A 55727-nucleotide genomic window follows, 5' to 3' on the forward strand; every position below is an offset into this window, starting at 1 on the left:
GCCCGTAAATAGGCGAACTCGGTATTAGAAATTCGACTTAAAACCCCGAAAACTCGGGCTTTAAACCGGTTTCAACAGATGAAAAGTTGTCCGAGCTTGGAGGAAACCTGCGTTAAAAACAGCAAAACTTCTTCTTCCCGCCCGAAATTTTCGGACGGGAAGTCCTCCGATGAGCCTGCTAATCGGTAACGATCTCGGTATCGATGATTCGGGGATCATCCAGCTCCAGCATCCCCGGAGACACCTGCGGGATGCCAGCAAAGGCAACCTTGGCGCTCTCGATGACGCGCTTGGCCAGGTAGCGGTTGCCTGCTCCGCCTATAACCGCTCCCACGCCAAAGGGAACAACACGGCCGAGCACACTGGCCGCCTGAGTGCCAACGACTTTGCGCATGAACTTCTTCTGCATCGTGCGCTGCATCGTTGCATAGAAGCTCGTCGACTTATTGGCGCCGAAGGCCTTGGCCCAGCCCTTGACAGGTCCTCCTCCGCGGCCGGCCGCTTGGCGAGTCAGGCCTGCAATCATTGAGCTGCCTTCTTCGCCCATGAGTACTGCCATAACAAGCACCCGAGAACGGTCAGGGTCTTCGATGGCAATCCCATGCAGTTCTGCCAAGGTCTGCGCATACAGCGCCGAGGCCTCCAAGAAGCCAATGGTCGTAGCCACCGACAGCCCCAGGGCCACGCCCGTGCCAACAGCCGGAATAGCAGCAGTGCCGCCGACTGCGGCGCCAGAGCCGGTAACGATCTTCAGGTAGTCGCTCTCGGCGATGCTTGCCAGTTGAGCAGCTGTAGCATCCGGATTCTTGCGGCGCAGGCGCTTCAAATAGGCAAGGACCAGCGGACGCTGAACGCCGACGCCTTTCATGATGGCGTCTTGAATCATCGTGCGTGGTTTGCCGTCGTCGCCAATGACCGTCATTGAAATGGGATCTTTGCTCATAATGCTCACAGCATACCGAGCCGAACCGATAAGTTGCCGAAAGCTGGCAGGTGAATTCCCCTGCAAACAGGCTCATCGGATGAAGTTGGAATGCATCCTTGAAAGCGCCTGCCCCCGGTGGAAGAGTAAGGCCATGAAGAACGCACAGGCCAAGCGCTACAACCATGCACTCAAACAGGCTGGGTATAACGAACGTCCTGTACTCCTGCTGGATCAAGATGCCTTCGACGCCAATGCCGCCGCCCTGCGCGAAAGGGCCGGAACACTGCCTATTCGCATCGCTTCTAAATCACTGCGGGTGCGCAAGGCCTTGGACAGGGCGCTGCTGACCCCCGGCTTCCATGGAGTGCTGTGCTTTACCCTGGCCGAAGCCCTCTGGCTGGCAAGCCAGGGCTACAGGGACCTGGTGGTCGCCTACCCCCAGGCGGATCCCGAGGCGATCAGCCGCTGGGCCGGAAGCGAGCAGGCCCGGGAGGAGATCACCGTCATGGTGGACTCCCGCGCCCAGTTGGAGCTCATCGACAGGGTCGTGCCCCGCCATGCACCGCTCAAGGTCGCGCTGGAGCTGGATGCCGCCTACTACCCAACGGCCTCGCTGCGCATCGGCGCCGCGCGTTCCCCGCTGACCGACCCCGAAGACCTGCTCACGCTCGCCAAGCACGTTGCCAAGCACAAGCGCTTTGAACTCGACGGCCTCATGGCCTATGAATCCCAGATCGCTTCGGTGCCCGACGGCGGGCTCGCGCCCAAGGCCTGGGCGGCCCGGGCGCTGCGCAGGCGCAGCGCCGCCGAGCTTGCCGAACGCCGCGCCGAAGCAGTCCAGCTGGTCCGCGGCGTCGCAGACCTGCGCTTCGTCAACGCAGGAGGCACCGGCTCCTTTGAAACAACAGCCCAAGAACAGGCGGTCACCGAGCTTTCCGCGGGGTCCGGGCTGTATGCCCCCGCGCTCTTTGACGGGTTCCTTTCCTTCACCCCGCAGCCCGCGTTGTTTATGGGGTTCCACGTGGTCCGCCGCCCGGACGAGCAGACGGTGGCGATCCTCGGCGGAGGATGGAGCGCCTCGGGTCCCGCAGGCAAGGACCGGCTGCCGGTGATCGAGCATCCCCGCAAGCTGAAGTATCTTGCCCTGGAAGCGGCCGGTGAAGTCCAGACACCGCTCACCGGCCCGGCCGCGTCCCGGATGAAGCTCGGCGACACCGTCTGGCTGCGTCATGCCAAGGCAGGCGAGCCCGCCGAACGGGTCAACCGCGTTGCAGTCTTCTCCAAGGACAAAATCATCGACCAGTGGCCGACCTACCGCGGCGAGGGAAAGGCATTCCTGTGAGCGGCTTCCGCAATTTCGCCGGCACCGTCGCCAGCGCCCCGCACACCCGGCAGTCAATATCCACCCTCGAGCAGCTGGCCCAGGCCCTGGACGCCGCGGCCCGGCACGGGCACGGCGTGCGCACCGTGGGCGCCGGGCATTCGTTCACCGCCCTGTGCCGCACCGACCAGGTGCTGCTGGATCTTGACGGATTTAGCGGCATCGAAGAGGTGGACGCGGCAACGCATGAAGTGACATTCCGGGCTGGCACCAGGCTCTGGCAGGTCCCCAGACTCCTCAAGCCCTTCGGCCTGGCGCTTGAGAACATGGGAGACATCGACAAGCAGTCGATCGCCGGAGCAATCAGCACCGGAACCCACGGCACCGGCCTGGGCTTCACCGGGTTCGCCGGGGCAGTGACAGGGATCCAACTGATGCTGGCCGACGGCACCCGCCTGCGAACCAGCCGGAGCGAGCACCCGCAGATCTTCGAAGCGGCCAGGCTGTCCCTCGGCGCGCTGGGCGTCATCACCCATGTGCGGCTGCGCTGCGTTCCTGCGTACATGATGCGCGCGGTGGAGAGCATCGAACCGGTCGACCAGCTGGTAGACAGCTTCCTTCAGCGTGCGGCGGCCGAAGACCACCTTGAATTCTTCTGGTTCCCCAACAGCCCCAGGGCGCAGGTGAAGACCAACACGCGGCTGCCGGGCGGAGCCCCGCGCCATGCGCCGGGTACGGCGGCTCGCTGGTTCAACGACGAACTGCTGTCCAATGGGGCCTTGCAGGTGCTGTGCTCGCTGGGGGCCGCTGCCCCGAAGCTCAATTCGAAGCTGAGCAATTTCGCCAGCTCGGTGCTGTCTGACCGAAGCTACACTGCCAGCTGGCATGAGGCCTTTGCCAGCCCGCGCAGGGTGCGGTTCACCGAACAGGAATATGCGCTGCCGCTGGAAAACTTCCAGACCGCCTTCGAACAGCTGCGCGGCTACCTGCGCGGCATCGACCTGCCGGTGCTCTTCCCCATCGAGGTGCGCACGGCCAAGGCCGACGACGTATGGCTAAGCACTGCCTATGGCAGGGACAGCGTCTATATTGCTGTGCACCGCTATATCCGCGATGCCGCGCCGCATTATTTTTCAGATGTCGAGGCGCTGCTGCGGCCGCTGGGCGGCAGGCCGCATTGGGGCAAGGAGCATAGCCTGAGTGCGGCGGATTTTGCGCAGCTGTATCCGCGCTTTGCAGATTTCCAGTCGGTGCGTTCAGCGGTGGATCCAGAAGGCAGGTTCCTGAACGGCTACCTGCGCGGCCTGCTGGGCGCCTGAGGCTCCTACTGCAGGTCGCTCCAGACCAGTTCCGTAGCCTCGACGGCATCCGGAACCGCCCCGGGCAGCGGGAGGAACGAGGAGGGTGCGGATTCTCCCAAGCGGCCCTGGCCCAGCAGGTTCCAGCCTTGGGATTCGATCAGGTAGTTGCCGGCATTGTTGACCGGGTCGCTCTTGCCCAGCTTTTCAAGCAGCGGATCAAGTTCGACTGCCGAGCCCTGCCCCTGGGCCAGAGCCCCGGCGAGAATGAACTTCTTCCCCTTGAGCCCCTTGGCCATGGGGCCCTGGTCGGTGTGCACGTAACCGGCGCCGGAAATATAGTCGGAAACTACCTTGAGCTCGTCACGCTGGCGCAGCGCTGAGAAGCTATGGCTGCTCTGGGCCGGTTCGGTCTGCGCGGCGAGAATGTGCACGCGCTGCCCGCGGTATTCGATGGGGATGTCCCACAGGCCATTGTTCATCACCGGGATGGACGCGGCCAGCGCGCCGCCCAGCTTCGCATTGTCAAGCCGGTTGTCCTTGACCGCCGCCCATTTCAGGCTGGTCACCGAGGCGATGGAGTCCTGCTTGATGGGGTACTTGGAAAGCACCACCACAGACCCCTGCTCAGCAAAGGCTCCCTGTCCCCAGGCATCGCCGGGCCCGCCGACCACGCGGTCGTCGTCCAGGTCGGCTCCGCTTTGCAGGCCCTTGGAGCCCACCGCCAGATAGGAATAGGGGTAGATGGAATCCGCGCGCTGGTCGTCAGCGGAATTCAGATAGCTGTTCTGGAAGACGTTAACCGCTTTGCGGTCTGCGTCCATGCCGGTGAGCACCACGACGTCGGGATCGATCTGGCTGACGGCGTCCGCCACCCGGTTGGCTTCCGCATCGCCGCCGCCGAGCAGCTGGCTGTAGAGCCCGTCGGGCGAATCAGCGGTGAGGCTGGTGGCCATGGTCGCCACGCGCAGCGAAGTTTCGGACAGTGCAGGCTCCTGCGCCCCGGAACCCGTCTGGGGTCCGGCGGGTGTTGCCAGAGCGGAGGTTGCAGGGAGCATCAGGGCTGCTGACAGCCCCAAGCCCAGGGTTCCAACCAAAATCTTGTGCACCCTGCAACCCTACGCCGGAGGATTACTCCATGGCCAGCACCTTAATCGGATTGTGATGCTGCGGTGGCTGCCTTCTTGTTGGCGGCAAGGACTTCTTCCATATACGGTGCGCGCACCGAGGAGGAAATCCGCGCATCCACCAGGCAAATGCCCTTGGCCCCGGCGGCAACCCAGTCGCGCACCTGCTCCAGGTCGGCGATGGATTCGACCTTGACGCCGGTGGCGCCCATGGAGGAGGCGATGGAGGCGAAGTCCACGGTAGGGATCAGCATCGGGTCCTCGTGCAGGCCGATGGAGCCGTACTGGTGGATCTCCGCGCCGTAGGCCGAGTCGTTGTAGATGACGATGACGCCGCTGGAGATGGTGCGCACGATGGATTCAAGATCCGCCAAACCCATCAGGAACCCGCCGTCGCCGGAAGCCAGCACCACGGTGCGGTCCCCGGCAGCCGGGCCGGCGCCGACCATGGATGCGATGCCCAGGCCGATGGACTGGTAGGCGGTGCCCACGCAGGTCAGCGAACGGGCGCCGGTGGTGGACCAGTACTTCGGACCCCAGCCGATGAAGTGCCCGCCGTCCTGCACCAGCACGCGGTTCTTCGGCAGGATGTTCTCAAGTTCGCTGGCCACGCGGCGCGGATCCAGCAGGCCGTCGGCCACGAGATCCTCACCCTGCGGGCGGGTGCGCAGTTCGCTCAGGTCAAGGCCCGCGGCCCAGCCTGCGTCAACTGCGGGAACAGCTTCGATCAGGTGTGCGACGGCGGCGCTGATGTCTGCGGTGGCAAAGTAGTCAACCCGCGGGTTGGTGGCGGCCGCCGCCAGATCCAGCTGGATCAGGGTTGCCGATTCATTGACCAGCTCGCCGAAGCGCATGGTGAACTGGTTCAGCGAAGCGCCCAGGGCAAGCACCACATCTGCCTGCGCAATGATTTCAGCGTTGCGCTCGGTGGCGAAGCCGCCGGTAATGCCTAGGTCGTAGTCGTAGTTCAGCAGGTCGCGGGCCAGCAGGGTGCCGGAGGTGGTGGCGCCGAGCTTTGCCGCCAGTTCCTTGACGGATGCGGCGGCGTCGATGGCGCCGCGGCCGTAGAGGATGTGCGGGCGCTGGGCCTTGGCAAGGATCTCGGCGATCTGCGCCAGCTGGGTGGAGTTCAGCTCCGGAGCTGGAGGGGTGCTGCGCAGGTCTGCGAAGTCGGGCAGTTCGGCCTCGGGAGTTTCCAGTGCCGCCAGGTCATAGGGAATCGCCAGGACCACAGGGGTCTGCTCGCGCAGCGCGTGGACCGCCGCCTGCAGGGCAATGGCGCCCGGGGTTTCGCGGGTCACCACATAGCGTGCCGCACGCACGCCGGCGTCGATGGCCGCCTGGTCGACGTCCCAGCCGCGCAGGCCGGTGGTCGGGGCATCGCCGGTGACGAACAGCAGCGGGGTGTTGGCCGCCGCGGCCTCTGCCAGCGCGGTGATGGTGTTGGTGTAGCCGGCGCCGTAGGTGGTGGAGGCGATGGCCAGCTTGTTGGCGATGCGGAAGTAGGTGTCGGCGGCGGAGACCGCTGCCGATTCGTGGCGCACTGCGGTGTAGTCGAAGCCTGCGCGGACGGCGGCGTCGAGGAAGTGTGCGTTGCCGTTGCCCATCAGACCGAAGATCTGCGGGGCGATGGGCTTGAGGGCATGGGCGATTGCAGCTGAGACGCTGGACATCATGGACTCTTTTCAAAAAATGGTGCTGAAGAAAATTCCATATATGTCTGCCGCTACCGGTTGCTTCCGCGCAACGGGTATCGCCCCTTTTGAGAGCGCCGGAACCCGATCAATTCAAGGATTCCTGACTCAATGATGATAGGGCACAAACGCTGTTTCGCGCTAGATGGCTTCCCAGAAGCGCGCCCGCCTGCAACACTGAGGCATGGGTGTACAACGGATCTGGCGTATTGGCTTGGGGCTGCTGCTCATCGCCTCAGGGATCCTGCTCGCGGTCGCTTCGCAGATTGAAACATGCAGCGACGGACCGTTTGCCGGCGGCTGCACCTCAGGGCTTGACCCGGCGGTCGTCCTGCTGGGCCTTGCACTGGCGGCAGGCGGGCTCTTCATCGCTGTGCGCGCCGGCAAGTAATCACCTGTCACCTGCCCAGGCAGTGGCGCAGCGCAGCTTCCAGGTTCTCGGCGCGGAAGCGGTGCCCGAGCTGCTTGAGCTTTGCAGGTTCGACCCGCTGGCTTGCCATGGCCAGCAGCTCGGATCCCTGCTTGCCCAGCAGCAGCTCAGGACCGAAGGACGGCACCGGGATGATTTCCGGGCGTCCGAGCACCGAGGCCAGGGTGGCCGAATATTCGCTGTTGCGCACCGGGTGCGGCGCCACCGCGTTGACCGGGCCGTTCAGCTTGTCATCCCACAGGGCCCGGTGGTAGACGTCCACCAGGTCATCCAGCCCGATCCACGACTGCCATTGCAGTCCGTCGCCCAGCCGGCCGCCAAGTCCTGCCGCATAGAGCGGCTTGAGCAGCTTCAGGGTTCCGCCGCGCGGACTTTGCACCAGGCCGGTGCGCACCTGCACGCAGCGCATCCGCCCGGCCGATTCAGCCGCCGCCTGTTCCCAGTCGCGCACCACCTGGGCCAGGAAATCGGTTCCCGCAGGCGCCTGCTCATCAAGCAGGCCTTCACCCGCCTGCGCCCCGTAGATGCCGATGGCGGAGGCGCTGACGAAAACCTTAACCCCTGCCTGCTCGGCGGCGGCCGCCAGCTTCCGGGTTGGGTCGATGCGGCTTTGGGCAATGTTCTGCCGGTGCTTGTCGGTAAAGCGGCCGGCAATGCTTGCCCCGGCAAGATGGATGACTGCATCGCAGCCTTCCACAGCCTGCGGCGACGGGTCGGCTGGATCCCACGTGCGCTCATTCGGCCGCTGCGGATCGCGGCGCACCAGCCTGATGACCGTGTGCCCGCCGGATTCCAGGAACGCACACAGCGCGGTCCCCACCAGCCCATGCGCCCCGCTGACGGCGATGCGCAGGGAGCCCAGGCCCTGGGCGGCGGCGGTGCGGTGGGCGGCGAGGTCCTGCTCCAGCTCGCGGTGCCGGTAGGCAAGCATGCGGTTGACCTGCAGCGCCGGAATATTCGTTTCCACCACATCGCGCACCAGCGTGTGGCCGTTTTCCAGCGGGTCGAAATGGTGCTCGTGGGTCCATGACACCGACTTCAGTGCCCTGCCCAGCAGCCCGCCGCTGGCCAGCTCGTCGACGAACAGCCGCTGCGCGCGATAGCGTTCGGCGCTGTGCCGAGCACGCCAGGCAAGCCCTGCCGGCAGGCCGATGACTGATACGCCGTCGCGCAGGGACTCGGCTTGGCTCACCGCCCGCACCGGCTGCCAGGGAGGCAGCAGGCGCTGCATGGCCCCGGGGCGTTCATGCCAGGCAAAGACCTCGTCAACGGGAACCGGGATGACTACCTCATGGTTGATTCGCATGGCACTAGCCTGACACCTCGCCGCCGCAACTGCTGCATGTTCTCGGCAAAGTGTCAGGCCGGTTCCAGCCGTTCAGCCCTTGACGCACAGGATCGTGCGCAGGTGCCCGACGACTTCCACCAGGTCCTTCTGCGCCTCGATGACCTGGTGGATGTCCTTGTAGGCGGCCGGGATCTCATCGAGAACCCCCGCATCCTTGCGGCATTCGATGCCAAGGGTCTGCGCCGCAAGGTCCTGCTCGGTGAAGTTCTTCTTCGCCTGGGTGCGGCTCATCCTGCGTCCTGCCCCATGCGAGGCGGAGAAGTAGGAGCTGGGGTTGCCGCGTCCGCGCACAATGTAAGAACCGGTGCCCATGGATCCTGGAATCAGCGCCAGGTCCCCGGCCCCTGCGCGGATGGCCCCCTTGCGGGTGACCAGCAGCGTCTGCCCGTCGATGACTTCTTCGCGCACGTAGTTGTGGTGGACGTTGATCGGCGCATCGAATGACACCTCCAGCCCTGCGAAGTGCTTGGCCACCTGCTCCTTGAACAGCCCCAGCATCAGCGCGCGGGAATGGGCGGCGAATTCCTGCGCCCACCACAGGTCGTGCTTGTAGGCGTCCATCTGCGGAGTGCCCTCGATGAAAACTGCCAGCTCCTTGTCCACAAGCCCCTGGTTGTGGCCCAGCGACTTGGCGATGCTGATGTGCCGATCTGCCAGCGTCTTGCCGATGTTGCGCGAACCGGAGTGCAGGGTGATCCATACGCGGTCTTCCTGGTCCAGGCACAGCTCAAGGAAGTGGTTGCCTCCGCCCAGGGTGCCCAGCTGTTTCACCGCGCGGGTCTTGAGCGGCTGGACCTTCTCGTCCAGGGTTTCGAAGCGGTTGAACAGGTCCAGCACTCCAGTCTCCATGCCGTAGCGGCGCAGGTCCGGCAGTTCCTCGTGGGCGTTGAAGCCGACGGGGATGCTCGCCTCGATGCGTGAACGCAGCAGATGCAGGTCAGCCAGCTGGTCGGCGCGGATGCTGGTGCGCACCGCAGCGACGCCGCACCCGATGTCCACCCCTACCGCGGAGGGCGAGACCGCCTGGTTCATGGCGATGACGCTGCCGATGGTCGCGCCCTTGCCGACGTGGACATCGGGCATGACGCGCACTCCGTGGACCCACGGCAGCTCGGAGATGCGGCGCAGCTGCGCCATCGCTTCGGTTTCAACATCTTCTTCGAAAGCCCACATCTTCACCCTGTCCCGGGTGTCGGCCAGCGATATTGGGAGCGTGGTTTCACGCGCCATTTTCTACCCTTTCAATCATCAATATCCACATCAAAAGAGATTTGGAATTCTATTTTTTGGCACAACAAATAGACCCATACAAATTATTTGAATGGAAAATAAAAAGAGCCGATGAACGGTGTCATCGACTCTCAAAACTTCAGGATTTCCCCTTGGATCCCAGATCTCCACGATCCAGATCCGACCACCCCGTCAATGGGGCAACCCAGAATTCCCTGATCTATCCGCTGAATTTCGCGGGTAAGAGTCGATGTGTTTGCGGCTCGAGCACCGAGCGCCGATAGCGCTCCACGGATGCACACTCCAAGCCGAAGGCATGCTTAAAGTCGGCAAAACGCAATGCCTGCTTATCAAAACTAGTTGGGCTCAACAACATCACGGCCTCCTTCAAAATGCTCCACGATCGACAATTACAAGTTATACAGTAGTGTATTTTTTGGCGAAATCAAAGAATAGTGAAAAATAATCTATTTCCATCCCGCCGATAATAGCTAAAACGCCGGCCGCTTCGACTGTGGACAGTCGATGCGGCCGGCGTTTCTCACGGGCAGGGTCAGCGCTAGGACTTCAGCGCTGGCTTGATGTCCAAACGCTTGGGGCCGTATTCGGCCAGGAACTGGCCCGGGCCTGGGTTGGCCGCAGCATCCTGGCCGCCCAGGTGCTTCACGACGCCCCAGACGGCGTTCAGGCCGGTGGTCACCGCACCTTCGGCCCAGCCTGCGGTCCAGGAGACGTCGTCGCCGGCAAGGAAGATACCGCGGTGCTCGGCCGCCAGATCCGCCTGGTCGAAGTGGGTGTACAGGCGTTCCTGGTAGCGGTAGTGGCCCGGCAGGTTGGCCTTGAAGGCGCCCATGAAGTTCGGGTCGTCCTCCCAGGACACGGTGATCGGCTGGCCCACGATGTGGCTGCGGATGTCCACGCCCGGGTAGATCTTCTCCAGCGAGTGCAGCATCAGTTCCATGCGGCGCTCGGCGGTCAGCGACAGCCACTTCAGTGCGTCGTCGTTCCAGGTGTAGGAGAGCAGGATGACAGCAGGCTGGTCGTCCCCGTTGTCCAGCAGGTAGGTGGCGCGGTTCAGGCGGTCGGTGAGCGTCATGGACATCAGGTACTCGCCGGTGACCGGGTCGCGGTCCTTCCAAAACGGACGGTCCACCATCACGAAGGTCTTGGAGGATTGCATATAGTGGCTGCGCTCGATGGCGGTCCACAGCTCTGCAGGGAACAATGCCTCGTCGGTGTCGATGCCGGTGGACAGCAGCCAGGACTGCACGGTGGAGACCACTGCGCCGAAGGTTTCGGTGCGGCCGAAGCGTTCGGTGACCTCGATGGTGTTGGCGCCGTTGAAGCCGAGCTCATCGGTGCGATAGACCTTGGCCACCGCGCCGCGCGGTGCGCCGCCGTGCAGCGAGGCCAGCGAGGTGCCGGCAGGCCAGTGCTTCATGTCCGCCGGGGCGTGGTTCCACAGGGCGTTGGGCAGCTTGGCCGCTCCCCCGGTGATGCCGCGGTGGTTGTCGTCCGCGTCGGTGTAGACCACGCGCAGGATTTCAAGGATGGAGTTCGGGAAGTCGGTGTCCCAGCCGCCGGAGCCGAAGCCCACCTGGCCGAAGGCTTCGCGGTGCTCAAAGCCGGCGTCCTTGAAGGCCTGGGAGTTGGCGATGAAGCCGTAGAAGCTCTCCTCGTCGAATTCCTCGAGCAGCGAATCCCAGATTTCCTTGATCTTGGCGGTGTCGCGTTCGATGATGGCGCGCTGCATCTGCTCGAAGTGGGCGTCTTCGCGCAGCGCCTGCTTCCAAGCCTCGGCGACTTCCTGGTAGAAGACCGGCAGGTCAGCCGGGTCCTCGACGTAGACCTTCTGGCCCTTGAGTTCGATCACGGTGGAATCGGTAGGGGCCGCCAACGGGTTCGGGAAGTCAAAGGTTTCCAAGCCCAGCAGGTCGATGTAGTGGTAGAGCGCCTTGCTGGAGACCGGGAAGCGCATGCCGCCCAAGTCGCAGGTGATTTGTGGGGCCGCCAGAAAGCTGGCGGTGCGCAGGCGCCCGCCAATCTGGTCCGCCTCGTAGACAACGGGCTTCAGGCCCAGCTTCATCAGCTCATAGGCGGTCACCACACCGGACAGGCCGGCGCCGATCACGGCAACCTCGGTGCCGTAGAGCTCTTCCGGGACCGAGCCCAGGCCGGCAGGGTTGGCAAGATAGTGGTCGTAGCTGAACGGGAAGTCGGGGTTCAGCATGTTGATGGATTCGGTGCTCATAGCCTCAATGTTCCTTGATGAGTGCGTGTGGTAGTTATTTTTCGCCCACGTGGGTGGCGATGTAGTCCTGTTTGCTCAACCGTCCCAGGCGGGAGCGGGAGCGGCCGTAGCCAAGGTAGATTGCGATGCCCACCAGCATCCAGATGCCGAAAACCACCCAGGTTTCGCCGCCCAGCTGGCTCATCAGGAACAGGCAGGCAAGCACGCCAAGGATCGGGGTGATCGGGTAGAACGGAACCTTGAAGGTTCGGGTGGCTAGCGGCTGCTTCTTGCGCAGGTACATCACCGAGACTCCCACCAGCGCAAAGGCGAACAGGGTGCCGATGCTGGTGGCGTCGGCCAGGGCGCCCAGCGGGATGAAGCCTGCGGTGATGGCAACCAGGATGCCAGTGATGAGGGTGCCCGCCACCGGGGTGCCGGTCTTAGGGGATACCTTGGAGAAGACCTTCGGGACCAGGCCGTCGCGGGACATGGACAGCAGGATGCGGGTCTGGCCGTAGAGCACGGTCAACACTACGGAGGCGATGGCCAGCACTGCGGCCACAGCGAAGACCAGAACCAGAATCGGCTGGCCGGTCAGTTCGCCGACGATCTGCACCAGAGCGGCTTCGGTGCCGTCGAACCACTGCCATTCACGGGCGCCGATAGCGGAGACCGCCACCAGCACATAGGTCAGGGTCACGATCAGCATGGAGAGCATAATGGCCCGCGGCAGGTCGCGCTTGGGGTTCTTAGCTTCCTCGCCGGCGGTAGAAGCCGCGTCGAAGCCGATGTAGGAGAAGAAGACGGTGGAGGCGGCTGCGGTGACGCCGGCGGCGCCCATAGGCAGCAGCGGCTCGAAGTTTCCTGCATTGAAGGCGCTGAAAGCAACGATGGAGAAGAACACCAGGATGCCCGCCTTGATGATCACCACGATGGTGTTCACGATGGCTGATTCGCGCATGCCGCGCACCAGCAGCAAGGTGGCAAGCACCACGACGATCAGCGCCGGCAGGTTGACCACGCCGCCTTCCAGCGGGCCGCCTGCCAGTGAGGCCGGAAGTTCCATGCCGAAGGTGCGCAAGGTTTCGTTGACGTATTCGCCGGCGCCCACGGCAACCGCCGCGACGGAGACCGCGTATTCAAGAACCAGACACCAGCCGCAGATCCACGCAAGCCCTTCGCCCATGGTGGCGTAGGTGTAGGAGTAGCTGGAACCGGAGACCGGAACCATGCCTGCCATCTCTGCGTAGGAGACCGCTGAAAGCAGTGCGGTGATGCCCGCGATGACGAAGGAAATCCAGATGGCAGGTCCTGCGATGGGCACCGTGGCGCCCAGGATCACCAGGATGCCGGTGCCCATGGTGGCGCCGACGCTGATCATGGTCAGCTGCCACATGCCAAGGGTGCGGCGCAGCTGGCCGGCGCCGGCATTGTTTTCGGCGTCGCTGATCATCATGTTGATCGATTTGCGGCGGCGAAGCTGCGGGCCAAGCGCAGTGGTGCTTCTGGAAGCCACGTCCGGGGTGCTGTTCATAGCGGTCCTCACTGGGAAAAGAGGTTTTGCTGTCGGATACCAGCCTAAGGCTGTGAGCCACCTCTCAAGACTAGAAGTTTTGAACTAGAATATTGTGACATGGGACATTTCGCACCGGAATTAGGCACGCTGGATTCACCTGATCTGGGATTTAGCCGCGCATGGGATTCCATCACCCTCTACAGATTTTTGCGCCAGCTGCCGGCGGATGTCCAGATCATCCACGACGCGGGAGACCGGCCGCTGCGCTGGGTAGAACCCAGCGACATCGACGACCCCACCGGCTATCTGGTGGACGATGAATTGATCCTGACCAGCGGCTACCCCCTGGTGGCCCATATCGAAGACCAGCAGTGGGTTGACCAGTTTGTTGCTCGCTTGGCCCAGGCGAAAGTCTGCGCCGTGGGCTTCGGCATTGAACCCTACTTCTCGCAGGTTCCCGAACCATTGCTCAGGGCCTGCATCAAGAACGACGTCACCCTGATCCAGATTCCGCAGTCGGTGCCCTTCGCCGCCATCGGCCTGGCTTTCGCCCAGCTCATGGAAGCCGACGGAGCAGCCCTGCTTCGGTCCAACACCGACTCAAATCGTGCACTGATGCGCTGTGTAGCCCAGAACAATCCGGAAGAGCAGCTAGTTGCCACCCTGTCCCAGCGCGCCAAATGCTCGGTGAAGCTTTTGGACGCCGCCGCCCAGGAACGCTTCAGCGCTCTGCACCAGTCGTCGATGCCGCTGCGCGCAGAGCTCGTTGAAGAGCTTTTCAACCAGGCGGCCCGTTCGGAAACCTCCTCGCAGTTTGCCCTGCTGCGCGAAGAGTCAGCCACCCATCTGGCATTCCCCATCCGGGCAAGCTCTGCCCAGGGCCAGGCGCCGCTCCTGGGAGTGCTGCTGGTCAGCTTCGACAAGGATCCTTCGGGTTTCGACCACACGCTCATGGCAACAACACTGGGGCTGCTGGAAGTTGTGGCCCGCGAGCGGGCCATGGTGAGCTTCACTTCGGCGCAGCTGGCAACCTCGCTTCTCACCGGGTCCCTGCAGAGCCTGAACCCAGCACAGCTGAAGTTGCTCAATCAAAGCCTGGGCAAAAATACCCGCAAGCCGCTGCGCGCGCTGGCCCTCATCGCAAAGAAGTCAGCAGCCAGCACCGAAGGCGACCGCCATCTGGCGCACCTTCGCATCTTGCTGGATACCGAGCTGGTCAGCGTGCAGGATGGGAACTTCATTGCCTTGAGCAAAATCGAGCCTTCCGAGGCCCAGTTCAAAAAGCTCGCCAAAGCCGGATACCTTGCAGCCTTCAGCCATCCGCTGGAGCCCAAGCAAGGTTCAAGTGAAGGATTCGTAGCCCTCTTGGCCCAGGCCAAGGGCCTGATCCCCCAAGTTCAAGAAAAGCAGCAAAGCATGGATGCCGCCGGCATGGCCAGGACCTTCCAGTCGCTGCTGCCCAAGGAAGCCGGACGCGAACTAGCCCAGGCGGCGTTGGCGCCGCTGCTCGAACTCCCCGCCAAGCGCCGCGATCTCTACCTCCAGGTGCTCGGCTCCTGGCTGGATTCGAACGGTTCTTGGGACGAGACCTCTAAGCGCTTGGATCTCCACCGCAATTCAGTGCGGCGCCATGTCTCCAGCATTGCCCAGATCCTCGACGTTGACCTGAACTCGGCCGCTACCCGCAATGAGCTCTTTTTGGCTTTGCGGTTCCTCGCCTAGTTTCGAGCGCGCTGGGCGGCCCACTGTGCGTAGAGGTCAGTCTTGGCTTCTCGAAGATACGGGACCTCTTCGCGTACCTTATTCAAGTATTCGCGTTCGATGCTCGCAAAGATGACTTCAGCACCGGTCCCTCCCTGGGCCAGGATGGCGCCATCAGGTGCGGCAATCACACTGGTTCCGGATAGCTGGAACCCGTTCTCGGTGCCTACGTGGTTTGCGTAGGCAATATACAACTGGCTTTCCATGGCGCGCGTTGGCACCAGCGCGGTGCTGACTACTTCGTAGCCCTTGCCCACCGCCGTGGGAATCAAAAGCACTTCGACGCCTCGGCGGGCGGCTTCCCGTACGAGCTCTGGGTATTCGACATCGAAGCAGATTGCCATGCCGAGTTTCATCCCCTGGTAGTCGAAGACAGCCGGCGCATTCACTCCGGGAGTGAATACCTGCTGTTCCTCGTCCCCGAAGAGGTGGACCTTTTCGTAATGGGACAGTTCGGCCCCACTTTGGTCGATGAACGTTGAGGTGATCTTCCACTGCCCTTCGGCTGCATCAGGCATTGAGTAGGCCAGGGCAATGCCTCGTTGCTGCGCGATCTTCGCTAAACGAGATCGAAGCTCGGGAAGCACCGCTGGGTCGAATGACTTCTTCAGCGCATCAGGGGCATAGCCGACGATAAAAAGCTCGGGAGTCAGCAGGAGCGTGGCTCCCTGATCAGCTGCTTTTTGGGCAGCTTCATCCACAGTCTTAAGATTCGATTCGTAGTCTAAAACTACGGCTTCCGCCTGCATGGCTGCAATCAGCATTCGAAGGTCTCCTAGCACCCGATGTTGCTTTCAGCCTACGCGCTGCGGCATGACATCTCACATGGACCTTTCGCACTGAATTACGATTCAAACGGCCATTTTGCACCATATGGCGTGCTCGCGTGGAAATCGAGATGCACTTTTGCAGAAAGTGACTTCACTTGGCATTTTAGCGCCGTCGGCAGGCGCGACCTCGCGATGGGGTCAGCGGGAAGCCCGCACGAGTCCACGCTCTCCAAGCACCACCGAGAGCAGCAGCGCCGCACTGGCGGCCAGCCATGGCACGTAACCGGCAAATCCTTGAAGCCGCCCATCAAGTAGCCACGAAAAAATGAAAAAAGTTGCGACAGCAAGAGCCAGTGCCGCGGCGCCGACAAGCGCGCGTGCCTTTTTCGAGACGCCCTTCCACGCAGGGACACTGGTGCCGGCATCGTCTGCAGCAGTTAAACCCAAATATCTCAGCACGCCTCAACTCCTCAACCCGATTTTAAATCCTCAGTTCGAACTGTTTAAACACTAGTCAATTGATACTCTCACGTGAATACTACTTTTGGAGGACCTCGGCGGCGTTCGCTGCTGCAGCCGGAGACCCCTCCTGCTGTGACGCCTGTGACAAACTAAGAACATGGGAACAGCTAAACCTTCAACAACCTCTCAGGACGAGCTCGCAGCCTTTGAACGCGCCACCCAAGATCTTGTTGGCCTGGCGCTGCGCAGCGTGGAAAACCTTGAAGTTTCCCTTCCGCAGTTTCGCCTGCTCCTAGCACTTCACCGCGTGGGAACGATGACATCCAGCGACTGCGCCAAGGCACTGGGGATCGGCAATTCCTCGGTAACCCGCCTGGCAGACAGGCTCATAGTCTCCGGCTATCTCGTCCGCGGCTCCGACCCTGCGCATCGCAGCATTGTCACCCTGGAGCTCACCGAGCTGGGCCGCCAGACGGTGGAAGATGTTACCGCCCGGCGCAGAAACGACCTTCAAGAGGCGTTAGATCTGCTGAGCCCCGCAGAACGCAGCGCCTGCGCCGTGGCGCTCAACCATCTGCATGAAGTCATCGACCACGACGTAGCCGTACCCTGGGCTTCGCACCTGCCGCTTTAGCCGCACTCAAGCAATGAAGTCAGCATGGAAACCTTTAAACGCCTGTGAGTATTGAGGTGGCTGGTCTGGGACTAGCTGGCAGGATAAGAACCAGCCGCCCCACCCTGTGGATGTGACTCATTAAACGCCTGACCCGAAAGGTGTCTTTGTGCTGACTTGTCCATCCGATCGGGGTGGGTCGGCCGGGACCAATCCGGCCCACCACGGTAGCTTCATCAGAAGATTGTCCACCCCCGCTAGCGGGTGTGACCCATCACAGTGCTGTTCCGTAGTGACCCTTACCCGGACTGGTACCGGCCGTTCACGGCCGACCGAGAAAATCCAGGAAAGGAAAAAGTACGGTGACCGCACAACCTATCGTCGCTCATTGTCACCCATTTGTCGTGGGTGTCGACACTCACGCACGCAATCATGTCTACGCCATCATCGATTCCAGTAACGGCGCACTGCTTGATACTCAGTCGTTTCCAGTAACCAGCGCCGGGATCAACCGGGCCATCAACTGGGTCGCGCGCCGCACCCAAGGCGCAGCAGATGCCCTCTGGGCTATTGAAGGAGCCGCCACCTACGGCGCAATCCTTGCCGGCACCGTTGACGCCCACGGATTCCCCGTCACAGAGGCACCGCGCATGAGCAAGAAGCAGAACCGCGGCGTGGGAAAAACCGATTCCTTGGACGCCCACCGCATGGCGATGGCTTCCCTGCCGCTGCCGGTAGACAAGTTGCGCCTTCCGCGGCTGCATGAAGGAATCCGGCAAGGATTGCGCATCCTTGTCACGGCCCGTAGCTCGATGGCGAAGGACCGCACCAGATCGGTGAACGCTTTGAATGCCTTGGTTCGCAGCAACGTCCTGGGAATCGATGCCCGTAAGAATCTGACCGGTAGCCAGATCGCTGAAATCAGCCGCTGGCGGGAACGGGAAGAAGAGCTGTCGCTGAGGATTGCGCGATCTGAAGCGGTACGGCTGGCCAAGCATATTCTGGACTTGGACCAGCAGTTGTCGGCCAATGAGCAGCAGCTGGACGAGCTGGTCAAAGCCAGCGAAGCTGCACCCCTGTTGAACGAAATCGGCTTCAGGGCAATCACGGCAGCGAAGTGTTTCGTCGCGTGGTCCCATGAAGGACGAGTCCGTGATGAATCGGCGTTTGCCTGTCTGGCCGGCGTGAATCCAATACCTGCATCGTCGGGGAACACTACCCGGCACCGGCTTAATCGAGGCGGTGATAGGTCGTTGAATGCTGCCCTGCATATCGCCGCCGTCACGCGCATGGCCCATGACGAAGAGACACGAGCCTACGTTGAGAAGCGCCAGGCGGAGGGCAAGACCGATCGCGAGATCCGCCGGTGCATCAAACGCTATCTCGTCCGTCGCATCTTCAAAATCTTCAGTGCTTCAGCAATGGTTGAAGAAGTTCAGGTTGCGGCTTGACAGACATAGAAGAGTCAGCAGTACGTGGATTTCCTGATCCAGGAATTCGGCTGCGAAGCGCACCTCACGCCGTGGGGAATTTACATTGACATGCCCAATTTCGAAGACACCGGCCGAGCGGTCATCAAATGGCGCGTGACCGAGAAAGAGATTGCTTCACTCAATGGCATGCGGGTGTCCCGGGGCATCGTGGGCGGTGCTCCTTACGCGCAAATGGAACTTGGGGCCGCCCTCAGCGTCTTTATGGGAACCCGAGGCACCATTCACGGCCCGCGGCTTCGAGTAGAAGACGACGACTAAGGACTACGGTCCCAAAATCCCCTAATTCATAGGCGCAACTCCTTCCCGCCACAGCTTTGCCTAAAGCAAGAGTTGCTTAATGCAAATGTTGTGCCTACATTGGAATTGATCAATTCAATTGTGGGGAGCAGGCAATGCAAGACCTTGAAGAACGGCTTCGCCAGCTGGGAATGCGGGTGACCAAACCACGCAGAGCTGTCGTCGAAGAACTCTCGACAAGGTCCCACATCGACGTGGCAAGCATTGCCGCCGGCGCCCGCGAACGGCTGGGGAGCGTTTCAACCCAGGGAATCTACGACGTCGTCCACACCCTGACCGAGGCGGGAATCCTGCGCAGCATCGAGCTGCCCGGCGCCCCCGAGGTATTTGAATTGGCCCGAGGCGACAACCACCATCATCTGGTTTGCCGATCCTGCGGAAGCATCACCGACGTCCCCTGCCCGGTGGGCAAGGCCCCGTGCCTCGAACCGCTGGAGGACGCCGGCTACTACATCGATGAAGCGGAAGTGACCTATTGGGGCTTGTGCCCGGCCTGTCGCCCCGCCGATCTTGTTTCTGCGCCTCACCAAAGCACCATCCACACCCACTGATCGGAGAAGCCAATCATGTCCACCACCGGAAGCTCACATATCCAAGGGCCCCAGAAGCTCGGCCCGCTGACCCCACTGGTCGGCGAGTGGGAAGGCAATGTCGGCGTCGATCTTTCGTACCACAACCTCACCGATGAGACGAGCGAAACCGGCTACTTCGAGAAGGCTAGCTTCAAGCCGATTCCAATCCAGGAAAACGGCAAGCAGACCCTGTGGGGCTTGAACTACTCGATGACCGCATGGCGCCACGGCGAAGAAGCCATGGACCCCTTCCATGATGAGATCGGCTTCCTGCTCTGGGACCGCGAGAACAGCCAGGTCATCCGCAACGTGGTGTTCGGCCGCGGCATCGCAGTCCTGGCAGGCAGCACCGCTGGCCCGCGCGACACCACCCTACATTTCAATGCCACCCCGGGCGATCCCTGCTATGGCGTGCTGCAGAACAAGTACCTGAAGGAACGTGCAGAGATCAAGGAGTTCATCAGCTCCTTCACCATCAACGAGGACGGCACCTTCAGCTACACCTCGGACCTGCTGCTGCGCTTGGTCGCACTGGGCGCCGAAATGCGCCACACCGATGTGAACACCCTGCATCGCGTGAAGCGCTTCCACCCCAGCGAAGAAATCAACTAGCAGCCAGCGAAGCTGAGCCCGAAGAGGCCCAGCTTTGCTCCAGCTGTTTTGCTCCGGCCTGCCTAGGCGTTGGTCACCTGGGCGAGCAGTTCCACCACGTGCTGGTATTCCTTACCGGTGGCCCGGGTCATGCCCAGCTCGCAGGTGCGGTTGCAGGAGGCATGGGCTTGGGAGTTGATCTGCTTGACCTCGGCGGCCTCCGCTGCGGTGGCCGAGGCGGTCAGCTCCGGATGCAGCATGCCGCGGTCTCCGGCGAAGCCGCAGCAGCCCCAGTTCACCGGGGTGCTGACGGTGTCTGCCACAGCCTCGGCAACCTGCTGCAGCTGCGGGTTCAGCCCCATCTGGTTCGACGAACAGGTCGGGTGCAGCGTCAATGAGGCAAGCTTGTGCCCTGCCGGCAGCTTGTCCAGCAGGTGTTGCGCGGTGAAGGACAGCAGGTCGGTCACTTCGAAGCCATGCTGCTCAAGGGTCAGCGCGAAGCCCTCGGTGCAGCTGGAGGCGTCGGAGATGATCGGCAAGTTCTGCCCCGGCAGCGCGGCGCGGACCTCTTCAAGCACATGTTCGGCCATAACGTCGTGGCCAGACTTGTAGCCCTTGGAGGTCCACGGGGTGCTGCAGCACATGGATTCGATGCCCTGAGGCACGTAAACCGAGACCCCTGCCTGCTTGAGCAGCTTGGTGAAGGCCGAAGCCACGCCTTCGCCCTCGCCGGCGGGCCCAAACATCGAGTTCACGCAGGCAGGCAGGTAGACGGCCAGCGGCGCGGCTCCCTCGGCGCCGAGGTTGCCGATCAGCGGCTTGCGGGGCTTTCCGCCCGCCGGCAGGTCCGCAGAATACTGCGGGACCACGTCCTCGCCGATGATCTTGCGGGCCACATCGGTGGCGCCGCGCACCAGCGAGACAGGCATCTTGTCCGCCACGGTCAGCGCGACGGCGCCGCCGCGGGACACCGCTCCCCAGCCCTTGGCCGCAGCCTTGAATCCTGCTGCCATGACAGGATTGGCCTCTTCGCGGCGCAGCCGCTTGACGAGCAGGCCGGTATTGATTCCCACCGGGCAGGCGGTGACGCACATGCCGTCCACGGCGCAGGTCTGTACGCCGTCGTATTCATAGTCCTTCTCCAGCTCCTTGAGCAGCTGCTCATTGCCCTCCGCCTTGGCCTTTTCCATGGCGCGCTGCACCACGATGCGCTGGCGCGGAGTCAGGGTCAAGTCCTTGGAAGGGCAGACCGGCTCGCAGTAGCCGCATTCAACGCAGCGATCCGCCTCGATCTGGATGGTGGCGTTCAGCTTGATATTGCGCATGTGCGCCGCGTGGTCTTCGTCGACGATCACGCCCGGGTTCATCATCATGCGCGGGTCGCAGGCGGCCTTGAGCTCCAGATGCACCTCGTAGAGTTCGTCGCCGTACTGGGCGCGGACGAACGGGGCCATGGCCCGTCCGGTGCCGTGCTCCGCCTTGAGGTTGCCGCCCTTGTCCAGGATCAGCTGGACCATCTTGTCGTTGAAGCCGTTGTAGCGGTTCAGCGCCACATCGCCCTCAAAGCGGTCGGTGAGCATGAAGTGGATGTTGCCGTCCTTGGCGTGGCCGAAGATCACCGAATCTTCATAGCCGTACTCGGTGAACAGCTCCTGCAGGCTGCCGCAGGTATCCGCCAGCGAAGCCACCGGAACCGCCACGTCTTCCAGCAGTGCGGTAGTGCCCGACGCGCGGGCGCCCGCCACCGAGGCGTAGAGGCCCTTGCGGAACTTCCAGGCCGACTGGCGGTTCTTCGCGTCACTGCTCAGCAGCGCCTGGCTGCGCAGCGGGGCCGCGTCCAGCAACCCCTGGCCGATGCGCTGCAGGCCCTGCAGCTCTTCGGGGGCATCCGCGTGGTATTCGACCAGCAGGGCGGCCTCGCTGCCCACCTCAAACCCGAGGATGGCCTCCGGCACGCCGGGCAGCGCCTGGCCCACGCGCAGCGAGGTCGAGTCAAGCAGCTCAAGGGTGGCGGCCCCCGAATCCACCAGATCAGGCAGCGCACGGGTGGCCGAATCCAGGTTGTCGAACACCGCCAGAGTGGTGACCGCCAGCTTGCGGATCGGGATGGTGCTGAAGACCGCCTCCGCCACAAAGGCCAGGGTGCCTTCGGAGCCGATGATCAGGTGCGCCATCAGCGCCGCCGGGGTGTCGAAGTCCAGGAAGGAGTTCAGGCCGTAGCCCATGGTGTTCTTCAGCGCGAAGTGCTTCTGGATCTTCGCCACTGAGTCCGGGTTGGAGCGCACCCGCTTGATCAGCTGGTCGAGAGTTGCCACCAGCTCGGGCTCGGCGGCGGCGAGTTTGCGGTCGGCATCCGGATCCGCGGTGTCGATCATGGTGCCCGAGGGTAGCACGAAGGTCATGGATTCAAGGGTGCGGTAGGTGTTGAACTCGGTGCCGCAGGCCATGCCCGAGGAGTTGTTGGAAATGACGCCTCCGATGGTGCAGGCACCCTCGCTGGCAGGGTCTGGGCCCAGCTTGGTGCCGTAGACGGCGAGCCGGGCGTTGACCTGCCGTACGGTGGCCCCGGGCTGTACCCGCACGCGCTTGCCCTGATCCAGCACGGTGATCTGGCGGAAGTTCTTGCGCACGTCGATCATCAGGCCCTCGCCGCTGGCCTGGCCGGCCAGTGAGGTGCCGCCGGAGCGCAGGGTGACCGGCTGGTTGTTCTGGTGCGCGGCCTTCAGCAGTGCGGCGACTTCCGCCGCATCCTTGGCAATGACCACCGCCTGCGGTGTGAAGAGATAGTGCGAGGCATCTGAGGCATAGGCGACCCGGTCGATCGACCGGCTCTTGACCCGCTCGGGATCTGTTACCAGGTTGAGAATACTGGGAGAAATTTTGCTCTCACCGAGTGCTGGCGTGCTCAATGCCATGATGCGCTCCTCTTGCTCTAGTAGGTAAAACCTGCTGAATACGGGAATTGTCTAACAAGTACACAAGCCATCTTAGTACCTGCCATGGAATACTTGGAAGGGCAGTTGTGCGGTGCGTGAAAGGAAGAAGATGGCAGCCAGATTGGGAGTGGTCTCCGTGGTCCAGGCGATCGTCAAGTCGCTTCGCGCTCGAATTTTCAGCGGCGAATTGGCCCCCGGCACCCCGCTGGGTGAGGTCGACGTCGCCGCGCACTATGAAGTTGCCCGTCCAACTGCCAAAGCCGCTTTGGAGAACCTCGTCGCAAGCGGCCTACTGACGCGCAACGCGCATCAGACTGCAAGAGTCACGCTACTCTCTTCGCGTGACGCACGCGACATCTACCGCACCAGGGCGATCATCGAGGCCGAAGCGGTGCGACTGCTTGCCTCGAAGCGCCAGGTGCCCGCCGCGGCGCGGGACGCCAATGCTGAAATCACCACGCTGGCCGACGCCTCCCCCATCGACATCATCGATCCCGACATCCGCTTCCACGCGGCCTTGGTCCAGGCGCTGGAATCCCAGCGGACCAGTGCCATCTATGCGCAGCTGACCGACGAGATCCGGCTGTGCATGACCCACGTGCAGGATGCCACACTGCTGTCCACCCAGGACATTGCCGCCGAGCACGCCCGGCTGCTGCAGCTGATCTCCGAGGGCGAGGCGGCCAAGGCCGCGAAGGCGCTGGAGGAGCACCTGCAAACCGCCAGCAGCAAGCTGGCCGAGCACCTGGAGAGCCTGTAGCCATGGGATTTTTCAGCAAGAACCAGTTCACCTTCGAGCAGATCGACTCGCTGATGGCGCAGATTCCCGAGCTGCAGCTGGGCGAGGTGAAATTTTCGCCCCACACGCTGGCCGCTGGGTGGCGGAAAAACACTCCCAAGCCAGGCGTCGACCTTGCAGTCGGCGGGCTGACCGGCTGGCTGGAGCTTGAAGAAACCCTGCGCTTTACCGAAGGCACACTGTCGGTGCATGAAACTTGGACCGGCTCGCCGGCGCTGTTCTTCATCTCCACCCCGGCGAGCGCTCCGGCAGATTCCGCGGCCGGCGAGGCGCTGGCCGGCGTCCCTGCGGACCATGCGGGCATTCTGCACCCGGGCGACGACGGCCAGCTGCAGCTTCTTGCCACCTTGGACCCGCAGCAGCTGAGGCAGCTTGACCGCTGGATGCGCACCTTCCCAAGGCTCTAGCGTCCCGGCGCCCGCCGGCAAGCGCATGCCCGAATAGCGCCCCACAAACAGCCGCGGCGCAGGCGCCCTCAACTGGCCCCGCCGGGTGATTCCGCACACTTTCCCATATACCCCCACCCCTATTTATTGACATACCCCTGGGGGTATAACCTATCGTGGGTTTCAAGCCACCCACGAAAGGACCAGCCATGCTGCTCGAACGCCTCTATGACGAGGACCTAGCCCAGGCAAGCTACTTCATCGGCTGCCAAGCCAAGGGCGAAGCGATCGTCGTCGACGCCCGCCGCGACATCTCCGACTACCTCGCACTGGCCTCCAAGCACGGCATGCGCATCACCGCAGTGACCGAAACCCACATCCACGCGGACTACCTCTCAGGCACCCGCGAACTGGCCGCCGCCACCGGGGCCACCGCTTACGTCTCCGGCGAAGGCACCGCCGACTGGCAGTACAAGTTCGAGGCCGAACGCCTCATGGACAAGGACACCATCACGCTGGGCAACATCACCGTGACAGCGCGCCACACCCCCGGGCATACCCCCGAACACCTCTCCTTTTTGATCACCGACGGCGCATTCAGCAGCGAGCCGGGCTATATGCTCTCCGGAGACTTCGTCTTCTCCGGGGACCTGGGCCGTCCGGACCTGCTCGACGAGGCGGCCGGCGGAATCGACACCCGCTTCGCCGGCGCGCAGGACCTGTTCACCTCGCTGAAGAACGTCTTCCTCCAGCTGCCCGACCACGTGCAGGTCTACCCGGGCCACGGTTCGGGCAGCGCCTGCGGCAAGGCTCTGGGAGCCGTGCCGTCCACCACCGTGGGTTACGAGCGAAACTTCGCCTGGTGGGGCCGCTACCTTGCCAACGACGACGCCGAGGGTTTCATCGCGCAGCTGTTGGACGGCCAGCCCGACGCCCACGCCTACTTCGGCAGGATGAAGCGGCAGAACCGCGACGGGGCAGCGGTGCTCGGCCCACTGCCTCAGCTGAAGGAATTGGATGGGGAAGCCATCGCCGCGCAGGCCAGCGCGGGCACTGCGGTTTTCGTCGACACACGTTCGCACACCGAGATCGCCCAAGGCACCGTGGCAGGAGGCCTGTCCATCCCAGGCCCCGGAAAGATGGCAAGCTTCGCCGCCTGGGCCTACAACCCGGAAGCAGACAACCGTGCACTGATCCTGCTGGCCAAGGACGCGGAACAGGCCGAAGAAATGCGCGCCCACCTGCTGCGCGTGGGCATCGATGCCGCCGCAGGGTTCACCACCAGCATCGACGAACTGCCCAGCTACACCCCGCTGTCCATCACACCGGAAGAGCTCAAAGGTTTCGACTATGACCTGCTGCTGGATGTGCGCAACAAGAGCGAATTCGCCGCCGGGCACATCCCGGGAGCCAAGCAGCTCTCCGGCGGACGGGTGCTGTGGAACTTGGATGAGCTTCCAGCCGACGGAACCATCGTCACCTATTGCCAGTCAGGCCTGCGCAATGCGGTGGCTGCCAGCGCCCTGCGCGATGCCGGATACAACATCGTGGAACTGGCCGGCAGCTACGCCGCTTGGGCCCGGTCCAACGCCTAACCTTCAACGAAAGCCAGACGCCTCATGAACACCCCACTGCCTTCCATCAGCGCCCAAGAGCTTAAAACCCTGCTGGATGCGGATTCCCCCATCACCGTGCTGGATGTCCGCACCCCTGGTGAATTCGAAGCCATCCACATTCCAGGCTCCTACAACATCCCATTGAATCTATTGTCAGAGCATGCAGATGAGGTCAAGAAAAAGCTTGCCCAGAAAATTATCCTGGTCTGCCAGTCAGGCAGCCGCGCGACTCAGGCACAGCAGTGCCTGCTGGACTTCGACATCGAGTCCGGCAGCGTCCTGGCCGGGGGCATCGCCGCCTATGAGAACAGCGGCGGCAGGGTGATCCGCGGCGTGCAGCGCTGGGCCATGGACCGGCAGATGCGAATGACCGCAGGTAGCATCGTTCTGTTGAGCATGGCGGGGGCCAAGTTCATCAATCCCAAGCTTGGCTACATTGCCGCGGGCATCGGCGGCGGCTTGGTCTTCTCTGCGCTGCGCAACTCCTGCCCAATGATCAGCGCTCTGGCTGTCATGCCATGGAACAAGCCGAAGCACACCAGCACTGCCCTGTCAGGCATCCCCAGCGCCGGTCAGCAGCTGCTCGGAACAGGGAACTAGCCGGTGGTTCTCGAACCAATTCTGCTGCTGGTCCTAGCCTGCTCGATCATCGTGGGCCTGACTTTAGGTCTACTGGGAGGCGGAGGATCCATCCTCATGGTGCCGCTGCTGAGCTATGTAGCCGGCTTGGATCCCAAGCAGGCGATTACCACCTCTCTGTTCGTGGTGGGCGTGACCTCGATTGCCAGCCTGCTGCCTCATGCACGGGCACACAACGTGAAGTGGGGGCCCGGGCTGATCTTCGCCGGGGCGTCGATGAGCGGGGCATTCCTTGGAGGTCTGGGCAGCTCGCTGATCCCCGGACCGGTACTGATGACAGCATTCGCGGTGATCATGCTGGCCAGCGCTGGGAACATGATCCGCGGACGCAAAAAGTCAGCCGCGGCACAGCCCGGGCAGCGTTCGCTGATGCTCTTCGCCCCAGCAGGGTTGGCAGTCGGCCTGGTGACAGGACTGGTCGGGGCAGGAGGAGGATTTCTCATCGTCCCGGCGCTGGCGCTGCTGGCAGGGCTGAAAATGGCCGAAGCGGTAGGCACGTCGCTGCTGGTCATCACGCTGAATTCGGCGGCGGGCCTGCTCGGCCACCTAAATTCGACAACAGTCAATTGGCCGCTGGCCTTGGCAATTACGGCTGCCGCGGTTGCCGGTTCGCTGATCGGAGCCCGCTTGACATCCAAGGTTCCGGAGAAAAAGCTGCGCCGAGGCTTTGGCTACTTCGTATTAGCCATGGGCGTTGTGGTGCTGGTGCAGGAACTGCCGTCCCCAGCAAACCTGATCCTGCCAGCAGCGGCCCTGGCCGCCGGTTTGGGACGGTTCATCTATCAGCGCAGGCTTCCCGCCGCGCCAAGCAACTAGAAAGGCAACGACAATGACAACGGTGGAACTGACCGAGGCGAACTTCGCCTCCACAATCCACAGCTCCCCCATGGTCCTGGTAGATTTCTGGGCATCATGGTGCGGACCCTGCCGAAACTTCGCCCCAATCTTCGACGGGGCCGCCGCCGGAGAGCAGGACGTAGTCTTCGGCAAGGTGGATACCGAGGCGCAACAGGGGCTCGCCGCTGCGGCGCAGATCACCTCCATCCCCACGCTGATGGCATTCAAAGATGGGATACTGGTACATTCCCAGCCCGGAGCGTTGGATGCCAACGCCCTGGAGAGCCTGATCAGCCAGCTGAAGAACCTAGATATGACCCGTGTCAAAGCGGAAATGGAAGCAGCCAAGTAGCTTCCGCCAAGGAGAAGACCATGCGAAACGCAGACGCAGCAACCCAGAAGCGCATCCTCAACCGCCTCAAGCGGGCGCGCGGACAGCTTGATGCTGTCATCAACGCCGTAGAAGGCGACAGTTCCTGCCGCGAGGTCGTCACCCAGCTGTCGGCGGTGTCCACCGCCCTGGACCGCGCCGGTTTCGCCATCGTCTCCACCGCAATGCAGTACTGCATTGCAGACCCAGAAAAAACTGCAGAGGAAGAAGACGGCTTGACCGTCGAAGAGCTGGAAAAGCTCTTCCTCTCGCTGTCCTAATTACCGGGCAACCGCCCGAAAGGAGGCACCATGTGCCGTCAGGTTCAATGCAAGGTCTGCCAGAAGACCACCTGGGCTGGCTGCGGCCAGCACGTTGATGCTGTCATGAAGGGCGTACGAGCCAGCGACCGTTGCCAAGGTCATGAGAACGAACCGAAGACCGGGTTCTTCTCCAAGCTCTTCGGCCGCTAACCCCGCAGATCTCCATCGGCAGATGCGCACCCCAGCACCTGCCGATGGCTGGTTAACAATGGGTTGCACAATTGAGCCGCAGCGCCGCCTTTTGAAATAATCCAGGTAGTTCATCTGAATGACAACTACGCCGGTCATGTTTTGCAGGCGCCTTGAAACACGGATCTGATTTGGCTTGCGGTTGTCCATATAGGCCACCTATTTCCAAAGGAAACAGCATTTTTATGTCATCAAAGATCCGCATCGGAATCGCCGGCTACGGCAACCTCGGCCGAGGCGTACAGGCGGCCATCGCCAAGAACAGCGACATGGAACTGGTCGGCGTCTACAGCCGCCGCGACCCGAGCGGCCTTCAGCTCGCTACCGATGCCCCGCGCTTCCACGTGGACGAGCTGGCCGCGCACACTAATGACATCGATGTGCTGATCCTGTGCGGCGGGTCCCGCTCCGACCTGCCCGAACAGGGGCCGAAGTACGCCGCCCTGTTCAACACCGTGGACAGCTTCGACACCCACGCGCGCATCCCCGAATACTTTGAAACCGTGGACGCCCCGGCCAAGGCCGCCGGCAAGACCGCGCTGATCTCCGCCGGCTGGGATCCTGGCATGTTCTCCATCAACCGCGTCTACGGCGAAGCGCTGCTGCCCGACGGGGAAACCTACACTTTCTGGGGCCGCGGGCTGAGCCAGGGCCACTCGGACGCCATCCGCCGCGTGCCAGGCGTGGCGGCCGGCGTGCAGTACACGATCCCGAGCACCGAGGCCATCGAGAAGGTCCGCGCAGGCCTGCGCCCGACGCTGAGCACCCGTGAAAAGCACCAGCGCGAATGCTATGTGGTCTTGGAGGAAGGCGCGGACGCCGAAGCCGTGCGCGAAGCAATCGTCACCATGGAGCACTACTTCGACCAGTACGACACCACGGTGAACTTCATCGACGCCCAGACGCTGGCAGCTGAGCACTCGGATATGCCACATGGCGGCTTCGTGATCCGCTCGGGCAACACCAGCGATGAGCAGAAGCAAGTCATCGAGTATTCGCTGGCGCTGGGTTCGAACCCGGAGTTCACTTCCAGCGTGCTGGTCGCCTACGCCCGCGCCGTGCACCGCATGAACCAGGCGGGCGTCACCGGCGCCCAGACGGTCTTCGACGTGGCCCCGGGCCTGCTCTCGCAGAAGTCCGCCGCCCAGCTGCGCGCAGAAATGCTCTAAAAAGCTCACGCTGTCCCGCAGATCCGTCGAGGTCTGCGGGACAGCCTTGTTTAAGCCTGTTTAAGCTTCGGCCTGATCGAACTGCCGTTCGCTGAGCCAAGCGCGTTCAGACTCATCCAGCTTGCGCGGTGTTTTCCCGTCGCTGGAGAGGACCACCATGACGTTGCTGCCGTCAAACACCGGGTGCCCGTCCTGGTAGCCGATGTGGCGCACGGTAAACGACGAGGAGCCAATGCGCTGCACTCCAACGCGGACGGTGAGCTTCGAGGTGTAGTAAACCGGGCGCAGGTAGTCCACGATCAGCGACGCAACCACCAGCCCGTCGGGAAACAGCGTTGATGGCTGGTGGCGCCCGGACCAGCGCAGCCTGGCTTCCTCGATCAGGGTTACGACCCTTGCGTTGTTCACATGGCCCAGGACGTCTAGGTCGCTCCAGCGTACGGTGATTTCAAGTTCCTGGCCGCCGCTGGGAAGTTGTGCAGTTCTGCTCATGTGTTTATTTCAGCAAAGAACTGCTGTGCGATCGACTATCTGGGTGATACCCCTGCTTTTTCCCAATCAGCAGCTGGCCCCGGAACCAGAAAGAAGATCTGATGCAGAGCTGGTTCTTCGGCGGCTTCGAGCACCGCGGCTCGGGCCGGATCCCGCAGCATCAGCTTGCCCAGCAGGTGCTCCCGTTCAATGTCCCGCTGGCCGCTGGACAGCTCCATGAATTCGCCACGCCGCCCTTGCGGCGGACGCAAGATTTTGGACGCGTCGAAGTGGTAGCCGCGCTGCTGGGCTTCGTCCCAGATCCCTTGCAGGTAATGGCCGATAGCCACCAATGGTTCGGGCTGTTCTTTGAAGCGCACCAGCTGCGGGTGTTCGGTGTAGCCCCGGGTTTCACCGGCAAGGACCTTCTGCGCCAGCAGCGTTTCACGCCAACAGGCAACCAGTCCTTTGGCGTCTAAAAGTGAGGGGTGCAGGGACCACAATCGCATGTCCCTAGTCTAGGGAAGCCTTCAGGCGGTGGGGAACTCGATGATTTCGCTGCGGATCAAGAACCGCTTGCCTTCAGGCGCTTCAACAGAGAATCCGGAGCCGCGCCCGGTGACCACGTCCACGGTGAGTTTTGTGTGCTTCCAATACTCAAACTGCTCCTTGGACATCCAGAAGTCGATGTCCCCCAGCTTCTGCCCTTCGCTGTCGTCCAGCTGCAATACCCCCAGGCGGATATCGGCATCTCCCGTGCGGAACTCGCCGGCCGGATAGCACATGGGAGACGAGCCGTCGCAGCAGCCGCCCGACTGGTGGAACATCAGTGGACCGTGGATGCTCCAGAGTTTGCGCAGCAGCTCTAGCGACTGCTCGGTGAAGGCGACCCGTGAAAAGTCTTCTCCGGCAATGGCCGCACTGGTTTCGGTCACGCTGCTCATGACATGTACTCCTTTGGATTTCCGAAAGCTGTACCCACAGCCAGTGTCCGCTTTCCGGGGCGAATTTGCGACAGCCTCCGGAAATAGCCCAAGGGCTCCGGGGCGGGAAACGGCATCCCGCGCCCCGGAACCCTTGGGAATGCACTTCTTTAGAAGAAGCCGAGCTTGCCTTCTGCGTAGGAGACGAGCAGGTTCTTGGTCTGCTGGTAGTGGTCAAGCATCATCAGGTGGTTCTCGCGGCCGATGCCCGATGACTTGTAGCCGCCGAAGGCCGAGTGCGCCGGGTAGGCGTGGTACTGGTTGACCCAGACGCGTCCGGCCTGGATGGCGCGGCCGGCACGGTAGGCGGTGTTGCCCTCGCGGCTCCATACGCCGGCGCCCAGGCCGTAGAGGGTGTCGTTGGCGATGGAGATCGCGTCGTCATAGTCCTTGAACTTGGCCACCGCGACCACCGGGCCGAAGATCTCCTCCTGGAAGATGCGCATGTTGTTGGTGCCCTCGAAGATGGTCGGCTGGACGTAGAAGCCTTCGGCCAGATCGCCGCCCAGATCCGCGCGGGCGCCGCCGGTGAGCACCTTGGCGCCCTCGGCCTTGCCGATGTCCAGGTAGGAGAGGATCTTCTCCAGCTGGTCGTTGGACGCCTGGGCGCCCATCATGGTGTCGGTATCCAGCGGGTTGCCCTGCTTGATGGCCTGGGTGCGGGCTACGACCTTCTCCATGAACTCGCCGTAGATGCTCTCCTGGATCAGTGCACGCGATGGGCAGGTGCAGACCTCGCCCTGGTTCAGCGCGAACATCGTGAAGCCTTCTTGGGCCTTGTCATAGAAGGCGTCGTCTTTGGCTGCCACGTCCTCGAAGAACAGGTTCGGCGATTTGCCGCCGAGCTCAAGGGTGACAGGAATGAGGTTTTCCGAAGCGTACTGCATGATCAGACGGCCGGTGGTGGTCTCGCCGGTGAAGGCGATCTTGCGGATGCGCTTGTTGGAAGCCAGCGGCTTGCCCGCCTCCACGCCGAAGCCGTTGACGATGTTGACCACGCCGGCAGGCAGCAGGTCGCCGATCAGCTCGAAGAGCACCATGATGCTCACCGGGGTCTGCTCGGCAGGCTTGAGCACCACCGCGTTGCCGGCGGCGAGCGCCGGGGCCAGCTTCCAGGTGGCCATGAGGATCGGGAAGTTCCACGGGATGATCTGGCCGACCACGCCCAGCGGCTCATGGTAGTGGTAGGCGGTGGTGTCGTCGTCGATCTGCGAGAGGGTGCCCTCCTGGGCGCGGATGGCACCGGCGAAGTAGCGGAAGTGGTCCACCGCCAGCGGGAGGTCGGCGTTCAGGGTTTCGCGCACCGCCTTGCCGTTGTCCCAGGTTTCTGCAACCGCCAGCATTTCGAGGTTCTCCTCGATGCGGTCTGCGATCTTGTTCAGGATGACTGCGCGTTCTGCCGGGCTGGTTTTGCCCCAGGCAGGGGCTGCGGCGTGGGCGGCGTCCAGTGCTGTTTCAATGTCTTCTGCGGTGGAGCGGGCTACCTCGCAGAAGGGCTTGCCGGTGACGGGGCTGACGTTCTCGAAGTACATGCCCTTGGCTGGGGCGACCCACTGCCCGCCGATGTAGTTCTCATAGCGGGACTTGAAATTGACCAGTGCACCATCGGTGTTCGGGTTTGCGTAGACAGCCATTGTCCTGACTCCTTTGTCCAAAGTTCCTGCTGCGGCACCTGACCGCAAGACCTTGGTTGTGAGCGTAGTCACGCAAAGGTTGCAAGAAGGTTGCATGCCTGCCGAGCACCCTGCCCGCTCCGCAGCTCATCAGGCTTCGAGCGCCTCGATTTCCGCGACCAGCAGCGGACGCACCGGAGAATCCAGCGGCAGCTCGCGCAGCGAAGCCAAGAGCAGCTGGGAGTCCGCGCTCTGCCGCCCGAGACGCAGCAGCTGCTGCGCGGATCCGCGGTCAAGGACGATTTCCCGCAGGGCAATCTGCGCACGGCAGCGCAACGCTGCGATGCCTGGCGCTTGGGAACGCACAAGGATCTCAGCAGGGTAAAGCTGCAGCGCCCGTTCCAGATCGCCGTCTTCCATGGCACTCCAGAGCCGGGTCAACGTCGTTTGAAGCTGCCACTGCAACCGGTAAGGACGGGCTGCGATGCGGCGGAATGGAGAATCAGCCAGGAACTTGCGCAAACGGACCAGCTCAGAGCGCAAAGTTCCCTCGGAGGCCCCGTCGGGCTGCTCGAACAATTCCTCAACGAGCTGGGCGCTGTTCAGCCCCCGGGGATGAGCGGCAAGCACCGTCAGGATTTCAGCGTGACGCAGCGATATCGGCTTGCCCGAAAGTCGCGGCCCGTCGCTGGCGCAGAGGTCAAGGAAATCCTCATCAGGCCGTTCCATGGCAAGCGCCGGCAGCAATAGCTGTCCTTCCGCAGCTGACACCGCCGCCTGAAGCAAAGGCAGGGAGTGCACAGCGACAGCGTCAGCTCCGCCGGTCAGGTCAACCACCCCGATGATGCGTCCGGTCTGCGGGTTGCGAATCGGCACCGCAGAACAATTCAAATGATGCACACGCTCTGAAAGGTGCTCGGCGCCAGAGACTTGAACACCTCTTCCTGTGGCAAGCGCAACCCCTGGGGCCGATGTGCCCACCGAGGATTCCCTCCAGTTGGCCCCCTCACTGAATCCGACGTCCTCAGCGCCATTCATTGCGCCCCTGCTGCCGGCAACCCAGAGCAACGTTCCCTGAGCATCGGCAAGGGCTACCAGCAGATTGGCGTCGCTGGCAGCGGGAACCAGCAGCTTTTCGAAAACCGGCCAGATACGCTGCAGCTCACTGCGTTCCCGAGCCAGACGAAGGCTGTCATCACTGAGCATCGGAGGATGGCCGATCTGCACAGGGCTCGACAGGGAACGCCGCCACGATTCTCGTACGACACTTCTCAAGGGAAGCGCATCAAGGTCAGCCTGATGCGATCCCAATAGTTCGTGAGCCTTGCGCGCTCGGCTCGCCGCGGTCAACCAGTCCATACCTGCTTCGCCCACCGTGACTCCAGATGCCTGCATAACACCGTCATAACGCGGGTCACATTTCCCGCGCGTAGCTTACACACTAGGCCATGCGGTCGGGGATTTGTAACAATCATCCCGCTGATGCAGCTCGAAAACCCCAGATCCTTGTTCGAGATGGCCACCTAATCGCAAGTCACCCATTCACCCTAGTTGATTTTACATCTAAATTATTAGATGTATTGTCGCCCTGTTTAATTCATGGTCAAATCAGTGGAAACAAAGTGTACGCGCCCCCTTCCCTTCACCTCGCGGCAGGAGTAATATACAACCAAATGGTTGTATATGTTTTGAGCGATGAACAGGTTAACAAGGTCTTCCGCGCCTTGGCAGACGCCACACGACGAGATATCGTGCGGCGGACGTTGAGCGCAGAAGTGCGTGTGAGCGACCTCGCCGCTGCCTACGACATGTCGTTTGCTGCGGTGCAGAAGCACGTGGCCGCTCTTGAGGAGGCAGGCCTAGTTACCAAAATCGCACGTGGCCGCGAGCGTATTGTCCGCGGCCAGCCGGACACCATCCGGCACGTCCAAGAATTGCTCACCACCTACGAGGACATCTGGCGCCAGCGGATCAGCCGACTCGACGACTTCCTCGCAGATGAAACCAGCTAAGGATTTCGCCATGCCTGTCACTTCAATCCTCAAAGATCCCGAAACACTGACACTGACCGTCAACGCCAGCTTTCCGGTTCCCGTTTCACGGCTCTGGGATGCATATCTCGACCCCCGGCAGATCGAAAAGTTCTGGGGCCCCGTTGAATACCCGGCCACGTTCACGCGCCACGACGGTGCGGTCGGCGGACGAAGCGATTACTACATGACCTCTCCGGAAGGCGAGCAGTTCCATGGCTACTGGATCTGGAACGAAGTCGTCGAGCATAAATTCTTCGAGGTCACCGACGGATTCGCCCACGCAGACGGATCAGTGAACGAGGATCTTCCCGCCACTCGCACCGTCTTCAGTTTTGACCCCTGCGATGGAGGGTCCAATCTGACCATCACCGCCAACTTCGATTCCGTTGATGACCTTGAGCAGGTTGTCGCCATGGGCATGATCGACGGCACTCGTTCGGCCATGAGCCAGATCGAGCAGGTGCTGATCGACCTGCGCAACTACGCGCAGACCTTCGCCACCGAGGCTCAGCTGCTTTCCGACACCCAGGTACGAGTCAGCCGCATCATCCGCGGTACTCAGGAACAAGTCTGGCGTGCACATCACGATCCCGAACTCATGAAACGTTGGCTGCTGGGCCCCGACGGCTGGAAGATGACCGAATGCATCCTGCCCCAGGGCGCGGGAGACAGCTACCGCTACTGGTGGGAACCGAATTCCGGCGTCGAAGGCCAAGGATTCGGATTCGAAGGAGTTTGCCTGGCCAGCACACCGCGCAGCTTCGAATCATTCAGCGAGCGGATGATCGACACCGACTACCCCGCAACCGTCAATGAAACGACGTTCACCCCGGTACAGTCCGGTACCCTGCTCAGCCTGGTTATCACCTACCCTGACGCTCAGACCCGCGACATGGTCTTGGCCACCGGCATGACCGACGGAATGGAGGCCAGCTACGCCCGCCTTGAATCCATGCTCTGAGCGATTCGCCCCACATCCGTCTTCCTCTGCAGGGCAAATATGAAACACTTAGACCTATGAGTACCCACAATGTGCGCGCAGGCCTGGACAAGCAGGCGAATCAGGTCCAGCAGATGTTCGACAACTTGGCCCCCAAGTACGATCTGCTCAACACGCTGATGACCGGCGGCATTGTGAACTACTGGCGCAAGATCACCACCGAATCAATCGCACCCAAGCCAGGCGAGCGGATCCTCGATCTGGCTGCAGGCACCGGCACTTCATCGGTACCCCTGGCGAAAGCGGGAGCAAAGGTCACCGCCTGCGATATGTCCCACGGCATGCTCGCCGAGGGCCGCAAGCGCTACCCAGAGCTTGATTTCGTCTATGGCAACGCAATGGATCTTCCGTTCGAAGACAACACCTTCGACGCGGTCACCATCTCCTACGGGCTGCGCAATATTTCGGACACCGAAAAAGCACTCTCCGAGCTGTACCGCGTCACCAAGCCAGGCGGGCGCATTGTCGTCGCAGAGTTCTCCACCCCGACGTTTGCGCCGATTAAGGTTGCCTACCAGCAGTTCCTGCCGCGCGTCATTCCGGCCCTGGGGTACCTGGTATCTCCGAATCCATCTGCTTACGCCTACCTTGCCGAATCAATTGCAGCATGGCCAGGGCAGGAGGAGCTCGGACGCAAGTTCGTCAACGTGGACTGGAAGAAGGTCGAGTACCGCAATCTGACCGGCGGCATCGTCGCAGTTCACCGGGCTTGGAAGTAGCTGCAGATTTTTTGACATCAGGGACGCACCAATTGGTGCGTCCCTGACGTTTTTATTTCCCGGAATTGCCTGCTGCACCCACGCTGTTCCTGCTGCGCACGGCAGTAGCTGCAGCGAGAATTACCGCCAAACCTCCAAGCGCCGTCGGCCAAGTCAACGATTCCCCAAGGAAAATGACTGCCCAAAGGATGGTAAGTACCGGTTGTACCAACTGTGTTTGGCTCACTTGAGCCATCGGGCCGATAGCCAGGCCTCGATACCATGCGAAGAACCCCAGAAACATGCTCACCAATGCCAAATAGCCGAATGCCGCCCACTGAAGCGGCTCAGCCTGCGGCAGCTGGAACCCTGTGGACCACAGACTCAGTACCGTCGTAACGGGAAACGCCAGCACCAGCGCCCATGAGACCGTTTGCCAGGATCCGAGTTCACGCGAGAGCATTCCACCTTCCGCATAACCGATGGCGGCGGCAACAACCGCACCAAAAAGCAACAGATCAGGTCCGCTGAGCCGGCCAATAGCTCCAGCCTGCAGCGACGCGAAGAGCAGTGCGCACGAAGCCCCGAGGCACATGGCGACCCAGAACTTCCGCCCCGGCTTTTCCCTGCTTCGCCACACGGCGGCCAGGGCGGTCGCGGCAGGAAGCAGGGCAATCACCACGGCCCCATGGCTTGCGGGAACAACTGTCAGGGCGTAGGTGGAAAGCAGGGGGAAACCCAGCACGATCCCCAGCGCAACGATGACAAGGCGCAGCAGTTGGCGCGCGTCGGGCAGTTTCTGCCTCGTAGCAGTCAAGGCAATCCCAGCAAATACGGCGGCGATCATGGAACGGCCCACACCAACGAACAACGGCGGCAAGCCCTGCACTGCAGTTGTCGTCATCGGGACGGTGAATGAAAATGCCACCACCCCAACGATCCCCCACAGGTATCCGCGTGATACACCGAGTGGTATCGCTGGACGAATTTTAACAGTAGCGCTATCGTGTCTATACATGAACAATGATAGCAGTTCGCAGATTGTTGAGAAGCTGAAAAAGATTATCGACAGCTCCGCCCCCGGAACTCGACTGCCGTCAACGCGTTCATTGGTGACAGAATTCCAGGCCAGCCCCGTCACCGTCCAAAAGGCCTTGCAATCGCTGTCCATGCAGGGGCTAATCGAAAGCCGCCCCGGCATTGGAACTTTTACCCGAAGCTCCGGCCTGACCCGCCCTGCCGATTATTCCTGGCAGAGCACCGCTCTAGGCTCGGCCAGGACGCGGCGAACAGCTGCAGCCACACCGCTTGGCCGCCCTGGCAATGATTCCTTGAGTTTGCACCACGGCTATCCCGAACCAGGGCTTCTGCCGTCAAGGCTTGTCCGCTCCGCAGTCAACCGAGCCTCGCGCAGTGAATCGGCGCTTGCCTGCCCGCCGCCTGGCGGGCTGCCCGACCTGCAGAGGTGGTTTGCCCGCGAACTCGCTGAGCAATCCATCGGCTCCGTTACTCCTACGGCCAAAGATGTCATCATCATGCCGGGAAGCCAAAGCGGGCTGAGCTCGATATTCGCCTCGCTGGTTGGAGCGGGACAGCCGCTGCTCGTCGAGTCGCCCACGTACTGGGGAGCCCTCTTGGCCGCCGAGAATGCAGGAGTCCAGCTCATCCCGGTTTCCAGTGGGCCCAACGGCCCCGACCCGGTTGAACTCTCCAAGGCCTTTGACCGCAGCGGGGCCCGAATGTTCTACGCCCAGCCCAACTTTGCAAACCCGACGGGCGCCCAGTGGACTGCAGCGCTCAAAGAACAAATTCTCGCAGTCGTCCGCCGGCATTCGGCATTCCTTGTCGAAGACGATTGGGCCCACGATTTCGGAATCGAATCATCAAGTATCCCGTTGGCCGCCGCAGACGACTCCGGACATGTCATCTACATCCGCTCGCTGACCAAATCCGTTTCTCCCTCCCTGCGCGTCGCCGCGGTCATCACCAGAGGTCCTGCACGCGATCGAATCCTTGCCAACACAGCAGCTGAAGCCATGTACGTCAGCGGGCTGCTGCAGGCGGCGGCGCTCGACGTCGTCACCCAGCCGGCCTGGAATACGCATCTGCGGTCATTGCGCTCCCAATTGAGCGCTCGAAGAGACCTGTTGATCTCAAGCCTCCATGCCGAAGCACCCGAAGCACAGCTTGAACTGGTCCCCCAGGGCGGACTGAACTTGTGGCTCAGACTCCCAGAACACACCGACCTCAAGCTGCTGACGCAGGACTGCTTGCGGGCGGGCCTTGCCATTGCCGGGGAAGTCAACTGGTTCCCCGCCGAGCCTGCCGGAAAGTACTTGAGGGTCAACTACGCCGGAGAACGCTCGGCTGAGTTCCCCGAGGCCGCAAGAATTCTCGGCGAAGCCCTGCGCAGCCAATAGCGGCTCTCCACGCATGCACCCTAAGGCGGGGCATCGCATCACCGCCCCAGATGCATGCCTGCTACACTCGATTCCATGGATATCATCTCCGCATAGCCAAGAACTCATCTTCGCGCCCCGATCTTCGGCGCACTGTTCATCTTTTGGCTGCCGGCAGAGGTATCTTTCTCTTTGTGTTTTGCATTTTGCACCACGTGAACCCCGCCTCGGCAGCCTCCTCACCAAGCAGAGGAGCCGCACATGGCACTTACACCACCCATTACCCTTCATTCGCTGGGCTTCAGCTGGCCGGATGGCAGCACCGCGCTGTCGATGCTGGAAGGCACCTTCCCTTCCGGAGCCAGCGGCCTGGTAGGACGCAACGGCAGCGGCAAATCAACGCTGCTCAAACTCATCGCAGGGAAACTCACGCCGACGTCCGGGAGCATCTCGGTCTCGGGAGACATCGGATACCTCGCCCAGAACATCACCCTGCAAATTGACGCCACGCTGGCGGACCTGCTCGGCGTCGCGGCGACCTACCGCGCTTTGCAGGCCATCGAAGCGGGAAGCGTCGAACCCGAGGACTTCGATGCGGTAGGCAGCGACTGGGACCTGGAAGCCAGGGTAGAAGCAGAACTGGCCGGTTTGGGCCTTGAATCCATGAGTCTCGAACGCAAAGTCAGCGAGCTGTCCGGCGGCGAAACCATGCTGCTTGCGGTCCTCGGACTCAAGCTGGCTGGCAGGCAGATCACGCTGCTTGACGAGCCGACGAACAATCTGGACAACGACACCAAGGAGCTGCTCTACGAGCTGCTCAAATCCTGGAAAGGCACCTTGCTGGTGGTCAGCCACGACCTGCAGCTACTGGAACAGATGGATCACACCATAGAGCTCTACGACGGCCAGCTGAGGTTCTTCGGCGGCCCCTACAGCCTGTATCTGGAACAGATCGAGGGCGAGCAGTCGGCCGCCGCGCAGGCGGCCAAGACCGCCAATGCCGCACTGAAGGTGGAAAAGCGCCAGCGCGTGGAAGCCGAAACCAAGCTGGCGCGCACCAAGCGCAAGGGGCGCGCCGAGCAGCTGGGCGGAAACATGCCGCGAATCCTCGCCAACAGCCTCAAGCAGAAGTCGGAGGCAACAGCCGGAAAGACCCGGGCCCACCTGGACGGCAAGGTCGATGCGGCGCAGCAGAGCGTCGATGCGGCAGAATCGCGGCTCAGGGAAGTCGAGCATATCAATCTGGACTTGCCCGATCCCCAGCTTCCTTCAGGGCGCCGGGTGCTGGAACTCGCCGACAGCGAGCGAACCCACTTTATGCAGGGCCCAGAACGCGTGGCCCTGGTCGGGCCGAACGGAACCGGCAAAACCACCCTGCTGCGTCAGCTCATGTCGGGCTCGGAAGCCCACACAGGTCTGACGGGCCAGATTTTCGTGGACCGCTACGGGTTTTTGCCGCAGCAGCTTTCAGGGCTCGACGATGCGCTCAGCCCCATGCAGAACCTCGCACAATCGGCCCCGGAGGTTCCGGCAGGCACCATCCGCAATACGCTGGCACGGCTGCTGCTGCGCGGACCCAGCGTGGACCGCCCGCTCTCCAGCCTGTCTGGCGGTGAGCGGTTCCGCGTGTATCTGGCATGCCTGCTGGTGGCAGATCCGCCGAACCAGCTCTTGATCCTCGACGAGCCGACCAACAACCTGGATATCGACAGCGTACGGCAGCTGGCAGAAGCCTTGAACTCCTATCATGGCGCATTGCTGGTGGTCAGCCACGACCAGAATTTCCTGGATCAGCTGGGCCTGGACTACACGCTGGCCTTGGCCAAGAACCGCCGGATCACGCGCCGCTAGCTGTCGTTGCAAGGCATACGGCGGCACCCGGCGTACACTTAGGCAAAGCCCAACGCCGAGGACCGAAAGCACCAAAAACATGTCCTACCCGCAGCGCACAGTTGAAGTCGTCGATACAGGACTGGTCATTGACCAATCTGCAACACTGCTCTGGAAGGATATCCGGCGCGCATTCATCTACGACGCAGGATCCGGCGGCAACGACCTGACCTGTGCGGAGTTCCACCTGTCCGAAGGCTACAGCGTTGAAATCAACAGCGAAATGCCCGGCTGGGAGCACGCATTGCAGCATCTGCCCAGCCAAATCCAGAACCTCGTCGACGAACGCTGACCCGCCGCCGGGCAACATTGACTCAGAGGTCCGTGGACTCCTAGGCTCGAGCGTAGTTCGAGCCTAGGAGTCTTTTAATGGCCACCATCGTTTTATTCCACCATGTCCAGGGCCTGACCCCTGGCGTCCAGGCCATGGCCGCAGAATTGCGCGCCGAGGGGCATTCAGTGCACACGTTGGACCTCTACGCCGGCAAACTGCCCAAGGACCTTGAAGCCGGCATCCGGATGGCCAACAAGATCGGCGAAGACAAGATCCAACAGCGAGTCGACAAGCTGTTCAAGAATCTTCCAGAAGAACTCGTGTATATCGGGACATCGTGGGGCGCGGCCCTCGCCCAGCAGTGCGCCCAGCAGCGCCCCGGGACCCGCGGAGTCGTCTTGCTCGAATCCTTCGTCGACCTCGATGCCGAGTGGAGCTTCGGCCCCTGGCCGGAAGGCGTGCCGGTGCAGATCCACGGCATGGACGACGACCCGTTCTTTGCCCGTGAAGGAGATCTTGAAGCTGCTGAACGCTTCGTCGCCGCAGAAGGACAAGATCTGGCACAGCTTTTCACTTACCCCGGCAGCAAGCACCTCTTCACCGACAGCTCGCTGCCATCGCATGATCCGGAATCAAGGGCATTGGTCATGCAGCGCGTGAAGGCGTTCCTCAAAGATCTTTAGAACAATTTATTCACAAATAAATACTGGCGGCGCCGTGAATTCCACCCGCCGCTTGTTCATTTCCACGCACTATTGGCCGAGGTAAAAAACCAACAAAATTTACTCTGCATTCCAATGCCTTGCTACCCACTCCCGACCCGTCGGAAGGATGCACGCTCAAGCATTTGCGGGCCCAGTCCAGGTTGCCTGCTCCCCATGATTACGCGGGATTTCCAGCTGTAGCGGAAAACTGCCGCCATGAGAACCACCCCCGGGATGGTGCTTCTGAGAAAAAGATGACACTATCCAAATCCCATTCAAAGGATAAAATTATTCTTATGACAGAAAGCAGGCCATCGCGCCTCAACCGCGCCGTAGCCTACTTTTCACGTCGCCTCGACAACCACCCAGCGATTGCTTCACGCACACTGAATGACGAGGTCATTCGGGACATCGCAGGCATTCAACGCATTGCCGATCTGACTCTTCGCAACACGAGAATCACCACAGCCGATAGGCTTCTCGACCCTGCGACTGGCCCAGGAATTATCCGCGAAGCTCTCGAAAAAGGGTGCCTCCTGCTGTTCATTGAAGTAGACCAGCTCGATTTCCCGATGCTGCAGTACGAACTGGGCGAAGATCTGCAGCGCGTGGACGAGCCCAGCGGAAATCCTGTCGCATTGTGCGTTATCCACGTCGACCTCCTGCCGCATTCGCCCCTGGGACAGACCGAAGCGGTCCGCTCGCAATTGCACGGGATGTCAACAGTGCGCATGCGTTCGGCAGCCATCAGGTCTATGCCCCCAGGCATCGAACTGCAGCGTGCCAGCCGCGTGGCACGCATTGTGAACAACCCGCAATTCATCGTTTACCTGGTGGTGTTCGTCTATTCTTCGCTGCGCGCGCTGCCCGTAGTGTTTATCAAGCAGTTCCACGGCAGCCTTCTGGTGCTGTGGAGCATCGATATCGTCACGGCCATTCCCTACACCTGGGGCGTGCTGGCCATGCTCTTTGCAAAACGCTGGCAGACCCGCGCGCTAGGCACTTTGACCACACTGGCGACGTTCATTTCCCCCTATGTGTATTTCTGGCTTCACGGGCGCCACTACCCGCCATATGTCGCGGTAGTCATTGCCGCGTTGACGCTGCTGAGCGTGTTGACGGAATTCGGAAAGTTCCGGCACGAACGCCGGCTGCGCGCACGATACTCCAGCGTAAAGAACGTACCGGCACAGCCGCTGGCAGCCTGATTTTCCCTTCATGAGTCTGCGACCCAATAGACTCAAGGTATGAGAATCGACCGCCTTTTCCGCTTTCCCTTCAAGGGCCTTCCGGCCGAAGCAATCACTTCTGCCCAGGTAGAAAAGAATGCCGGACTCACCGGTGATCGGATCGCCGCATTCAGCAATGGCAGCAGCGAAGTTCTCGACGGACAGTGGCAGTCATGCAGCAACTTCACAATCTTGAAGAACGACAAGAGCCTGCAGAAGTGGTCCGTCAGCTCGCAGCCTCCGTTCATCACGGTGTCGGCGCCTTTTGAACAGGCCGAGGCATTAACCTTCGACGCGACAAGCGATGCGGGACGAGCTGAAGCCAACAAGTATTTTTCCGAATATCTTCCGGCTCAGGGAAAGTTCGAGCGCGAAGTTGTCACTGCTGGCAGCGGAATGTTCGACTCCCAGTACTCCGGCCTGTCGTTCATCAACCCCAATACCGTCAAGGCACTGTCCTCAGCCGCCGGGGTGGAATTGGATCCGTTGCGTTACCGCGGAAACGTGCTGCTGGCAGATGTGCCTGCCTTTGAGGAATTCAGCCTCATCGGGAAGGTCGTCCGCATCGGCGCGGTACGCGTGGCGATTACCAAGTCCATCGGTCGCTGCACCGCAACCTCTGTCAATCCGCAGACCACCGAAGTAGACGTCAATGGGTTGAAGCTGCTGACCGCCCATTTCGGGCATACTCACTGCGGCGTCTACGGAACAGTTCTGAATGAGGGCCAGCTTGATGCCGGCATGCAGATCCGGCTTGAAGCTGACCACGCTGAGGCCCAGGAACTGGTTCCCCGCAAGCGCACCCCGCGCTTTGTCGAGGTCCTCAACAGCACCCGCAATGCCGACGGCTCACTCCTGCTGACGCTGCATGATTCGCTCGGCTGGCTGGATGAGGACGAATCTGGAACTGCACTTCGCCTGCACTTCCCACAGCCGCGATGGGCAAACTACGCCATCAGTGCTGTCGACGGCCAGACAATGAGCATCCTCGTCGAAGCGGCGGATGAGAACCTGCAATACCTGGAAGCTCTGGAAGCCGGAGGCCGCGTTCTTGCCTCCGGGCCACAGGGCGGTTCGAGCACTGCCAAGGCACTGCGCAGGGAATCAGCCTCGTCGAAGAGCTAGCGCCACCGCGAAAGCTGGTTTGGACCTCGCGGCATATATGCGGGGCCAGCCATGCTTTCGCGGCTCGGGAAGGTTTGTTAATTCCCAGGCCACCGCGCTGTTGACTGCCGTAAATGTGCCGCTTCTAGGGTGGGCACGGATGCCGATGCGCATCTTCCCCCAACGAAAGAGGCTCTATGTTTTCCCGCCCATTCTCCGCGATTGCAGCATCCCTGTTGGTTCTCAGCCTGGCTTCACCTGCCATGGCGGCACCCACGCAGTCCGAGAAAACTAAAACCAACGAACGCAACGGATCCTTCGACCTCCAAGCGCATCGAGGCGGCCTTGCAGAATGGACCGAAGAATCTATCCCGGCCTTCGCCAACGCCTTGCAAGTAGGTGTCACCACCTTGGAACTGGACACCATGCTCAGCGAAGAAGGCAAGATTGTCGTTTGGCACGACGACCGCATCCAGCCAGAAAAGTGCGCCGACACTGCGCCTGCCTTCAACGGCGATCCAGAGTTCCCCTACGTCGGGCAGCGGGTGGCCGACCTGAGCTTTGCCCAGCTGAGTACGCTGAACTGCGGATACCAAAAGCTGCCGGGCTACCCTGAGCAGAACGTCGCCGAGTCCAACCGCATTGCCCAGCTCAAGGACGTCTTTGCGCTGGTCAAGGATTCAAAGGCGAAGAAGGTCCGTTTCAACATCGAGACCAAGGTCGAAGACGGCAAAGCCGGCGGCCCTGCAATGGAGGAGCTGACAGTCGCAGTCCTCAACGAGATCCAGGAATGGGGCATGGCCGAACGCTCAACCCTGCAGTCCTTCGACTGGGCCGCACTGAACCTCGCCCGCGATCTAGCCGCCGACGGCAAGGCTCCGAAGCTCCCTCTTGTTGCGTTGACCAGCGGGGACAAGGCAATGGGAGTTGGACAGCCGGGTGCAGCTCCCGAACTTGGCGGCATCGACATCGACGACTACGACGGATCCTTGGCCAAGGCGGCCAAGGCCCAGGGCTATGACGTTATTTCGCCGGCGTTTGCGGCGGTCACGGACCAGATGATCCTGGAGGCGCACCAGTTGGGGCTGCCGGTCGTCCCATGGACCGTAAACAAGCGCACCGACATGGAACGCCTGATGGATATGGGAGTGGACGGCATCATCACCAACTTCCCAACCCGCCTGCGCGAATTGATGGACGAGCGCGGACTGAAGCTGCCAAAGTCCTACGCTCCGATTCAGGACTAATCCAGACTCGGTATTCGATCTGAAGAACGTTTTACGGGCGGCGGCAATTATTGGACTGTCCAATTGCTGCCGCCCTCAGTCCTGCACTGCAGTTGGAACCGGAATCACGCCCGATGGGTGTCGAGAAATGCCATTACAGTTCGGGACACCGCTTGCGGCTGTTCGTCAATGACGAAGTGTCCGGCGTCTTGAATCACTTCCAGCTGCACGTCAGGACCGATCAGCGAGGAATCCTCGAACACTTTCCGGAGCACAGCAGCTGGAAAACCAGAATCCTTCGCACCAAAAATAAATTGCGAAGGCATGGCAAACCTCGCCGAGCGATACGAGCCGGCGATGATCCTTGCAAGTTCAGGAAGCACTACCTGGCGGCATAGCAATTCGGCTGCCCGTGGAAACTGCGGCAGTTTCATTGTCTTCTCGTACTGCGCGAGCACTTCATCGTCCAGCGCCTTGGTGAGAAACTTCGGCGAGAAAAAATGTCTGAACATTGTTCCTGAAGCCATCAGTTTTCGACCGAGATAGGGGACGGCCAGCGCCTCCTGATGCCACAAATTTTTCATTCCAGGGATGAGATCCACCGAGAATCTCATTTGCGGCGGTGGCACCGCGACCATGATCTGGGAGGAAAACCGTTCAGGCAGTTCCAGTGCAAGCTGGAACGCAGTAATTGCGCCCAAATCGTGGCTGACCATTGCCACCGATTTCAAGCCCAGCTGATCTAAAAGGCTGACCACGTCGTGAAATCGCTGCAACCTCGTCATTGGGTTGATCGGCAATTCGCTCCAGCCTTCACCCCGCAGGTCGGGAGCTATCGCCCTGTATCCTGCTTTGGCTATCGCAGGAATCAGATCCCTGAACTCCCACCATGTTTGACCAAAGCCGTGGAGCAACAGGACCGGGGCGCCTGCTCCCATTGTTGCAATATGCAGCCTTCCATCGTGCAGCTGAACATAGGAATGTTCCACACCGGCTATTTCTGGCGCAGTTGTTACCTCTGAATATTTGGCGGCCACGAGCTTCTCCTATCCAATAATGAAGTTTGGATGTACTGCCATGAGTTGGCAGCTGAGGCACAGAAGACTGCTGCGCCGGACTATCAGCCGTTGACGCCTTCCAGAAAACATTTGATGCGCACTAGCCAGCTGAACCGAGATCTACGCCGGGTCCTCCGGCTCGTACCCTGAAGATACTACTTTCATAGTGGATTGTCACTACTTTTATAGTGATGCGAGAATCAGAGCATGGGATCGGAAGAAACAAGCAAACCACGGGTGGATCGAGTTCTCGACGCAGCACTGAACATCCTCGCCGAGCAAGGCCTGCGTGCTGTCAGCCACGCACGCATCGATAAACGCGCACTGCTTCCCCTAGGCTCCACGTCTAACTATTTCAGGACCAGACAAGCACTGCTCGAAGGGCTGATTGCTCACCTTGCCAGACTTGAACGAGAGGATTTCGCGAACGTACCTCCTCAGGAAGCCCGCATTGATGCGGAAGCGGCATTTACCCAGATGCTGGAACTGCAAAGTGGAATCTTCCGAAATCGCACGCTGGCAAGATATGCCTTGTTCATCGACTTGGCCTCAACTCCCGATCTTATGAAGCCCCTGCTCGAAAACCGCAAAGGGTTCGAGCTCTGGACCACCGCCACCCTTGCAGCGCTGGGAGCCTCAGATCCCCTAAGCTGCACGACATTTTTGATGGCTACGCTGGACGGAGCATTGCTCCATCGAATCAGTGTCGATCCAGAGATGGCTATCGAACCAGTCGTGCACCGCGCGCTCGCGGCTTGCCTGGATAATGACCTGAAATAGCTCTCCTCTTATCGAAGTACTACAGCAAGCCCAGAAGCTTATCTTCTTCCTAGTCCACGCTCGTATCCCGGCTGACTCTCATGCGGTGTTGTCATCTTCCAGCCGAGCTGGTGAAGATCTACTATGGTTAATTTAAAGTTGCTCTGGGGAGCAGCTTCCTAGCTTGCCATCCAGCTTCGATGAACCACGGTTCTCAGCGGAGCCGGGGCCAGGTATCGGATTCAAAATAGTGGGGTATTTTGGGGATGAATAACTTGGGATTAAATTTCACCGCAGTTGATTTTGAGACTGCCAGTTTTGAGCCTGCATCCGTCTGCGCCGTTGGTCTGGTGAAAGTCCGTGACGGCGTGGTTGCGGAACGCGCCAGCTGGTTCGTCCAGCCTCCAACAGGCACATCAATCCATGACTTCGACCCGCAGCAAATGGCGAAGCACGGAATCGGGCCGCAGGATGTCGCCGATGCCGCCACGTGGGAACAGTCGCTGGCGCGGATCCAAGAGTTCGCGGGCTCCGATGTTCTGGTGGCCCATGACGCGTCCTTCGCACAAAAGATTCTTGAGCAGGCATCATCATATTCCGGTCTTGCCACCACCCCTCTGACCTGGCGTTGTTCCATGAATCTTGCGCAGCGGATGCTTGACCTGCCGGTTGCCGGCTTGGAAGCGGCCGCGGCATCGCTCGGTGTCACGGACATCGATCATGAGGAGTTAAGCGCAGAAGCCGAAATGACGGCCCAGGTAGTGCTGTCCATTGCGCAGCAGTTCGAAATGTCATCGATCGACGAGCTATGGCCCGCAAAAACTCCTGCCAACCGGAGAAATTTCAGGCTCCGCGCCGACAATGCAGCTCATGGACAGCAGACCGGCCCCGACCCTGCCCACCCGTTGTTCGGCCAGCACGTTGCAATTCTCGAAGAACCCGAGAAGATCAGCCTCTTGGAAGCCGAAGAGCTGATTACCGAGTTCGGCGGGATCTTTGAGAACTCGATCACGCCGGAAACCACAATGCGTGTGCTGTCTGAAGCTGAGGCACGCTCCCCCGAAGCTGCCCTGCACTATGGAGGTGAAGAACAGCAGATCCAGCTTCTGGGCGAAGAAGAGTTTCTGCACCTGCTGGATCCCAACAGCGCCATGCCAGCCGAAGATCATGAGGCCGCCCAGCGCAAGCCGAGGGCCCCAGAGCTCGGAGCCCTCTTCCAGTCGCCTCCTGCCCCGCGGCAGACAGCTATCTCGGAAGAAGCATTTGTGGCAGATGCGCCGGTACATGCAATAGAGCACCCCAACTACCAGGAGCACGAAAAGCTGCAGCGCAGCATCAGGGTTGGCGGCGGCGCACTGCTGATTGTCGTGGCAGTTGCCATGCTCGTCCTCGGCATCGCAACCATCGGACAAGGCGACGTGGTGATCGGCCTCTTCTGCCTGGTGGTCATGGCCATGGCGGGCCTGTTCAGCTTCAAGCTCTTCCAACGGCCGCTGAAGTGGTAGAGGATAGACTGAACCCGCCACCTACCAAGTAGATGACGGGTTCATGTTTGTGCGCCCTGCGGGGATCGAACCCGCGACCAGCGGATTAAAAGTCCGATGCTCTACCATCTGAGCTAAAGGCGCACGGCCTACGGCCAAAAACCATATTACCTGAAGTCGTCCTGCACACTTAATCGAGCATGCGGCCCCCGCCTGCAGGTTGCCCAGCTCACTGAAAAGACCAAGGAAAAAGGGGTAACCTTGTCGCCATGAGAGGTGCTCGATCAGGATCAAAAACCGCCCACGAATCAGGGTTCAGACATCACAAGCCACGCCCCTTCGCACCCTTGGACTTCGAGCCCTACGAAGGCGGAGCGGACCCTGCCCGGGTCTCCGAGGCAGCGCACCTTTCAGCACAGGCTTTTGTGCAGCGCGGCATTGAAAACCAGGATCCAGAGGTGGCGCAGCGGCTGATTGCCGTCGCCGAGGATCAGGGAATCGAGGTGCTGGCCGAGCTGTGGAGCGAGGCTCCCGCGCATTCGCTTCCCGGCGCCCTGTGGCGGCTGTATGCCGTGCGCACCGCAACTCTGAACATGCCTGATGTGATGGCCGCCCGCTTCTCAGCCGGGGCCCACCGGGCGCAGGTTGAACGCATCGTCGCAGGCGTCGCCGAGCCGCCGACCTCCGAGGAGCTGAAGAAGATGACCAGCTCCATCCTCTCCGGCGCATTCGACGGGGACTTCGCCCACGCCTTGGAACGCACCGCCGCCTACTGCCGCGTGCTTGCCCTGGGCATGGTCGAACATGCGGATGCGGCAGACCTAGCAAGCAGCGCCCGCGGCACGCAGCTGACCCAGCGGGCTCGCTCGCTGGACAACACCGCCAATGACCTTGAAGTCTGCGCGCGGATGTGGCGCCAGGGCACCCTGGTCTAAGACGCAAATCTGTTTTAATCCGGCCGCGCCCGTAGGATTAATGCGCAGGATCGACGAGTGAAAGGCCGGTGCGTGAGTTCGGACAACAAGGCTTCATCTTCTGGAACCGTGCGCTGGCTACTGATCTTGATCGCCACGGCGCTGTTGTCGCAGACCGCGTTGAACCTGGTTAGGCCGGTCACCACCTATAAGCTCATCTCGCTGCATGCAGACTCGGTCACCATCGGCGCCGTCACCGCCGCCTACGCGCTGCTGCCGCTGTTCACCGCGATCTACCTTGGCAGGGTCAGCTCGCGGATGCGCCAGATCCGCTACCTGATGCTCGGCGGGGCGCTGCTGCTGGCTGTCGGCGGGGCCGGCATCGCACTGTCCCCCAATGCGCTGCTGGTGGCCACGGCGAGCGCCGTGCTGGGACTCGGGCACCTGATGTTCACCATCGGCGGCCAATCCTCGATCGCACGCTTTCTGCCCGATACGGAGCTTGACAAGGGATTCGGCTGGTTCACCGCCGCCTTCTCCGCGGGCCAGTTCCTGGGGCCGCTGATTGCAGGGTTCGTGCTGGGCACCGGCACCAGCGCAGACTCCCCCGAGCGCATTGCAAGCATCAGCCTTTCGCTGTGGATCGGCGCCGGCTGCGCGCTGCTGGCCATTCCGCTGCTGCTGCCCAACCTGCAGCCGAAGGTCTCCAAGAAGGCCCTGCCCAGCGCCCCGGGCAAAAAGAAGACTTCTGCCATTGGCATCCTGAAGATCCGCGGCGTTGCCTCGCATATGTTCGCTTCGCTCACGCTGTTGTCCATTTTGGACATCCTCACCGCCTTCCTCCCGCTGGTTGCCGAGAAACATAACGTCACACCCACTGCAGTCGGTGTGCTTTTGGCCATTCGCGGGTGCGCCTCGGTGGTCTCCCGCTTGGTGATCCCGCAGCTCTCGGCCCACTTCAGCCGGCAGTCGCTGCTGACTGTGAGCCTCTATATTGCGGCAGCCACGATCGCCATCGCCCCGGCGTTCATCGACTCGCTGTGTATCGCGGGAGCTGCGCTGCTGGTTGGCGGCTTCTTCCTGGGCCTGGGCCAGCCGCTGACCATGACGATGATTTCCACCTCGGTGCCGCCGCTTGACCGCGGGGCTGCGCTGGCTGTCAGGCTCATGGGAAACCGGCTGGGACAGGTGGCTCTGCCGGTGATTGCAAGTACCGTGGCGGCCGGTATGGGCCCGGGAGGCGCCATCTGGTTCAGCTGCGCGCTGCTGGGCGCCAGCGCGGTGGAGAAAACCATCCGTCGATGACGTGAGAAGTCGCACTGAATCCGGTGCGCAGTTGACAGCCAGCCGGTGATGCGAGAAAACTAGGATGCGGTGTCGGGCCGCTGGTAACCCCGGGCTCCAAAACTCTGCCGCTTCGAGCGGCCTTCCGCCGAGAGGCGTTCCCGGTCCGGCACCGCTAAATTTCAGTGTTCACTTACACGCCGTAAACTGTACTGCGTTGGTACCTGCTTCTTAAAGTTCTATTCGAATGGTGCGCCGTACAAAGTGAAGTTCCAGATCTTTCCGTCAGCCTCGCGCGGCATTGAGCTGCTCTGCGACCTAGCTGCAACGATCCGCCGCTCGGTGGCGGGCGTGTCTGAAATGATCGGCAATCCCGACGGCCGCACCCAGCAGCTGCGCGAGCTTGCCGCCGCGGAGGCCGAGGCCTCGGACCTGGTCCATGCGGTGCTCACCCACCTGCGCACCAGCTACATCAGCCCGCTGCCGCGTGAGGACATGTACACGCTCTCCCGCCTGCTGCACGAGACCATGGAGCACCTGCGCGGCACCGGCGAGCTGATCATGAACGTGGGCTCCACCCCGCTGTCTGAACGCTCCTCCGAGCAGCTTGAGCTGATCTCCCAGCTGGCGGGGCTCGCCGCTGACTCGGTGCAGCGCCTGAACAACCTCGATGACCTGGAAGACAACTGGCTGCAGATGTTGCAGTCCTCCAAGCGGGCCGCGCGTACGCACCTTGTCTGGCTCAATGAGATCGCAAACTTCTCCAAGGCCGGCACCATGCACCGCCACCAGTCGGTCGCCGACCATCTGATGCTCACCGCCAATACCCTGCGCCAGTTCGCGGACCACCTGGGCCGCGTTCTGGTCAAGGAGTCCTAGAGGCCATGACCGTTACTTCGGTGCTCACCGTCATCGCGGTGATCCTGACCTTGGCCTACGCGGTGCTCAACGGCTTTCGAGATTCATCGACAGCCATCGCCGCCGCGGTGCGCACCCGGGCGCTGACCCCGGTGGTGGCAGTGGTCGTCGCAGCATTCTTCGCATTCCTGGGCACGCTTGCCACCTCTGGGCTGAGCACCGCCCTGGTCGATGCGCTGAACTTCAACGTCCCCGACGGCACCGCCGGGCTGAAGATGGTGATCTGCGGTCTTATCACCGCCGGCGCCTGGGGCATCTACTGCTGGTGGCGGGGCATGCCGATGAGTTCGACGCATTCGCTGCTCTCCGCCCTGGTCGGCGCCAGCGGCGCGGCCGCGTTCGTGGGCGACGAGTCGATGGCAGGGGCCTGGCAGCTGCTGCTCGGCTCGGTGCTGCTTCCGCTGCTCGTCGCGCCGGTGGTTGCCTATGCCCTGTCCTATCTGGCGGTGATCCCCGCCATGTGGCTGGTCCGGCACAACACCTCCCGCACCGTCAACGAGGTCTCCCGCACCGGCCAGGCAGTCACCGCCTGCGCGGCGGCGCTGGGCCTTGGCCTGCAGGACGGCCAACGCACCGGCGCGCTGGTCGCGCTGGTGCTGATGAACGGCCACATGATGGATCCCGGCCCGGTCACCTGGGTCATCCAGCTGGCCGCGGCAGCCGCGCTGTCCTTCGGCGTGCTGCTGGGCGGCTGGCGCATCACCCACACGCTGGGACGCCGCCTGGTGAACTTCGACCCGCTGCGCGGAATGATCGCCCAGGGCGTCTCCGCGATCATGCTGTTCCTCGGCTCTCTGGTCTTCCATCTGCCGCTGTCCACTACCCAGACCGTCACCAGCGGCATCGTGGGCGCCGGTCACAACCAGAGCTTCGAATCGGTCTTCTGGCGCAATGTGGCCAAGGTGGCGCGGATCTGGGTATTGACTCCCGTGGTCTGCATCTTCGGCGGCGCGGTGTTCACGCTGGCCATCAGCCCGCTGTTCTAGTCCTCCCCAGGGGTGAACAGGTCCTCGATGCTGCACCCGAAGAGCTTGGCGATCCGGAAGGCCAGGGGCAGCGAGGGGTCGTAGCGGCCTTTCTCCAGGGAGATGACCGTCTGGCGCGAGACTCCGAGTTCGTCGGCCAGCTGCTGCTGGGAGAATCCGCGCAGCTTGCGGTGCTCCGGTAGCGAGTTTTCCATCTAGCCCTCGGTACGCTTGATCAGCTGGTACCTGATGGCAAAGTCAATCAGCAGCAGGGAAAGCACCAAGGCGAAGGCCAAGCCCAGCGGGACCTCCAAGAACCAGTCGACCTTGAACTGCAGGAAGCTCAGCACACCGGCGCCAAGTCCGAGGAACAGCAGCATGTCCCTGAAGACTGCGGCGCCTGCCCGCTCCGCCCAGCGGCTCTCGATAGACTGCTCAACATCCTTCGGGGCTCCGGTGATCGTCTCGCGGTCCACCAGCAGAACCCAGATCAGCGCGCTGAACGGCAGCCAGAAGCTGATGGAGTAGCCGGCCAGGGCGAGCGGAATCTGCTGCGGATAACCCAGCACCGCGGCCAGCGAACCCAGGGCCAGCGCAATCGCCAGTCCCCCGCCGAGGCTGATGCCCAGCAGCTTGCGCGTGCTTCCGCCAGAGCGCATCCGGCCCCATCGCGACTTGGTCAACTCACTCATCGTCCCCTCCTGCATGGTCGTTTCCTGCTCTTGCAACCACCCTATAGTCAAGCTTCCTTTACAGTCAAGGAAACTTTACATGGGTGCTTAAAAACCAGCGGCGCACCGAAGTGCGCCGCTGGCGATGATCCCCTCCAGGATCCTCGGAAGACCCCCCTTCCGGTCCGTCTGCCCTGGGGCAGACGAATTCTTTATCCGAAGCGTCCTGAGACGTAGTCTTCGGTAGCCTTCTGCTCTGGGTTGGAGAAGATGGCGGCGGTGTCGTTGAACTCGATGAGCTTGCCCGGCTTGCCGGTGCCTGCAATGTTGAAGAAGGCGGTCTTGTCGCTCACGCGGGCGGCCTGCTGCATATTGTGGGTCACGATCACCACGGTGTAGTCGTTCTTCAGTTCGTTGATCAGGTCCTCGATGGCCAAGGTGGAAATCGGGTCCAGCGCCGAGCAAGGCTCGTCCATCAGGATCACGTCCGGCTTCACCGCAATGGTGCGGGCGATGCACAGGCGCTGCTGCTGGCCGCCGGAGAGGCCGGAGCCCGGCTTGTCCAGGCGGTCCTTGACCTCGTTCCACAGGTTCGCGCCGCGCAGCGACTTCTCCACCAGCGCATCGGCGTCGGACTTGGAGATCTTCTGGCCGTTGAGCTTCACGCCGGCGAGCACATTGTCCTTGATGGACATGGTCGGGAACGGGTTCGGGCGCTGGAAGACCATGCCGATCTGGCTGCGCACGGTCACCGGGTCAACGCCAGGGCCGTAGAGGTCGTCGCCGTCCAGCAGGACCTCGCCCTCGACGCGGCCGCCGGGGATGACCTCGTGCATGCGGTTCAGGGTGCGCAGGAAGGTGGACTTGCCGCAGCCCGATGGGCCGATGAATGCGGTGACGGACTTCGGCTCGATGTTGATGGAGACGCCTTCAACGGCCAGGAACTTGGAGTAGTAGACGTTCAGGTCATTGACGTCGATGCGTTTTGCCATGATTATTCCTTGAAAAGTTTGGGGTTTCGGACCGGAGCCTTAGCTCAACGGCCCTTCTTTGGGGCGAAGATCTTTGCGATCAGGCGGGCGATGAGGTTCAGCGCCATCACCATCAGGATTAGCAGCAGGGCCGCTGCCCATGCGCGCTGCAGCGATGGATCCACATTGGTCGGGCTGGTCGGCGTCATGATCTGGTAGTAGATGAACGTCGGCAGCGTGGACATCCAGTTGGCAAACACATTCAGGTTGATGTTGCTTGCGATGCCGGCGGTGACCAGGATCGGCGCGGTTTCGCCGATGACTCGGGCGATGGCCAGGGTCACGCCGGAGGCGATGCCGGAGATGGCGGTCGGGATGACCACCTTCAAGATGGTGCGCCAGCGGCGCACGCCCAGTGCGTAGGATGCTTCGCGCAGCTCGTTCGGAACGATCTTGAGCATTTCTTCGGTGGAGCGGACCACGGTGGGGATCATCAGCACGCTCAGGGCGACTGCCGCGACGATGCCCATGCGGGAGTTCGGGCCCAGCAGCAGGCCGAAGAAGGCTGCCGCGAACAGGCCGGCAACGATCGACGGAATGCCGGTCATGACGTCCACGAAGAAGGTGATGGCGCGGGCCAGCGGGCCGTTCTTGCCGTATTCGACCAGGTAGATCGCGGTGAGCATGCCCACCGGAACCGAGATCAGGGTGGCCCACAGGGTGATCAGCAAGGTGCCCATCAGTGCGTGGTAGGCGCCGCCCAGCACCGGGGTGCCTTCGGCGACGGTCTGGTTGTCCACCGCGCCGGTGATGCCGTTCATCGAGGTGAACAGGAAGTGGCTGTTCATGCCCGGCAGGCCCTTTTCAAGCACCGTGTAGAGCACCGAGGCCAGCGGGATCAGCGCCAGGATGAAGCTTGCGTAGATCAGGTAGGTCCACATCGCGTTCTTACCGCGGCGCTTGCCCTCCACCACGGTGGTGGCCACCGAGGCGATGACCAGGAACAGGACCGCGGAGTAGATCGCGAAGGTCGCCACTGAGAAGCCGGTCAGCGTGGACGCCGCGGCGCCGAGCACGATGGATCCTGCGCCGATGGCCGGCAGGGCCCACTTGGGCATCTTGCCCTTGGCCAGCGAGTTGCGCTTGCGGCTCGGCGGCGGGGTCAGGGTCGTATTGCTGCGTTCAAAAGTTGTCATGGCACTCATCAGTTGGCTCCGGAGAATTCCTTGTGGCGGGCGATGATTGCCCGGGCGATCATGTTCACGACCAAGGTGATCAGGAACAGGACCAGGCCGGCGGCGATGAGCTCGGCCAGACGCAGCCCGAAGGCTTCAGGGAAGTTCAGTGCGATCTCCGCGGCAATGGTCTGGTTGCCGGACTGGATCAGCGAAGGGATCAGGCCGCCGGTGGAGAGCACCAGGGCTACCGCCATGGTCTCGCCCAGGGCGCGGCCCAGGCCCAGCATGACTGCGGAGATGATGCCCGGGCGGGCGAAGGGAAGCACCGCGGTGGTGATCATTTCCCAGCGGGTGGCGCCCAGGGCCAGCGCGGCTTCCTCGTGCAGCTTGGGAGTCTGCAGGAAGATTTCACGGGACAGCGAGGTGATGATCGGCAGCACCATCACTGCCAGCACGATGCCGGCGGTGAGCATGGTCTTGCCGGTCTGCGATGCAGGGCCCTCGAAGATCGGGATGAAGCCCATGTTGGCGGCAAGCCAGTCGTAGCCAGGCACCAATGCCGGGGCCAGGACCATGTAGCCCCAGGCGCCGTAGATGACCGAGGGGATGGCCGCCAGCAGGTCGATCACATAGCCCAGCGGGCCGGCGATCCGGCGCGGGGCGAAGTGGGAGATGAATAGGGCGACGCCCAGTCCAATGGGGGTGGCGATCAGCAGGGCGATGGCCGCCGCGATCACGGTGCCGATGACGATCGGCCAGATATAGGCGAAGAATCCTTCGCCGCCGGAAATGTCGGCGGGGTCTGCCATAAACGTCGGCAGGGCCTGGATGAGCAGGAAGACAGCCACCGCGAAGAGGGTGATGAGGATCAGCACACCGGCGCCGAGCGCGGCGCCGGAGAAGATCTTGTCCCCGGCGCGGCCGGACGTCGATGACTTGCTCGTCAAAGCATTGGT

56 protein-coding genes and 1 tRNA gene (1 of these 57 running past the window's edge) are annotated in these 55727 nt (G+C 61.9%); 33 read left to right on the forward strand and 24 right to left on the reverse strand.

What is annotated here, in order from left to right; genetic code table 11:
• Positions 1-178: 178 nt before the first annotated feature.
• Positions 179-943 (reverse strand): hypothetical protein, encoded by a 765-nt coding sequence (locus AUR04nite_RS14135; RefSeq protein WP_141366243.1) that lies wholly within the window; start codon positions 941-943, stop codon positions 179-181.
• Between the two features lie 133 nt (positions 944-1076).
• Between AUR04nite_RS14135 and AUR04nite_RS14140 the strand changes: the two genes are divergently transcribed.
• Complete coding sequence (locus AUR04nite_RS14140) at positions 1077-2267, forward strand: alanine racemase (RefSeq protein WP_141366245.1); 1191 nt, start codon at positions 1077-1079, stop codon at positions 2265-2267.
• Positions 2264-3565, forward strand: coding sequence for a D-arabinono-1,4-lactone oxidase (locus tag AUR04nite_RS14145; RefSeq protein ID WP_170184219.1), 1302 nt, complete (start codon positions 2264-2266; stop codon positions 3563-3565). The genes AUR04nite_RS14140 and AUR04nite_RS14145 overlap by 4 nt, the downstream gene beginning before the upstream one ends.
• A gap of 5 nt (positions 3566-3570) precedes the next feature.
• Here the strand turns inward: AUR04nite_RS14145 and AUR04nite_RS14150 are convergent, their stop codons facing one another.
• Entirely contained in the window at positions 3571-4653 is a 1083-nt protein-coding gene (locus AUR04nite_RS14150; RefSeq protein ID WP_141366249.1) for an endonuclease/exonuclease/phosphatase family protein, read from the reverse strand.
• A 41-nt stretch (positions 4654-4694) separates the two neighbouring features.
• Complete coding sequence (locus tag AUR04nite_RS14155) at positions 4695-6344, reverse strand: thiamine pyrophosphate-binding protein (protein WP_141366251.1); 1650 nt, start codon at positions 6342-6344, stop codon at positions 4695-4697.
• A 205-nt stretch (positions 6345-6549) separates the two neighbouring features.
• Between AUR04nite_RS14155 and AUR04nite_RS14160 the strand changes: the two genes are divergently transcribed.
• Positions 6550-6756 carry a hypothetical protein gene (locus tag AUR04nite_RS14160; RefSeq protein WP_141366253.1) on the forward strand — a complete coding sequence of 69 codons (207 nt, stop codon included), beginning with the start codon at positions 6550-6552 and terminating at the stop codon, positions 6754-6756.
• 7 nt (positions 6757-6763) lie between these two features.
• Here AUR04nite_RS14160 and AUR04nite_RS14165 read toward each other — a convergent pair whose 3' ends face one another.
• From AUR04nite_RS14165 to AUR04nite_RS14180, 4 genes are all read right to left on the reverse strand, one after another.
• Positions 6764-8101: a TIGR01777 family oxidoreductase gene (locus AUR04nite_RS14165; RefSeq protein ID WP_141366255.1), complete on the reverse strand. Its 1338-nt coding sequence runs from the start codon at positions 8099-8101 to the stop codon at positions 6764-6766.
• A 72-nt stretch (positions 8102-8173) separates the two neighbouring features.
• Complete coding sequence (locus AUR04nite_RS14170) at positions 8174-9373, reverse strand: RtcB family protein (RefSeq protein WP_141366257.1); 1200 nt, start codon at positions 9371-9373, stop codon at positions 8174-8176.
• 559 nt (positions 9374-9932) lie between these two features.
• A complete protein-coding gene (locus AUR04nite_RS14175; RefSeq protein ID WP_246055543.1) occupies positions 9933-11624 on the reverse strand; it encodes a flavin monoamine oxidase family protein in 1692 nt (563 codons plus the stop codon).
• Positions 11625-11658: 34 nt separating this feature from the next.
• A complete protein-coding gene (locus tag AUR04nite_RS14180) occupies positions 11659-13140 on the reverse strand; it encodes an amino acid permease (protein ID WP_141366259.1) in 1482 nt (493 codons plus the stop codon).
• A 99-nt stretch (positions 13141-13239) separates the two neighbouring features.
• Between AUR04nite_RS14180 and AUR04nite_RS14185 the strand changes: the two genes are divergently transcribed.
• A complete protein-coding gene (locus tag AUR04nite_RS14185; RefSeq protein ID WP_141366261.1) occupies positions 13240-14844 on the forward strand; it encodes a PucR family transcriptional regulator in 1605 nt (534 codons plus the stop codon).
• Here AUR04nite_RS14185 and AUR04nite_RS14190 read toward each other — a convergent pair.
• Both AUR04nite_RS14190 and AUR04nite_RS14195 read right to left on the reverse strand, forming a co-directional pair.
• Positions 14841-15647, reverse strand: coding sequence for a carbon-nitrogen hydrolase family protein (locus AUR04nite_RS14190; RefSeq protein ID WP_141366263.1), 807 nt, complete (start codon positions 15645-15647; stop codon positions 14841-14843). The genes AUR04nite_RS14185 and AUR04nite_RS14190 overlap by 4 nt on opposite strands.
• Positions 15648-15851: 204 nt before the next feature.
• A complete protein-coding gene (locus tag AUR04nite_RS14195; protein ID WP_141366265.1) occupies positions 15852-16112 on the reverse strand; it encodes a hypothetical protein in 261 nt (86 codons plus the stop codon).
• Positions 16113-16272: 160 nt separating this feature from the next.
• Here AUR04nite_RS14195 and AUR04nite_RS14200 point away from each other — a divergent pair, with 160 nt between their 5' ends.
• The 5 genes from AUR04nite_RS14200 to AUR04nite_RS14220 all read left to right on the forward strand — a co-directional run bounded on the left by AUR04nite_RS14200 (position 16273) and on the right by AUR04nite_RS14220 (position 19702).
• A complete protein-coding gene (locus AUR04nite_RS14200) occupies positions 16273-16749 on the forward strand; it encodes a MarR family winged helix-turn-helix transcriptional regulator (protein ID WP_141366267.1) in 477 nt (158 codons plus the stop codon).
• Positions 16750-17090: 341 nt separating this feature from the next.
• The gene (locus tag AUR04nite_RS14205) at positions 17091-18179 is read left to right on the forward strand and encodes an IS110 family RNA-guided transposase (protein WP_141366269.1); all 1089 of its coding nucleotides are present in this window, start codon (positions 17091-17093) and stop codon (positions 18177-18179) included.
• Positions 18180-18203: 24 nt separating this feature from the next.
• A complete protein-coding gene (locus tag AUR04nite_RS14210) occupies positions 18204-18479 on the forward strand; it encodes a hypothetical protein (protein ID WP_141366271.1) in 276 nt (91 codons plus the stop codon).
• A 134-nt stretch (positions 18480-18613) separates the two neighbouring features.
• The gene (locus AUR04nite_RS14215; protein ID WP_141366273.1) at positions 18614-19069 is read left to right on the forward strand and encodes a Fur family transcriptional regulator; all 456 of its coding nucleotides are present in this window, start codon (positions 18614-18616) and stop codon (positions 19067-19069) included.
• Positions 19070-19084: 15 nt separating this feature from the next.
• Positions 19085-19702, forward strand: a complete 618-nt coding sequence (locus tag AUR04nite_RS14220) for an FABP family protein (protein ID WP_141366275.1) — start codon at positions 19085-19087, stop codon at positions 19700-19702.
• Between the two features lie 62 nt (positions 19703-19764).
• Here AUR04nite_RS14220 and AUR04nite_RS14225 read toward each other — a convergent pair whose 3' ends face one another.
• Positions 19765-22596, reverse strand: coding sequence for an FAD-binding and (Fe-S)-binding domain-containing protein (locus AUR04nite_RS14225; protein ID WP_141366277.1), 2832 nt, complete (start codon positions 22594-22596; stop codon positions 19765-19767).
• Positions 22597-22726: 130 nt separating this feature from the next.
• Here AUR04nite_RS14225 and AUR04nite_RS14230 point away from each other — a divergent pair, with 130 nt between their 5' ends.
• The 7 genes from AUR04nite_RS14230 (at position 22727) to AUR04nite_RS14260 (ending at position 27545) form a co-directional block, all read left to right on the forward strand.
• The gene (locus AUR04nite_RS14230; protein ID WP_141366279.1) at positions 22727-23377 is read left to right on the forward strand and encodes a GntR family transcriptional regulator; all 651 of its coding nucleotides are present in this window, start codon (positions 22727-22729) and stop codon (positions 23375-23377) included.
• Positions 23378-23379: 2 nt separating this feature from the next.
• Positions 23380-23823 (forward strand): hypothetical protein, encoded by a 444-nt coding sequence (locus AUR04nite_RS14235; RefSeq protein WP_141366281.1) that lies wholly within the window; start codon positions 23380-23382, stop codon positions 23821-23823.
• 188 nt (positions 23824-24011) lie between these two features.
• Positions 24012-25397, forward strand: a complete 1386-nt coding sequence (locus AUR04nite_RS14240) for an MBL fold metallo-hydrolase (protein WP_141366283.1) — start codon at positions 24012-24014, stop codon at positions 25395-25397.
• Between the two features lie 24 nt (positions 25398-25421).
• Positions 25422-26018, forward strand: a complete 597-nt coding sequence (locus AUR04nite_RS14245) for a rhodanese-like domain-containing protein (protein ID WP_141366285.1) — start codon at positions 25422-25424, stop codon at positions 26016-26018.
• A 3-nt stretch (positions 26019-26021) separates the two neighbouring features.
• Positions 26022-26873: a sulfite exporter TauE/SafE family protein gene (locus AUR04nite_RS14250; protein WP_141366286.1), complete on the forward strand. Its 852-nt coding sequence runs from the start codon at positions 26022-26024 to the stop codon at positions 26871-26873.
• A 13-nt stretch (positions 26874-26886) separates the two neighbouring features.
• Complete coding sequence (trxA, locus tag AUR04nite_RS14255; protein WP_141366288.1) at positions 26887-27246, forward strand: thioredoxin; 360 nt, start codon at positions 26887-26889, stop codon at positions 27244-27246.
• Positions 27247-27266: 20 nt separating this feature from the next.
• On the forward strand, positions 27267-27545 hold the full coding sequence (locus tag AUR04nite_RS14260) for a metal-sensitive transcriptional regulator (protein ID WP_141366290.1): 279 nt from the start codon (positions 27267-27269) through the stop codon (positions 27543-27545).
• Here AUR04nite_RS14260 and AUR04nite_RS17955 read toward each other — a convergent pair whose 3' ends face one another.
• Complete coding sequence (locus AUR04nite_RS17955; RefSeq protein WP_170184218.1) at positions 27546-27926, reverse strand: hypothetical protein; 381 nt, start codon at positions 27924-27926, stop codon at positions 27546-27548.
• Between the two features lie 35 nt (positions 27927-27961).
• Here AUR04nite_RS17955 and AUR04nite_RS14265 point away from each other — a divergent pair, with 35 nt between their 5' ends.
• The gene (locus AUR04nite_RS14265; protein WP_141366292.1) at positions 27962-28945 is read left to right on the forward strand and encodes a diaminopimelate dehydrogenase; all 984 of its coding nucleotides are present in this window, start codon (positions 27962-27964) and stop codon (positions 28943-28945) included.
• Between the two features lie 60 nt (positions 28946-29005).
• Here AUR04nite_RS14265 and AUR04nite_RS14270 read toward each other — a convergent pair whose 3' ends face one another.
• The 5 genes from AUR04nite_RS14270 to AUR04nite_RS14290 all read right to left on the reverse strand — a co-directional run bounded on the left by AUR04nite_RS14270 (position 29006) and on the right by AUR04nite_RS14290 (position 33407).
• Positions 29006-29437 carry an acyl-CoA thioesterase gene (locus tag AUR04nite_RS14270; protein WP_141366294.1) on the reverse strand — a complete coding sequence of 144 codons (432 nt, stop codon included), beginning with the start codon at positions 29435-29437 and terminating at the stop codon, positions 29006-29008.
• Positions 29438-29472: 35 nt separating this feature from the next.
• A complete protein-coding gene (locus tag AUR04nite_RS14275) occupies positions 29473-29925 on the reverse strand; it encodes a pyrimidine dimer DNA glycosylase/endonuclease V (protein ID WP_141366296.1) in 453 nt (150 codons plus the stop codon).
• Positions 29926-29946: 21 nt separating this feature from the next.
• Complete coding sequence (locus tag AUR04nite_RS14280; RefSeq protein ID WP_141366298.1) at positions 29947-30360, reverse strand: DUF779 domain-containing protein; 414 nt, start codon at positions 30358-30360, stop codon at positions 29947-29949.
• A 149-nt stretch (positions 30361-30509) separates the two neighbouring features.
• Entirely contained in the window at positions 30510-32033 is a 1524-nt protein-coding gene (adh, locus tag AUR04nite_RS14285; RefSeq protein WP_141366300.1) for an aldehyde dehydrogenase, read from the reverse strand.
• A 129-nt stretch (positions 32034-32162) separates the two neighbouring features.
• Positions 32163-33407, reverse strand: a complete 1245-nt coding sequence (locus tag AUR04nite_RS14290) for a GAF domain-containing protein (RefSeq protein ID WP_141366302.1) — start codon at positions 33405-33407, stop codon at positions 32163-32165.
• Between the two features lie 278 nt (positions 33408-33685).
• On the opposite strand from AUR04nite_RS14290, the gene AUR04nite_RS14295 reads away from it, so the two are divergent.
• Genes AUR04nite_RS14295 through AUR04nite_RS14305 form a run of 3 tightly spaced genes read left to right on the forward strand, consistent with a single transcriptional unit; the run spans position 33686 to position 35764 of the window.
• Positions 33686-34024 (forward strand): ArsR/SmtB family transcription factor, encoded by a 339-nt coding sequence (locus AUR04nite_RS14295; protein WP_141366304.1) that lies wholly within the window; start codon positions 33686-33688, stop codon positions 34022-34024.
• A 10-nt stretch (positions 34025-34034) separates the two neighbouring features.
• Positions 34035-35006 (forward strand): SRPBCC family protein, encoded by a 972-nt coding sequence (locus AUR04nite_RS14300; RefSeq protein ID WP_141366306.1) that lies wholly within the window; start codon positions 34035-34037, stop codon positions 35004-35006.
• A 56-nt stretch (positions 35007-35062) separates the two neighbouring features.
• The gene (locus AUR04nite_RS14305) at positions 35063-35764 is read left to right on the forward strand and encodes a class I SAM-dependent methyltransferase (RefSeq protein WP_141366308.1); all 702 of its coding nucleotides are present in this window, start codon (positions 35063-35065) and stop codon (positions 35762-35764) included.
• Positions 35765-35816: 52 nt separating this feature from the next.
• Here AUR04nite_RS14305 and AUR04nite_RS14310 read toward each other — a convergent pair whose 3' ends face one another.
• A complete protein-coding gene (locus AUR04nite_RS14310) occupies positions 35817-36761 on the reverse strand; it encodes a DMT family transporter (protein ID WP_141366310.1) in 945 nt (314 codons plus the stop codon).
• On the opposite strand from AUR04nite_RS14310, the gene AUR04nite_RS14315 reads away from it, so the two are divergent.
• The 7 genes from AUR04nite_RS14315 (at position 36760) to AUR04nite_RS14345 (ending at position 44590) form a co-directional block, all read left to right on the forward strand.
• Positions 36760-38163, forward strand: coding sequence for an aminotransferase-like domain-containing protein (locus AUR04nite_RS14315; protein ID WP_141366312.1), 1404 nt, complete (start codon positions 36760-36762; stop codon positions 38161-38163). The genes AUR04nite_RS14310 and AUR04nite_RS14315 overlap by 2 nt on opposite strands.
• A 240-nt stretch (positions 38164-38403) precedes the next feature.
• Positions 38404-39993 carry an ABC-F family ATP-binding cassette domain-containing protein gene (locus AUR04nite_RS14320; protein ID WP_141366314.1) on the forward strand — a complete coding sequence of 530 codons (1590 nt, stop codon included), beginning with the start codon at positions 38404-38406 and terminating at the stop codon, positions 39991-39993.
• Positions 39994-40072: 79 nt separating this feature from the next.
• The gene (locus AUR04nite_RS14325; protein WP_141366316.1) at positions 40073-40324 is read left to right on the forward strand and encodes a hypothetical protein; all 252 of its coding nucleotides are present in this window, start codon (positions 40073-40075) and stop codon (positions 40322-40324) included.
• A gap of 77 nt (positions 40325-40401) precedes the next feature.
• On the forward strand, positions 40402-40989 hold the full coding sequence (locus AUR04nite_RS14330) for a dienelactone hydrolase family protein (RefSeq protein WP_141366318.1): 588 nt from the start codon (positions 40402-40404) through the stop codon (positions 40987-40989).
• A gap of 275 nt (positions 40990-41264) precedes the next feature.
• Complete coding sequence (locus AUR04nite_RS14335) at positions 41265-42218, forward strand: hypothetical protein (protein WP_141366320.1); 954 nt, start codon at positions 41265-41267, stop codon at positions 42216-42218.
• Positions 42219-42257: 39 nt separating this feature from the next.
• Positions 42258-43364: an MOSC domain-containing protein gene (locus AUR04nite_RS14340; RefSeq protein WP_141366322.1), complete on the forward strand. Its 1107-nt coding sequence runs from the start codon at positions 42258-42260 to the stop codon at positions 43362-43364.
• A gap of 176 nt (positions 43365-43540) precedes the next feature.
• On the forward strand, positions 43541-44590 hold the full coding sequence (locus tag AUR04nite_RS14345; protein ID WP_141366324.1) for a glycerophosphodiester phosphodiesterase family protein: 1050 nt from the start codon (positions 43541-43543) through the stop codon (positions 44588-44590).
• A 104-nt stretch (positions 44591-44694) separates the two neighbouring features.
• Here AUR04nite_RS14345 and AUR04nite_RS14350 read toward each other — a convergent pair whose 3' ends face one another.
• Positions 44695-45606 carry an alpha/beta fold hydrolase gene (locus AUR04nite_RS14350; RefSeq protein WP_141366326.1) on the reverse strand — a complete coding sequence of 304 codons (912 nt, stop codon included), beginning with the start codon at positions 45604-45606 and terminating at the stop codon, positions 44695-44697.
• 228 nt (positions 45607-45834) lie between these two features.
• On the opposite strand from AUR04nite_RS14350, the gene AUR04nite_RS14355 reads away from it, so the two are divergent.
• Both AUR04nite_RS14355 and AUR04nite_RS14360 read left to right on the forward strand, forming a co-directional pair.
• A complete protein-coding gene (locus AUR04nite_RS14355) occupies positions 45835-46407 on the forward strand; it encodes a TetR/AcrR family transcriptional regulator (RefSeq protein ID WP_141366328.1) in 573 nt (190 codons plus the stop codon).
• Positions 46408-46661: 254 nt separating this feature from the next.
• Entirely contained in the window at positions 46662-47891 is a 1230-nt protein-coding gene (locus tag AUR04nite_RS14360) for an exonuclease domain-containing protein (protein ID WP_170184220.1), read from the forward strand.
• A gap of 50 nt (positions 47892-47941) precedes the next feature.
• Here the strand turns inward: AUR04nite_RS14360 and AUR04nite_RS14365 are convergent.
• Positions 47942-48014, reverse strand: a tRNA-Lys gene (locus tag AUR04nite_RS14365).
• 125 nt (positions 48015-48139) lie between these two features.
• Between AUR04nite_RS14365 and AUR04nite_RS14370 the strand changes: the two genes are divergently transcribed.
• From AUR04nite_RS14370 to AUR04nite_RS14385, 4 genes are all read left to right on the forward strand, one after another.
• On the forward strand, positions 48140-48805 hold the full coding sequence (locus AUR04nite_RS14370; RefSeq protein ID WP_141366332.1) for a hypothetical protein: 666 nt from the start codon (positions 48140-48142) through the stop codon (positions 48803-48805).
• Between the two features lie 72 nt (positions 48806-48877).
• Positions 48878-50089, forward strand: coding sequence for an MFS transporter (locus tag AUR04nite_RS14375; protein ID WP_246055544.1), 1212 nt, complete (start codon positions 48878-48880; stop codon positions 50087-50089).
• 243 nt (positions 50090-50332) lie between these two features.
• Positions 50333-50947: a hypothetical protein gene (locus AUR04nite_RS14380; protein ID WP_170184221.1), complete on the forward strand. Its 615-nt coding sequence runs from the start codon at positions 50333-50335 to the stop codon at positions 50945-50947.
• Positions 50948-50952: 5 nt separating this feature from the next.
• Entirely contained in the window at positions 50953-51972 is a 1020-nt protein-coding gene (locus AUR04nite_RS14385; RefSeq protein WP_141366336.1) for an inorganic phosphate transporter, read from the forward strand.
• On the opposite strand, the gene AUR04nite_RS14390 is transcribed toward AUR04nite_RS14385, so the two are convergent.
• From AUR04nite_RS14390 to pstC, 5 genes are all read right to left on the reverse strand, one after another.
• Entirely contained in the window at positions 51969-52166 is a 198-nt protein-coding gene (locus tag AUR04nite_RS14390) for a helix-turn-helix transcriptional regulator (RefSeq protein WP_141366338.1), read from the reverse strand. The genes AUR04nite_RS14385 and AUR04nite_RS14390 overlap by 4 nt on opposite strands.
• Positions 52167-52643 (reverse strand): hypothetical protein, encoded by a 477-nt coding sequence (locus AUR04nite_RS14395; protein WP_141366340.1) that lies wholly within the window; start codon positions 52641-52643, stop codon positions 52167-52169. It lies immediately after the preceding gene.
• Between the two features lie 191 nt (positions 52644-52834).
• Positions 52835-53614, reverse strand: coding sequence for a phosphate ABC transporter ATP-binding protein PstB (gene pstB / locus AUR04nite_RS14400; protein ID WP_141366342.1), 780 nt, complete (start codon positions 53612-53614; stop codon positions 52835-52837).
• A 44-nt stretch (positions 53615-53658) separates the two neighbouring features.
• Positions 53659-54798, reverse strand: coding sequence for a phosphate ABC transporter permease PstA (pstA, locus tag AUR04nite_RS14405; RefSeq protein WP_407646709.1), 1140 nt, complete (start codon positions 54796-54798; stop codon positions 53659-53661).
• On the reverse strand, positions 54798-55727 hold the 3' portion of the coding sequence (gene pstC, locus AUR04nite_RS14410) for a phosphate ABC transporter permease subunit PstC (protein WP_141366347.1). It continues 6 nt past the right edge of the window; only the last 930 of its 936 coding nucleotides appear in the window; the start codon falls outside the window, past its right edge — the gene reads right to left on this strand; its stop codon occupies positions 54798-54800. Before pstC ends, pstA begins: the two co-directional genes overlap by 1 nt.

Source organism: Glutamicibacter uratoxydans (assembly GCF_006539925.1).
Classification (GTDB): Bacteria; Actinomycetota; Actinomycetes; order Actinomycetales; family Micrococcaceae; genus Glutamicibacter; species Glutamicibacter uratoxydans.

Bases quoted from the DNA above. Each gene is read 5' to 3' on its own strand.
- AUR04nite_RS14370 (WP_141366332.1), top strand. From the start codon at position 48,140: ATGAGAGGTGCTCGATCAGGATCAAAAACCGCCCACGAATCAGGGTTC.
- AUR04nite_RS14305 (WP_141366308.1), top strand. From the start codon at position 35,063: ATGAGTACCCACAATGTGCGCGCAGGCCTGGACAAGCAGGCGAATCAG.
- AUR04nite_RS14330 (WP_141366318.1), top strand. From the start codon at position 40,402: ATGGCCACCATCGTTTTATTCCACCATGTCCAGGGCCTGACCCCTGGC.
- AUR04nite_RS14160 (WP_141366253.1), top strand. From the start codon at position 6,550: ATGGGTGTACAACGGATCTGGCGTATTGGCTTGGGGCTGCTGCTCATC.
- AUR04nite_RS14345 (WP_141366324.1), top strand. From the start codon at position 43,541: ATGTTTTCCCGCCCATTCTCCGCGATTGCAGCATCCCTGTTGGTTCTC.
- AUR04nite_RS14275 (WP_141366296.1), bottom strand. From the start codon at position 29,925: ATGCGATTGTGGTCCCTGCACCCCTCACTTTTAGACGCCAAAGGACTG.
- AUR04nite_RS14385 (WP_141366336.1), top strand. From the start codon at position 50,953: ATGACCGTTACTTCGGTGCTCACCGTCATCGCGGTGATCCTGACCTTG.
- AUR04nite_RS14175 (WP_246055543.1), bottom strand. From the start codon at position 11,624: ATGAGCACCGAATCCATCAACATGCTGAACCCCGACTTCCCGTTCAGC.
- AUR04nite_RS14230 (WP_141366279.1), top strand. From the start codon at position 22,727: ATGGCAGCCAGATTGGGAGTGGTCTCCGTGGTCCAGGCGATCGTCAAG.
- AUR04nite_RS14270 (WP_141366294.1), bottom strand. From the start codon at position 29,437: ATGAGCAGAACTGCACAACTTCCCAGCGGCGGCCAGGAACTTGAAATC.
- AUR04nite_RS14220 (WP_141366275.1), top strand. From the start codon at position 19,085: ATGTCCACCACCGGAAGCTCACATATCCAAGGGCCCCAGAAGCTCGGC.
- trxA (WP_141366288.1), top strand. From the start codon at position 26,887: ATGACAACGGTGGAACTGACCGAGGCGAACTTCGCCTCCACAATCCAC.
- AUR04nite_RS14310 (WP_141366310.1), bottom strand. From the start codon at position 36,761: ATGTATAGACACGATAGCGCTACTGTTAAAATTCGTCCAGCGATACCA.
- AUR04nite_RS14225 (WP_141366277.1), bottom strand. From the start codon at position 22,596: ATGGCATTGAGCACGCCAGCACTCGGTGAGAGCAAAATTTCTCCCAGT.
- pstB (WP_141366342.1), bottom strand. From the start codon at position 53,614: ATGGCAAAACGCATCGACGTCAATGACCTGAACGTCTACTACTCCAAG.
- adh (WP_141366300.1), bottom strand. From the start codon at position 32,033: ATGGCTGTCTACGCAAACCCGAACACCGATGGTGCACTGGTCAATTTC.
- AUR04nite_RS14320 (WP_141366314.1), top strand. From the start codon at position 38,404: ATGGCACTTACACCACCCATTACCCTTCATTCGCTGGGCTTCAGCTGG.
- AUR04nite_RS14185 (WP_141366261.1), top strand. From the start codon at position 13,240: ATGGGACATTTCGCACCGGAATTAGGCACGCTGGATTCACCTGATCTG.
- AUR04nite_RS14170 (WP_141366257.1), bottom strand. From the start codon at position 9,373: ATGGCGCGTGAAACCACGCTCCCAATATCGCTGGCCGACACCCGGGAC.
- AUR04nite_RS14200 (WP_141366267.1), top strand. From the start codon at position 16,273: ATGGGAACAGCTAAACCTTCAACAACCTCTCAGGACGAGCTCGCAGCC.
- AUR04nite_RS14395 (WP_141366340.1), bottom strand. From the start codon at position 52,643: ATGAGTGAGTTGACCAAGTCGCGATGGGGCCGGATGCGCTCTGGCGGA.
- AUR04nite_RS14295 (WP_141366304.1), top strand. From the start codon at position 33,686: ATGGTTGTATATGTTTTGAGCGATGAACAGGTTAACAAGGTCTTCCGC.
- AUR04nite_RS14325 (WP_141366316.1), top strand. From the start codon at position 40,073: ATGTCCTACCCGCAGCGCACAGTTGAAGTCGTCGATACAGGACTGGTC.
- AUR04nite_RS14180 (WP_141366259.1), bottom strand. From the start codon at position 13,140: ATGAACAGCACCCCGGACGTGGCTTCCAGAAGCACCACTGCGCTTGGC.
- AUR04nite_RS14315 (WP_141366312.1), top strand. From the start codon at position 36,760: ATGAACAATGATAGCAGTTCGCAGATTGTTGAGAAGCTGAAAAAGATT.
- pstA (WP_407646709.1), bottom strand. From the start codon at position 54,798: ATGAGTGCCATGACAACTTTTGAACGCAGCAATACGACCCTGACCCCG.
- AUR04nite_RS14135 (WP_141366243.1), bottom strand. From the start codon at position 943: ATGAGCAAAGATCCCATTTCAATGACGGTCATTGGCGACGACGGCAAA.
- AUR04nite_RS14190 (WP_141366263.1), bottom strand. From the start codon at position 15,647: ATGCTGATTGCAGCCATGCAGGCGGAAGCCGTAGTTTTAGACTACGAA.
- AUR04nite_RS14260 (WP_141366290.1), top strand. From the start codon at position 27,267: ATGCGAAACGCAGACGCAGCAACCCAGAAGCGCATCCTCAACCGCCTC.
- AUR04nite_RS14355 (WP_141366328.1), top strand. From the start codon at position 45,835: ATGGGATCGGAAGAAACAAGCAAACCACGGGTGGATCGAGTTCTCGAC.
- AUR04nite_RS14155 (WP_141366251.1), bottom strand. From the start codon at position 6,344: ATGTCCAGCGTCTCAGCTGCAATCGCCCATGCCCTCAAGCCCATCGCC.
- AUR04nite_RS14290 (WP_141366302.1), bottom strand. From the start codon at position 33,407: ATGCAGGCATCTGGAGTCACGGTGGGCGAAGCAGGTATGGACTGGTTG.
- AUR04nite_RS14335 (WP_141366320.1), top strand. From the start codon at position 41,265: ATGACACTATCCAAATCCCATTCAAAGGATAAAATTATTCTTATGACA.
- AUR04nite_RS14300 (WP_141366306.1), top strand. From the start codon at position 34,035: ATGCCTGTCACTTCAATCCTCAAAGATCCCGAAACACTGACACTGACC.
- AUR04nite_RS14165 (WP_141366255.1), bottom strand. From the start codon at position 8,101: ATGCGAATCAACCATGAGGTAGTCATCCCGGTTCCCGTTGACGAGGTC.
- AUR04nite_RS14235 (WP_141366281.1), top strand. From the start codon at position 23,380: ATGGGATTTTTCAGCAAGAACCAGTTCACCTTCGAGCAGATCGACTCG.
- AUR04nite_RS14340 (WP_141366322.1), top strand. From the start codon at position 42,258: ATGAGAATCGACCGCCTTTTCCGCTTTCCCTTCAAGGGCCTTCCGGCC.
- AUR04nite_RS14240 (WP_141366283.1), top strand. From the start codon at position 24,012: ATGCTGCTCGAACGCCTCTATGACGAGGACCTAGCCCAGGCAAGCTAC.
- AUR04nite_RS14245 (WP_141366285.1), top strand. From the start codon at position 25,422: ATGAACACCCCACTGCCTTCCATCAGCGCCCAAGAGCTTAAAACCCTG.
- AUR04nite_RS14280 (WP_141366298.1), bottom strand. From the start codon at position 30,360: ATGAGCAGCGTGACCGAAACCAGTGCGGCCATTGCCGGAGAAGACTTT.
- AUR04nite_RS14140 (WP_141366245.1), top strand. From the start codon at position 1,077: ATGAAGAACGCACAGGCCAAGCGCTACAACCATGCACTCAAACAGGCT.
- AUR04nite_RS17955 (WP_170184218.1), bottom strand. From the start codon at position 27,926: ATGGACAACCGCAAGCCAAATCAGATCCGTGTTTCAAGGCGCCTGCAA.
- AUR04nite_RS14265 (WP_141366292.1), top strand. From the start codon at position 27,962: ATGTCATCAAAGATCCGCATCGGAATCGCCGGCTACGGCAACCTCGGC.
- AUR04nite_RS14390 (WP_141366338.1), bottom strand. From the start codon at position 52,166: ATGGAAAACTCGCTACCGGAGCACCGCAAGCTGCGCGGATTCTCCCAG.
- AUR04nite_RS14215 (WP_141366273.1), top strand. From the start codon at position 18,614: ATGCAAGACCTTGAAGAACGGCTTCGCCAGCTGGGAATGCGGGTGACC.